The sequence below is a fragment of the Polyangium jinanense genome (assembly GCF_028435365.1).
On record NZ_JAGTJJ010000040.1, the window covers coordinates 1 to 57,671 of the forward strand.

The 57,671-nt window shown below is 67.1% G+C and carries 38 protein-coding genes and 1 pseudogene (1 of these 39 running past the window's edge); 24 read left to right on the top strand and 15 right to left on the bottom strand.

From position 1 onward, the window contains the following. From KEG57_RS38960 to KEG57_RS38965, 3 genes are all read left to right on the top strand, one after another. Positions 1–3,507 (top strand): RHS repeat domain-containing protein (locus tag KEG57_RS38960; RefSeq protein WP_272459433.1); only part of this gene is annotated, 3,507 nt, incomplete at its 5' end. A 262-nt stretch (positions 3,508–3,769) separates the two neighbouring features. Continuing rightward, complete coding sequence (locus tag KEG57_RS56255; RefSeq protein ID WP_372518271.1) at positions 3,770–4,369, top strand: formylglycine-generating enzyme family protein; 600 nt, start codon at positions 3,770–3,772, stop codon at positions 4,367–4,369. Positions 4,370–4,470: 101 nt separating this feature from the next. Beyond that, on the top strand, positions 4,471–5,295 hold the full coding sequence (locus tag KEG57_RS38965) for a hypothetical protein (protein ID WP_272425270.1): 825 nt from the start codon (positions 4,471–4,473) through the stop codon (positions 5,293–5,295). 10 nt (positions 5,296–5,305) lie between these two features. Here the strand turns inward: KEG57_RS38965 and KEG57_RS38970 are convergent, their stop codons facing one another. Next, the gene (locus tag KEG57_RS38970; RefSeq protein ID WP_272425269.1) at positions 5,306–5,764 is read right to left on the bottom strand and encodes a hypothetical protein; all 459 of its coding nucleotides are present in this window, start codon (positions 5,762–5,764) and stop codon (positions 5,306–5,308) included. A gap of 881 nt (positions 5,765–6,645) precedes the next feature. On the opposite strand from KEG57_RS38970, the gene KEG57_RS38975 reads away from it, so the two are divergent. The 6 genes from KEG57_RS38975 (at position 6,646) to KEG57_RS39000 (ending at position 12,486) form a co-directional block, all read left to right on the top strand. Further along, positions 6,646–7,722 carry a hypothetical protein gene (locus tag KEG57_RS38975; RefSeq protein WP_272425268.1) on the top strand — a complete coding sequence of 359 codons (1,077 nt, stop codon included), beginning with the start codon at positions 6,646–6,648 and terminating at the stop codon, positions 7,720–7,722. A 69-nt stretch (positions 7,723–7,791) separates the two neighbouring features. Then, positions 7,792–9,036: an RNA polymerase sigma factor gene (locus KEG57_RS38980; protein WP_272425267.1), complete on the top strand. Its 1,245-nt coding sequence runs from the start codon at positions 7,792–7,794 to the stop codon at positions 9,034–9,036. A gap of 337 nt (positions 9,037–9,373) precedes the next feature. After that, positions 9,374–9,946, top strand: coding sequence for a hypothetical protein (locus KEG57_RS38985; RefSeq protein WP_272459434.1), 573 nt, complete (start codon positions 9,374–9,376; stop codon positions 9,944–9,946). 8 nt (positions 9,947–9,954) lie between these two features. After that, positions 9,955–10,323: a helix-turn-helix domain-containing protein gene (locus tag KEG57_RS38990; RefSeq protein WP_272425265.1), complete on the top strand. Its 369-nt coding sequence runs from the start codon at positions 9,955–9,957 to the stop codon at positions 10,321–10,323. A gap of 283 nt (positions 10,324–10,606) precedes the next feature. Further along, the gene (locus tag KEG57_RS38995) at positions 10,607–11,350 is read left to right on the top strand and encodes a hypothetical protein (protein ID WP_272425264.1); all 744 of its coding nucleotides are present in this window, start codon (positions 10,607–10,609) and stop codon (positions 11,348–11,350) included. Continuing rightward, positions 11,251–12,486: a hypothetical protein gene (locus KEG57_RS39000; protein WP_272425263.1), complete on the top strand. Its 1,236-nt coding sequence runs from the start codon at positions 11,251–11,253 to the stop codon at positions 12,484–12,486. The genes KEG57_RS38995 and KEG57_RS39000 overlap by 100 nt, the downstream gene beginning before the upstream one ends. Before the next feature lie 462 nt (positions 12,487–12,948). On the opposite strand, the gene KEG57_RS39005 is transcribed toward KEG57_RS39000, so the two are convergent. Beyond that, on the bottom strand, positions 12,949–13,113 hold the full coding sequence (locus KEG57_RS39005) for a hypothetical protein (RefSeq protein WP_272425262.1): 165 nt from the start codon (positions 13,111–13,113) through the stop codon (positions 12,949–12,951). Between the two features lie 11 nt (positions 13,114–13,124). Then, a complete protein-coding gene (locus KEG57_RS39010) occupies positions 13,125–13,676 on the bottom strand; it encodes a DNA sulfur modification protein DndB (protein WP_272425261.1) in 552 nt (183 codons plus the stop codon). A 13-nt stretch (positions 13,677–13,689) separates the two neighbouring features. On the opposite strand from KEG57_RS39010, the gene KEG57_RS39015 reads away from it, so the two are divergent. Next, positions 13,690–17,946, top strand: a complete 4,257-nt coding sequence (locus KEG57_RS39015; protein ID WP_272459435.1) for a DEAD/DEAH box helicase family protein — start codon at positions 13,690–13,692, stop codon at positions 17,944–17,946. A 3-nt stretch (positions 17,947–17,949) separates the two neighbouring features. Here KEG57_RS39015 and KEG57_RS39020 read toward each other — a convergent pair whose 3' ends face one another. Further along, complete coding sequence (locus tag KEG57_RS39020; RefSeq protein ID WP_272459436.1) at positions 17,950–18,285, bottom strand: hypothetical protein; 336 nt, start codon at positions 18,283–18,285, stop codon at positions 17,950–17,952. A gap of 129 nt (positions 18,286–18,414) precedes the next feature. On the opposite strand from KEG57_RS39020, the gene KEG57_RS39025 reads away from it, so the two are divergent. Continuing rightward, positions 18,415–18,771 carry a hypothetical protein gene (locus KEG57_RS39025; RefSeq protein WP_272459437.1) on the top strand — a complete coding sequence of 119 codons (357 nt, stop codon included), beginning with the start codon at positions 18,415–18,417 and terminating at the stop codon, positions 18,769–18,771. Positions 18,772–18,826: 55 nt separating this feature from the next. On the opposite strand, the gene KEG57_RS39030 is transcribed toward KEG57_RS39025, so the two are convergent. From KEG57_RS39030 to KEG57_RS39040, 3 genes are all read right to left on the bottom strand, one after another. Continuing rightward, positions 18,827–19,774: a YecA family protein gene (locus tag KEG57_RS39030; RefSeq protein WP_272459438.1), complete on the bottom strand. Its 948-nt coding sequence runs from the start codon at positions 19,772–19,774 to the stop codon at positions 18,827–18,829. Between the two features lie 53 nt (positions 19,775–19,827). Beyond that, complete coding sequence (locus KEG57_RS39035) at positions 19,828–20,238, bottom strand: hypothetical protein (protein ID WP_272425257.1); 411 nt, start codon at positions 20,236–20,238, stop codon at positions 19,828–19,830. 1,032 nt (positions 20,239–21,270) lie between these two features. Continuing rightward, positions 21,271–21,648 (bottom strand): hypothetical protein, encoded by a 378-nt coding sequence (locus tag KEG57_RS39040; protein ID WP_272425256.1) that lies wholly within the window; start codon positions 21,646–21,648, stop codon positions 21,271–21,273. A gap of 247 nt (positions 21,649–21,895) precedes the next feature. Here KEG57_RS39040 and KEG57_RS39045 point away from each other — a divergent pair, with 247 nt between their 5' ends. Together KEG57_RS39045 and KEG57_RS39050 are read left to right on the top strand one after the other, a co-directional pair. Continuing rightward, positions 21,896–22,366, top strand: a complete 471-nt coding sequence (locus KEG57_RS39045; RefSeq protein ID WP_272425255.1) for a hypothetical protein — start codon at positions 21,896–21,898, stop codon at positions 22,364–22,366. Between the two features lie 33 nt (positions 22,367–22,399). Next, positions 22,400–23,602 (top strand): FIST signal transduction protein, encoded by a 1,203-nt coding sequence (locus KEG57_RS39050; RefSeq protein WP_272425254.1) that lies wholly within the window; start codon positions 22,400–22,402, stop codon positions 23,600–23,602. A 324-nt stretch (positions 23,603–23,926) separates the two neighbouring features. On the opposite strand, the gene KEG57_RS39055 is transcribed toward KEG57_RS39050, so the two are convergent. Beyond that, positions 23,927–24,601, bottom strand: coding sequence for a lysoplasmalogenase (locus KEG57_RS39055; protein ID WP_272425253.1), 675 nt, complete (start codon positions 24,599–24,601; stop codon positions 23,927–23,929). Between the two features lie 267 nt (positions 24,602–24,868). On the opposite strand from KEG57_RS39055, the gene KEG57_RS39060 reads away from it, so the two are divergent. Further along, positions 24,869–25,285 (top strand): hypothetical protein, encoded by a 417-nt coding sequence (locus KEG57_RS39060; RefSeq protein WP_272425252.1) that lies wholly within the window; start codon positions 24,869–24,871, stop codon positions 25,283–25,285. 67 nt (positions 25,286–25,352) lie between these two features. On the opposite strand, the gene KEG57_RS39065 is transcribed toward KEG57_RS39060, so the two are convergent. The 3 genes from KEG57_RS39065 to KEG57_RS39075 all read right to left on the bottom strand — a co-directional run bounded on the left by KEG57_RS39065 (position 25,353) and on the right by KEG57_RS39075 (position 33,073). Next, entirely contained in the window at positions 25,353–28,337 is a 2,985-nt protein-coding gene (locus KEG57_RS39065) for a pre-peptidase C-terminal domain-containing protein (RefSeq protein ID WP_272425251.1), read from the bottom strand. 241 nt (positions 28,338–28,578) lie between these two features. Beyond that, positions 28,579–31,005, bottom strand: a complete 2,427-nt coding sequence (locus tag KEG57_RS39070) for a serine/threonine-protein kinase (protein WP_272459439.1) — start codon at positions 31,003–31,005, stop codon at positions 28,579–28,581. 115 nt (positions 31,006–31,120) lie between these two features. Beyond that, entirely contained in the window at positions 31,121–33,073 is a 1,953-nt protein-coding gene (locus tag KEG57_RS39075; RefSeq protein ID WP_272459440.1) for a protein kinase domain-containing protein, read from the bottom strand. 492 nt (positions 33,074–33,565) lie between these two features. Between KEG57_RS39075 and KEG57_RS39080 the strand changes: the two genes are divergently transcribed. Next, a complete protein-coding gene (locus KEG57_RS39080) occupies positions 33,566–34,417 on the top strand; it encodes a ketopantoate reductase family protein (RefSeq protein ID WP_272425248.1) in 852 nt (283 codons plus the stop codon). Between the two features lie 13 nt (positions 34,418–34,430). Here the strand turns inward: KEG57_RS39080 and KEG57_RS39085 are convergent, their stop codons facing one another. Next, positions 34,431–34,877: a hypothetical protein gene (locus tag KEG57_RS39085; RefSeq protein WP_272425247.1), complete on the bottom strand. Its 447-nt coding sequence runs from the start codon at positions 34,875–34,877 to the stop codon at positions 34,431–34,433. A gap of 109 nt (positions 34,878–34,986) precedes the next feature. Here KEG57_RS39085 and KEG57_RS39090 point away from each other — a divergent pair, with 109 nt between their 5' ends. Next, positions 34,987–37,290 (top strand): WD40 repeat domain-containing protein, encoded by a 2,304-nt coding sequence (locus KEG57_RS39090; protein ID WP_272425246.1) that lies wholly within the window; start codon positions 34,987–34,989, stop codon positions 37,288–37,290. A 3-nt stretch (positions 37,291–37,293) separates the two neighbouring features. Here the strand turns inward: KEG57_RS39090 and KEG57_RS39095 are convergent, their stop codons facing one another. Further along, complete coding sequence (locus tag KEG57_RS39095; RefSeq protein ID WP_272459441.1) at positions 37,294–41,748, bottom strand: protein kinase domain-containing protein; 4,455 nt, start codon at positions 41,746–41,748, stop codon at positions 37,294–37,296. 127 nt (positions 41,749–41,875) lie between these two features. Here KEG57_RS39095 and KEG57_RS39100 point away from each other — a divergent pair, with 127 nt between their 5' ends. Both KEG57_RS39100 and KEG57_RS39105 read left to right on the top strand, forming a co-directional pair. Continuing rightward, on the top strand, positions 41,876–43,219 hold the full coding sequence (locus KEG57_RS39100) for a sigma 54-interacting transcriptional regulator (protein ID WP_272425244.1): 1,344 nt from the start codon (positions 41,876–41,878) through the stop codon (positions 43,217–43,219). Between the two features lie 89 nt (positions 43,220–43,308). Continuing rightward, positions 43,309–43,716, top strand: a complete 408-nt coding sequence (locus tag KEG57_RS39105; RefSeq protein WP_272425243.1) for a DoxX family protein — start codon at positions 43,309–43,311, stop codon at positions 43,714–43,716. A 352-nt stretch (positions 43,717–44,068) separates the two neighbouring features. Here KEG57_RS39105 and KEG57_RS39110 read toward each other — a convergent pair whose 3' ends face one another. Next, positions 44,069–47,281: an LVIVD repeat-containing protein gene (locus KEG57_RS39110; protein ID WP_272459442.1), complete on the bottom strand. Its 3,213-nt coding sequence runs from the start codon at positions 47,279–47,281 to the stop codon at positions 44,069–44,071. Positions 47,282–47,652: 371 nt separating this feature from the next. Between KEG57_RS39110 and KEG57_RS39115 the strand changes: the two genes are divergently transcribed. Both KEG57_RS39115 and KEG57_RS39120 read left to right on the top strand, forming a co-directional pair. Then, positions 47,653–49,221 (top strand): hypothetical protein, encoded by a 1,569-nt coding sequence (locus KEG57_RS39115; protein ID WP_272459443.1) that lies wholly within the window; start codon positions 47,653–47,655, stop codon positions 49,219–49,221. After that, on the top strand, positions 49,215–50,807 hold the full coding sequence (locus KEG57_RS39120) for an EGF domain-containing protein (protein WP_272459444.1): 1,593 nt from the start codon (positions 49,215–49,217) through the stop codon (positions 50,805–50,807). Before KEG57_RS39115 ends, KEG57_RS39120 begins: the two co-directional genes overlap by 7 nt. 47 nt (positions 50,808–50,854) lie before the next feature. Here KEG57_RS39120 and KEG57_RS39125 read toward each other — a convergent pair whose 3' ends face one another. Next, a complete protein-coding gene (locus tag KEG57_RS39125) occupies positions 50,855–51,301 on the bottom strand; it encodes a protein-tyrosine phosphatase family protein (RefSeq protein ID WP_272459445.1) in 447 nt (148 codons plus the stop codon). A 39-nt stretch (positions 51,302–51,340) separates the two neighbouring features. On the opposite strand from KEG57_RS39125, the gene KEG57_RS39130 reads away from it, so the two are divergent. The 4 genes and pseudogenes from KEG57_RS39130 to KEG57_RS39140 all read left to right on the top strand — a co-directional run. Further along, on the top strand, positions 51,341–51,757 hold the full coding sequence (locus KEG57_RS39130; protein WP_272459446.1) for a hypothetical protein: 417 nt from the start codon (positions 51,341–51,343) through the stop codon (positions 51,755–51,757). A gap of 461 nt (positions 51,758–52,218) precedes the next feature. Further along, positions 52,219–52,494, top strand: a pseudogene (locus tag KEG57_RS56260) (hypothetical protein); the annotation flags it as partial. A gap of 345 nt (positions 52,495–52,839) precedes the next feature. After that, the gene (locus KEG57_RS39135) at positions 52,840–55,065 is read left to right on the top strand and encodes a COR domain-containing protein (protein ID WP_272425237.1); all 2,226 of its coding nucleotides are present in this window, start codon (positions 52,840–52,842) and stop codon (positions 55,063–55,065) included. 75 nt (positions 55,066–55,140) lie between these two features. Then, positions 55,141–57,671, top strand: the 5' portion of a protein-coding gene (locus tag KEG57_RS39140; RefSeq protein WP_272459448.1) for a serine/threonine-protein kinase. The gene runs 1,366 nt beyond the window's last position; only the first 2,531 of its 3,897 coding nucleotides appear in the window; its start codon is at positions 55,141–55,143; its stop codon lies beyond the right edge, outside the window.

A 57,671-nucleotide genomic window follows, 5' to 3' on the forward strand; every position in this document is an offset into this window, starting at 1 on the left:
GCGGTGCAGCTCGACGAGCTCGGGCTGGTCGTGGCCACGGCGGTCATGGGCAAGGTCGGCGCGGCAGAAGGGGACACGCTCGCGGAGCCGACCACCACGTTCGAGTACGACCTCGAGCGGTGGTGCAAGGACAAGAAGCCGAACGTCGTCCGCGCCGCGGCGCGCGAGCGGCACGGGGATCCCGCCACGCCCTGGCAGCACAGCTACACGTACCTCGACGGGCTCGGGCGCGAGGTCATGAAGAAGGTCCGCGCCGAGGCCGGGCCGGCACCGAAGCGGGACCAGAACGGCCTCCTGGTCAAGGACGCGCAGGGGCAGCTCATCCTCGAAAACACGACCGTCCGCTGGGTGGGGACAGGACGAACCGTGTTCGACAACAAGGGCAACGCGGTCAAGAAGTACGAGCCCTTCTTCAGCGCGACGCACGAGTACGAGGACGAGAAGGAGCTCGTCGAGTGGGGCTTGACGCCCATCCTCCGGTACGACCCCCTCGGGCGCCTCGTCAGGACCGATCACCCGAACGGCACGTTCTCCCGTGTGGAGTTCACGCCCTGGAGGCAGACGAGCTGGGACGAGAACGACACGGTGCTGGACAGCGCGTGGTATGCGGCCCGGCAGGCTGGCGCCTTGCCCTCACCGTCGGCCCAGGAGCAGCGCGCCGCCCTGCTCGCCGCCAAGCACGCCGGCACCCCCGCGGCGCTTCTCCTGGATGTCCTGGGCCGGCCGGTCGTGAAGGTCGAGGACAACGGGGCCGCGGGGAAGTACACAACCGCGACGACGCTCGACATCGAGGGCAACCCGCTCGCCGTCATCGACGCCCGAGGCAACATGGCGATGGCGCAGCTCTTCGACATGCTAGGCCGGCCGCTCAGCCAGAAGAGCATCGATGCGGGTGAGCGGTGGACCTTCTTCGACGTGCTCGGCAACCCAATCCGGAGCTGGGACAGCCGCGGGCATGTCGTCCGCTCGGTCTACGATGCTCTTCACCGGCGCACGGAGCTCTGGGTGCAGAAGGACGCGGGCGCCGAGGTCCTGGCGGAGAAGACGAGCTACGGCGAGGGGCAACCGAACGCGCAGGCCGCGAACCTGCGCGGAAAGGTGTACCAGGTCAGGGACGGCGCGGGCGTCGTCACGCACGTGGCTTACGACTTCAAGGGCAACCCGCTCGAGGTGCACAGGCGGCTCGCCAAGAACTACAAGGGCGACATCGACTGGTCGGCCTCGCCGGTGCTCGAGGCGGAGACGTTCGTCCAGAAGACACAATACGACGCGCTCAACAGGCCGACGAGCCTCACCACGCCGGACCAGAGCGAGATCAGGCCGAAGTACAACGAAGCGGGCCTGCTCGAGCAGGTAGAAGTGCGGCTGCGCGGGTCTGCCAACTGGACGACGTTTGTCGATGACATCGATTGCGATGCGAAGGGGCAGCGGGAGAAGATCGTTTACGGGAATGGGGTTGTCACCGAGTACAGCTACGACCCGCTCACGTTCCGGCTGACGCGGATAAAGACGATAAGACCCTCGGACGGGGCACTTCTACAAGACCTTCGTTACAGCTACGATCCCGTCGGCAATATTGTTGAGATCGCGGATCTCGCGCAGAAGACGGTCTTCAACAACGGGCCTGTCGAGCCCGTCTGGAAGTACGAGTACGACGCCTTGTACCGGCTCAGCGAGGCGACAGGCCGCGAGCACGCCGGCCAGAACGTGGACATCCAGCAGGACGACGGCGGCTTCCCCCTGCTGAATGTACCGCACCCGAACGACCCGCTGGCGCTCCGGAACTACACCGAGCGCTACCAGTACGACGCGGTTGGCAACATCGAGAAGATGATCCACGAGGTCGTGGGCCTCTCGGGGAGCTGGACACGCCGCTACGACGTCGCGCCGGAGAACAACCGGCTGCTCCGCACGAGCCAACCCGGCGACGCCGACGGGGACTTCTCGGCGAAGTACGGCCACGACGCCCACGGGAACATGACCTCGATGCCGCACCTGCCGAGCATCGGATGGGACTTCAAGGACCAGACGCGCGAGGTCGATAAGGGCGGCGGCGGCAAGGTGTACTTCACGTACGACGCCGCAGGGCAGCGCGTCCGGAAGGTCTGGGAGCACAACGGGATCGTCGAGGAGCGAATCTACCTCGGGGGCTTCGAGATCTACCGGAGGAGCGAGGCGGGCTCGCTGGTCCTCGAGCGCGAGACGCTCCATGTGATGGACGGGGCCCAACGCATCGCCCTGGCCGAGACGAAGACCGTAGACACCTCGGTGCCGAACCTCGTTGTGTCGTCGCGCGTGCGCTACCAACTCGGCAACCACCTCGGCTCGGCCGCGCTCGAGCTCGACGAGGCCGGCCTGGTGATCTCCTACGAGGAGTACCACCCGTACGGGACGACGGCCTTCCACGCGGCGGCGGCCGGCGTGGAGGTCAGCGCGAAGCGGTACAGATACACGGGCAAGGAGCGGGACGAGGAGACGGGCCTCTACTACCACGGGGCGAGGTACTACGCGCCGTGGCTCGGGCGGTGGACGAGTGCGGATCCGGCGGGGTTGGTGGATGGGCCGAACCTGTATGCGTATGGCCGGAATAACCCCCTCCGCTTTGTTGATCCGGATGGGCGCCAGGCGCTTGTCAAGCAGACAATGGTACGTCCTCCTCGGACGCCCGCTGATGTGCAGGCGGAGCATCGGGCGCAGCAGGTGCAGCGCCCACCGCCACCAACACCTCCACAGAAAAACGAGACGCCTGCCCCTGCACCAACCCCAGCTCCGGCAGCAGCCGACAAGAACAGGGTGCCAGAGGAGCTCCTGAAGGCCGTGGACGAAGGCAAGGTCAGAGCCAAGGCACCATTCCTGACGAAGGAATCGGAGTCGTTCGTCGCAAGGTACTTTCTGTACGCGGTTGACGAACTGCAGAAACGAGGAATTCCGCGACGCAATGCTGTGCTCTTGCTGGCTCAAGCAGGGTTGGAGACCAGCTATGCCCGCAAGACGATAGAGGAACCTGGGAAGGAGCCGCGAAGGAATCCAAACGCAGAAGAGGGGGTCAATAACTTCCTTTCCTTGCAACCGACGCCGCCACAACGCATGGAGCTGGTCGAGCGCGGCATCACCATCAAGTGGGAGGACCGCGGCAACGCCGGGGCGCCTTCTACAACCCCGGTCCCTCAATTCAAGAGCATACGCGAGTCGATCGCGGCGCAACTAGATATCGCATACCGCATCGGCCACGAGGTTCCCGAACGGCATCCTGAGCCGCAAGTCCGGCTCGGAAAAGACATCGTGCGGGAAGGCGCCACGGCAGAGAGCTACGCGCAGGCAGCAGTGGGCTACTCACAGCAACCCTACATGCCCGCGGACCCGAAGGCTCACAACTTCGTCAAGGAGCACAACAGGGTGTTACCCGTTGTTATACGCATGCTGGAGAGCTTGCCAGATGGCACCAGTGCAGAAACGAAAGCATGGGCGATGCAGCTCGTCGCAGAGCTACGTGCACCGAGAAGGTAATATGCGCCTCATGGTCGGTTGGGCAAGCCGCACGCGGGAGCTAGGAACTCGTGGGCTGCTTCTTTCAGCATTGTTGTGTTCTTCCTGCGCCCCCCGATGTGGGGCTGACACGGGGGCGACAGGGGCAGCAACTCCAGCAGAAAGTCCAGCCATTCTTCCAAGCGGCAGCGCGCGAGCTCCCCAACCAACGGACTCCTCTGACATGGACGCGCCAAAGAAGACTCGGTCAACCAAAGGATCGAGCGAAGGTTGCCCGGACGGCATGGTCAGGGTCGAGGGTGGAACGCTGAGTACTCGCAGAAAGGCTCCCGCTGCCATCAAAACCATCTGTGTCGACCGGATTGAGGTTACGGTACAGAGCTATGCGGAGTGTGTTGCCAAGGGTGTCTGTCAGGAGCCAGGAAGCGGAAAGGCGTGCAACTGGGGGGTGCCGGGGCGTGAGCAGCATCCGATCAACTGCGTTGACCTTGCCGGCGCCGAGAAGTACTGCAAGCAAAAAGGCGCGCGGTTGCCGGACTTCAATGAATGGGAATGGGCTGCAGAAGGAAGAGATGCTGCCACGTCCTACCCATGGGGTAACTCACCGCCTGAAGAGAACGCTTGCTGGTCAGGCACGACGAAGCGGACCAGCACATGTCCGGTCGGCTCGTTTCCCAGTGGGGACTCGCCCCAAGGTATTAGCGACCTGAGTGGGAACGTTTCAGAGTGGACGACAACAGCATTCTTGGATATGCCAGGAACGGTTCTATTGCCCGGGGGATCCTGGTGGGATAAGGACCCGGATGCGCTAAAGGCGATAGCGGCAGACCATGACGTTCCCGGACAGAAATACCATTCAATCGGCTTTCGTTGCGTAAAATAGGTGTAGTTCGAGGAGCATCCCGCCTCTGCATGTCCGAGGTCACACGTAGGCCCCGGCCTCGCTCCACCCCGAGTACAATGTGGGCCGCCAAGGAGGCCCGGATGAACCTTCGTTACTTCATTGCGGCGACCACCCTCACACTTCTTCTCGCCGGCCTTGGGATCTTGCCTTCGTGCAGTAGCCCTTCCTGCGACGACGGTGGCGAGGGCTGCCCCTGTACGACAGGCCTCGAGTGCGGCAGGCCGCCCGCCTGTACAGGCTGGATCTGCGACGGCACCTGCCACAGCTTCAACGAGCGCGTGGGCTTCCGCTGCATGATGGAGTCCTGCCCAGGCCCGGACAAGTGCCCTGGCGTGTGCGATGGCGCGGGCACGTGCATCGGGTGCCTGCAGGACGTGGACTGCAAGCCGGGGCATACCTGCGAGCTCGGGAACGTGTGCTCACGGTGCGATGACGGGGTGAAGAACGGAGACGAGACCGACGTCGACTGCGGCGGTTCATGCCCGCTATGCCCAGGGACGTGCAACGTGGATGCTGACTGCCCGGCAGGCTACTGCTGGGAGGGCCTGTGCGTCCGCTGCGATGACGAAATCCAGAATGGGGACGAAACCGGCGTCGATTGTGGGACGATGCTTGGCCACTGCCCCCTCTGCACCGGTTACCCGTGCATGACCGACGAGCAATGCGGGACCGGGATCTGCTCGGGGAACGGTGTCTGCTGCAAAGTCACCTGCGACGGCTGCCAGCAGTGCGGCGTGGATGGGGAATGCGTTCCGAAGTACGGCCCCGTTCCTCCATGGGCGGATTGCCTTCCCGGGCAGGCTTGTGGTCTCGGGGGGACCTGCGCGTGGAAGGACGGTGATCCGTGCACGAAGAACGAGGAATGCTTTCACCTGAAGTGCGTGGACGGGATCTGCGGCTGGTAGCCGGTCCCCATCACGGCGGCGGAGCGAGCTCGGGGACGCAACAGTAGGTGACGGGCATGCCCGTGTACGGCGCGCCGATGACCTCACCCCCGCCGGGTTCGCAGGTGCCGGTCTCGGAGAAAAGGACCTCGGCAGTTTGGCTCGCGAGCGCCGTACCTATCGGCAGGTCGACGCACTTTGGGCCCTCGCTCGAAGGGAGAATCAAGCCACCTCGCTCGGACCCGCATGCGTTATCGGCGTACACCTTGGCTTGCACCTCGCAGAATCCGCCTTGCGGTGGGCCGCAGTTGCAGGCCGAGCAAACCCTCTGCTCCTCGACCTGGATCCACCCATCGTGCCGCTCGGACCAGTCCTTCGGGCACGACAGCAACGCACCGAGCCCGTAGGCCACGCGGCACAGCCGGTATCCCGATGGCGGAGGGAGGATGCAGATGTTCACGAGATCGCAGGCTCCGACGCTTGCGGCCACGTACTCGATCACCTTCGTCCGAACCGGAGGTGGGAGAGGCTGCCCCTCAGGTGGCATGGCCGGCTCGGCGACGCAGGGGGCGACAGTCGGTGGTTCTACGACCAACGATCGAACGCACGGCGACCCATCGCATGGGGCGCCAGCGGGGATCTGGCTCGATGAGGAACAGCTACCGTTCCAACCTGCCGGAGGATCGAACGAGGTGACCGTGGACGAAGAAACATCTTGACAGGAAGTTGAATGGACGTTCCACGAGGTTGGCGCGACGCACCCAGTGGCCGGTACCGCGCATGAGCACGTCGGACACGTCGGCTCGGCGAAGACCACGTCCACCCAGCTCTCGTACCGTTCCGCAGGAAGAGGCGGAGGGGGCGGATCCGTCTCCTTGCCCATCCACACGTACGAGGGGACGTAGTCGAACCCGCCTCCACCCGGCGTGATGCACTGGGCATGATCGGGGCACGCCGATCCTGGACCTCCATCATCCTCGCCCGCATCGACATCGTCGCCAGCATCCGCGTCGGCATTCACGTTGACGTCATCCCCAGCATCAGGCGGACACGCGTACCTCTCTCCTGGCGGCCCGCAGCAGAGGACCTCTTCGTCGGCGTCGTTGTAACAGATCGTGTAGCCCTCGATCTTCCCGTCGCAGCTCTCTGCGTCGCATGCAGCGAGGCAGAACGCGATCACCATGCCGAGGTACGATGCGGAGGTCTTGAACGCACGCACGCCGTAAAGGCTAGTCCTCGAATACGGGCACCGTCAACGTTTGGACCCGAGGGACAAACCGGCGCCGTGCACTGTCGCGTTCCACCAACGCTTGCACCTCTCGCGCTCCCCGGCCAAACTCTGCGCTGGGGACAAACTAGGTCTCTCAGGTCATGCGCGACGCCTCTTCACGCCCATGCAAGGCGCGACGCCTTCTGCTCGTCGCGGCCCTGCTCTGCGGCACCTCGGTAGCGGCGGCGCAGCCATCCCAGGTGCTGCCGTGGCGCCTCGACTACGCCCCTGGTCCTGACGCCCCGAAGAACTGCCCGGACAAAAGCTACATCAAGGCCGCCCTCGCCACGAAGCTCAAGGGCCACGACCCCTTCACCGACGACGCGCCGCGCTCCATCTCCGTGAAGCTGGTGCTCACGCCCCAGCGGATCGAAGCGCACATCGAGGCGCGCGACGAGAACGGAGAGGTTGTCGCCAACCACGTTACCCAGGCGGAATCCTGGCGCTGCGACCAGCTCGCTGACCGTACCGTCTTCTACTTGCGCGACATCATCGACCCTCTGAAGATCCCGCCCGCGACGTCGGCGCAGTCGAGTTCGTCTGCGACGCCCGCGCCATCCGCGCCTTCATCAGCCACTCTGCCCCCAGTTCCCCCTACTCGTGCTCGCGTCGAGCCGTTTCAACCTGCCGCAGGCCCCTCGGCACCCAAGGCCGCGGCGCGCTCGGAAGGGCTGCCGCAGCTAGCCGTCTACGCGAACATGGGGGCTGCCTGGTGGAGTACCCCTGAGACCGCCTTGAGCCTCGCGGCGGGCATGGAGGCGCGGTGGAAGTGGCTCTCCATCGGCGTCGAGTGGAAGTACGACTATGCCTGGGCTTTGCCGACGAAGCTCGCTGTGGACGCTGAACGCGCGGGCGTGGCCGCGCTGGCATGCGGACGCCACGTACTCTTTCCTCCCCGGGTCTCCGCCCGCGCATGTGTCTTCGGCGATGTCGCACTGCTGTCGCTCGACGCCCAGAGAATCAAGCTCGTCAACGATGATGACCTTGTACTCGATTTCGGCGCGCGCCTCGGCGGAGAGTTCAGGCTTGCTCGCTTCTTGAGCCTCCAGCTACACGGGGACATCGCCTACGCGGCCCGTCGTCCAGTGTTCATCGTTGACGGCGAGGAATTCTGGCGGTCTCCCCGTCTCACTGGCGCTGTCCGGGTCGGCGTGGTTGTTCCCTTCGACATCCGGTGAAGGAGCCTTCGAGCAGGAGGCCGTACGATTTATTGGACGGGTCGCCCGTCTCGGCGCGTGTTTGTAGTCGTGCGCCTCCTCCTCCCATTCCTGCATCACGCCAGCGACGCCTTTCTCCGCTTCTACGCGACGCACCTCCTGACCGTTCTAGGGCTCCTGGCGCGGATGGGCGTGCGCCCGGCGGATGTCGACGACCTCGCGCAGGTCGTCTTCGTGAAGGTCTACAAGAACTTCGACAAGGTCCCGTCCGCGGGGGTCGATGACTGGCTCAAGATGATCTGCCAGCAGCAGGCGGCGGAGCACTATCGCCTCCACCGTCACCGCTTCGAGACCCCCGAGGCAGACGTCGGCGTGGACGTGCCCAGCGACGAGAACCCGCACGAGCGCTTCGAGCATCACGAGCTCGATCAGGTCGTCAAACGCGTGCTCCAGACCATGGACGCGGAGCTCGTCGACGTACTCGTCAGGGCCGAGTTCAACGGGGAGTCGCTGCCGCAGATCGCCGCGGCGCTCGGGGTCTCGCGCAACACCGCGCAGGCCAGGCTCGTCGAGGCCAAGGACGTCTTCCGGCGCAGGGTGACTAAGCTGTTCGGCCGGGACTTCACGCCGTTCATGGTGCTGCCTTTCAGCCTCGATACCGTCTTCCGGCCCCAGGACCTCACGCCCGACTTCATCGAGAAGGCGCGGCACGAGGTCTGGCGCGGCGTCGCCCGCGAGCTCGGCTTCAACGAGGCGCTTCCTCCCATCCTGGCGCCGAGCCCGTCGCCGCCCTCCGAGCCGCCGGCTTCGGGCGAGCGGCTCATCCAAGCAGTCGCGCCCCGGGGTTCTTCGCCTGCCGCTCGAGCCACCGCGAAGGCGGTGCTCGAGTTCATCAAGCACCCGCTCTTCCTGGTCGGTCTCGGCGCCCTGGGCGGGGGTGGCGCGGTCGCCCTCTGGCCGCACGACGCACCGCCCGCTGCGCTTCATGCAGTGCCGATGGTGCTCTCCGTCGTGGTTGACGAGGGCGGGCGGGGTGAGAGCTCCTCTGTTGTCGTCGCGCCTGCGCCCACCCCCGGACCGAGCCCGACCGTGATTGTCGTCGCGCACCCGCGTCCCCCTGCCGGCCCTGTGCCACTCAACGACCTGGAGACGACAAACCTCGAACAAGCCCGGGAGATGCTCTCGCGCGGGCAGTTCGCCGAGGCGCTCTTCACGCTGCGGCAGCATGAACGGGACTACCGGGACAGTCATCACGCAGCGGTCCGGAAAAAGTACATCGCCGCGGCGCTCGAGGGCCTGCGGCAGAACGAACAGAAGAGCGGCACCACGCCCTGACCAGCCTCTTGCACGGGGGCGTGCATTTTCCTTGGACGGGTCATCATGTCGGCTCGTGTTTAGAAAGTAAGGGACATGCGGCTTCTACGCCCGGCCATGAGCGCCGGCCTGCGGCGGTGTTTGTCCTCGCGAATTATCATCATCCGCAGACGGCCGCGGTGCAGAGCGCGCATTGGGGTGCGTTCGTCGAGGCATACCACCGCGGTCGCCTGGGGATGGTGATGTTCGCTCGAAGGAGGTCGCGGGACACAGCTCGCATTCGCTAGCCCAGGTTCCGCGCCCGCCTCCGGGCGATTATCACCGTGCCGGCGACGGCACCCGTGTGCTCGGAGGGTACATGGCCACCGAAAACGAACAACACGACCACGCCCGCGATGTGGCGGGCAACGTCAGCGTAGAGCGGCCCTTCGCGCGCACGCTGGGCTGCGGGGACGCACAGCCCGCGCCGAGCTCCACGAGCCCCCGAACGACCATCAGGCCGTCGCCATTGGTGGCAGAGCCGAAAGAGCCTCCACGGCGTCATCGCACGCCCATCGAGGAGGTGAACGACGTCCTCCGGCAGCTCCGCATCCCCGAGCTCGCCGACGTCCTGCTGTTCGCGCAGCGCACCCTCGCCGCGCGTGACGCAGGCCTGGATCCGTCGGTCATGAGCGAGCTCCTCGCTGCGATGAGCCGGCTTCATCCGGCCTACAAGAACACGCAGGGCGTGCCGCTGCCGATCCTCCGTGGGGCGCTCGTCGTAGTTCCTCGCGCCACGCTCGAGGCGGCTCTCCTACGAGCAGAGCGTGAGGGCAGCATCAAGCTCGTCGCCGTCTCGCCCCTCGCGCCGTTCATCGAGCGGCAGGCGGGTATCCACGACTCGAAGCGCGGTCTGCTCTACTTCTGCGCTGCTCCCACACCAGCGAGATGAGAACGAGCGTGTCTCGCCGCGAGGATCTACACCCGTTTGTCGCCAAGCTAGGTGCACGGATCCGAGATCTCCGCCTCGCGCGAGGGATGTCGCTCGAGCAGCTCAGGAAGAAGACCGGCATCGTCGTGAGCCACCTTTCACTCGTCGAGCGCGGGCACGTCGTGCTCACCGTAGGCACGGTCGATCGCATCGCACGCGCGCTCGGCTTGACGCCGATGTTCCTGGTGCTGCTTCCCGAGGAGAGCGAACTCGAGGCGGTCGTCGAGCGGATGGGCCGCATGAGCGCCGACAAACTCGCGCGAATGTTCGAGCGGGTGTCCGCCTCCAAGAGCCTGCGCCTGAAGAAGCCTCGTCCGCGCGGGAGTCACGGTCCGTAGCGAAAGGTTTGTCCCCTCTTGCGGTTTGGCGTGGAACATGCGATCCAGGGTCGCGATGTCCTCCGTGCGTCCGCCTCCCGCGCCGTTCGAGCCCTCGCCTCCGGCCTCGCGAAGGCGGCTCCGATCGGGGCCGGACGCGTTCAGCGTTCTCTCGCGAGACGGTGCCGCCGCGGTCCTGCTCTTCGCCCGTGCCAAACTCGAAGCTGAGCGTCGGCGTGCACCTGGGCTCGTGAACGCATCCCTTCGGGCCTTCGCCTCGGGCGTGGAGTCAGCGGCTCGCAGCGTGACCGAAGGGGTACACGACGAGGGCGTGTTCATCGCACCGCTCTTCCGCCTGCTCCGCGAGCGTGACGAGGTCCCCTCCTGCCCGAGGCTTTCTTCGTTCAAGGCGCGGCTGCTCCAAGCGTACAACCGCGGGCTCCTCGAACTCGCCACGTGCCAGCGCGCCGAGGACGTGAACCCCTTGGTGGTCGCCGCATCTGCGGTTCGTTCCCGACGAATCACATTTCATCTCGTGCAGCGATGGTCGCGTCGGAACATGTTCGCCGCGCTCGACGACGTCGTCGGGGCGCTCTCTCCCAAGGCATACGCCGCCGCAAAAGACTTCGCGCGCAAGGTCCATGAGGATGAAAAGCGCCGTGAAGGGCGCCCCCGCCTGATCACGCTACCGCTCGACGCTTTCGCCGCCCGCGTGCAGGCCGTCGTCAATGAAGGCTCGCACGACGCGCTCGTCGTGGAGCTGTTCCGAGAACTCGATGACCGCGGTGAGGCGACGGGGCTCGGTCTCTCGGCGTTCAAGGCTCGGCTTCGCGGTGCGCATCGCACGGGCCTGCTCACGCTGCGCGCCTGGCAGGCGACGGATGGTGTGCAGACCCCAGCCATGCAGGCGTCCGTGGTTAGTCACGAGGGGATGACGCTGCACCTCGTGTGCTGCACGGCGGCCCCGTTGCCCATCCCGTGGGGGCGGCCGGCGCCGCTCTTGGTTCCCGCGCCGCGCTGGATCGAAGCATCGCAGGGGCGACTGTAATGAGTGAGTATCAGTATTATGAATTTCAGGCTATCGACAGGTCCCTCACCGAAAAGGAGATGGACGAGCTTCGTTCGTACTCGACGCGTGCCCGTATCACCCCCACGAGCTTCGTCAACCATTATGAGTGGGGGAACTTCAAGGGCGACGAAGACGCGTGGATGTTCCGCTACTTCGACGCGTTTCTGTATCTCGCGAACTGGGGCACGCACGAGTTCAAAGTGCGCCTGCCTTCGAAGTTTCTCGACCTCCCCGATGTGCGCCCGTATTGCTCGAGAAACAGCCTGACGGCGCGCAAGAACAAGGACCAGATCGTCCTCACCTTCACCTCGCAGGACGACGAGAACGAAGATTGGGATACCGGCGAGGGCATTCTATCTTCGCTGATCGCGATTCGTGCGGAGCTCGCCCGCGGAGATCGTAGGGTGCTGTACGTCGGTTGGTTGCTCGCTGTGCAAGCCGACGAGCTCGACGATGAGGAGCCGGAGCCGCCCGTGCCGCCCGGGCTGGGGCAGCTCAGCGCTTCGCTCGATGCGTTGGTCGAGTTCCTGCGTATCGACCCGGATCTACTTCGTGCCGCCGCGGAGACGAGCGCGCAGATGTCGACCCTATCGCCCGGCCGAAACGAGCTGATGGCTTGGCTCGCGCCGCTCCCGCCGGCCGAGAAGGATACGTGGCTCGCCCGCTTGTTCGCCGAGGACACGCTGTCCGTGTCGGCGGAGCTTCATCGTCGGTTTGTGGAGGATCACGAACCGGGGCAACCGAGCCTGGCGCCGCGACGAACTATCGGCGAGATTCGCCGCATCGCCGAGAAGCACGCTGTGGAGCGAAAGCAAAACGCCGAACGAGAAGCTGCCGCCGAGGCGGACCGGCGGCAGCGAAAAGCGGCGCGCGAGCGGGCGAAGCGTCTGGATACGCTGGTTGGCAAGGAGCAGCAGCTCTGGTTGGATGTCGAGACCCTCGTCGCGGCCAAGCAGTCCAAGAACTACGTTGCAGCGGTGGAGGTTCTGGTTGACCTCCGCGATCTCGCCGCGAGATCGGGAGCGGGGGACTTCGAGACGTTGCTGCAGTCTTTTCGGAGCCGGCACGCGCGCAAGGCAACGCTCATGGATCGGATCTCGAAGGCCGGCCTGTAGAGCGTGGTCCTTCGGCTCCCTGTCCCCGCGCGACGAGTTTTCCTCGCCTCCCTGCCCTCGCGCGACGAGTTTTCCTCGCCTCCCTGCCCTCGCGCGACGAGTTTTCCTCGCCTCCCTGCCCTCGCGCGACGAGTTTTCCTCGCCTCCCTGCCCTCGCGCGACGAGTTTTCCTCGCCTCCCTGCCCTCGCGCGACGAGTTTTCCTCGCCTCCCTGCCTCGCGCGACGACTTTTCCTCGCCTCCCTTGCCTCGCGCGACGACTTTTCTTCGGCTCCCTTGCCTCGCGCGACGACTTTTCTTCGGCTCCCTCCCTCGCGCGACGACTTTTCCTCGGCGCCCGGTCTCACGTACTACGGGCCAAGGCGCGATCCACGCGGCCTGCTGGACACGCTCAGGACCGGCAGGGGGCTAAAAAAGAGCGGACGGTGCAGCCATCGAGCTGCACCGCCCCTGTCTTCTGCGATCAGGCCGCCGTTGCCCCGGGGACGGCCCGCAGAGCCTTGTCCCCCGGTCCGTCGTCCTCGCCGACCTTCGCCGGCTCGTACCGCCGCTCTTCGATGGAGAGCTCGAGGCCGAGGTGATGCTTGATCAGGTTCGCCGTGAGGATGACGCTCGCTGCGTTCTTCAAGACCCTGCCGTTCACAACCGCGCGCCCCTCCCACCGCCGGTGGCCCGCGACCAGTCGAGCGTCCTGAGCCCCGTCAGCACGCTCTTCCAGTCCTCGCGCCGCTCCCGCAGCAGGGCGTTGCCGACGCGGCCAAGCGCTTCGAGCACGACCGCATGTGCATGGACGCATCGATCTCGCAACACCGCCGCCTTGATCCGCACGAGGCCGACGTCTTGCCAGTCCGGCATTACGCGCGTCACCTCATTCCAGAACTCGACGGCGATCTTCTTCGCGGCCTCGAAGCTCCCACTGAACCCCGCGAGCAGCGCCTTCGTCGCCGCGTGGATGCTCGCAAGCGCGAAGAGCTTGTTCGATCCGCCCGAGACCGAGGTTTTCTCCCCGTCCGTGAGCTGGTGGAAGAGAAGGACGTCGCGAACGACGGCGCGCGTGAGCTTCGCCAGCTCGTCGCGGTGATCGTACAGGAGCCCCAACAAGTTGTTCGGCCGCGCCGCGAACCGGTTCAGGTCCGCGAACCGCTGCTGCGCCTTCTCAAGTTCCCTGTCCGCACGTGCTTCGTGTACCATCCGCCCGGCCCTCGTGTCCTCCCCCTTTCTCAAAATCCCACCCTCCAATTGGATCGCGAGCAACGCCCTCGCCTTCGCGGTCCCCGACCTCTACCCGGTGAGCCGTGGCCACACCCTCGTCATCCCGCGCCGGCTCATCGCGACCTGGTTCGATGCGACCCCCGAGGAGCAGGCGGCCATCTTCCAGCTCGTCGGCGAGGTCAAGCGCAAGCTCGACGCGGAGCTCTCCCCGGACGGCTACAACATCGGCATCAATGCGGGCGAGGCCGCGGGCCAGACGGTCATGCACCTGCACGTGCACGTCATCCCGCGATATCGCGGCGATGTGGACGACCCGCGTGGTGGCGTGCGGCACGTCATTCCTGGCAAAGGAAACTACCTCGCAGAGAAGTTTTCTGCGCTCTCCCAGGGCGGCATCCAAGACCCATTCCTCACGCACCTCGTCCCTCTGTTCCGCCGCGCCACGGACATCGACATCCTCGTCGCATTCACGCAGGAGTCCGGCCTCGACAAGCTAGAGCCACACGTCTTCGGCGCCATCGAACGCGGGGCGCGTGTCCGGTTCGTCACGAGTGATTACCTCCACATCACTCAGGCCGCCGCGCTCTTCGTGCTCCTCGACTGGATGAACGCCCTGGCAGCCCTCGACGCGGCTCTGCCGATGCCCGGCCAATTCGAGGCGCGTGTCGTCGAAGTCGCACGACTGCCGAAAGGCGTACCTTCTTTCCACCCAAAGTCATGGCGTTTCGAGGGGCCTGACTTCGGCGCGGCGTTCGTGGGTTCGAGCAACGTCTCCCATGCGGCTCTCCTCGCGGGCGTGGAGTGGAATCTGCGGGTCGACCGGGCACGCGATCCTTCGGCGTTTCACACCATCAAGAGCGGCTTCGAGCGCTGGTGGTCTGCAGCGCTCCCTCTTTCTGCCGAATGGGTGGCCGAGTACGCACGTCGCGCCCGTTCGACGGCCACCCCGTCCCTGCCTCCCGGCGAGGAGCTGGAAGAACCGCTCCCTCCGCCCCCTCCGCCACACGAGATCCAGATCGAAGCCCTTTCCTCACTTCGCGCGAGCCGCGAGAAGGGCCATCCCCGCGCGCTCGTCGTCCTCGCGACGGGGCTCGGGAAGACGTGGCTTGCGGCGCTCGACGTCGCATCCTGGGCCGAGGAGAAGGGCGAGCGTCCACGCGTCCTCGTGCTCGCGCATCGCGAAGAACTCTTGATCCAGGCAGCGAAGACGTTCCGCCGCCTTTTCCGCGAGAATGCCCCAAGATTCGGCTGGTTCGTCGGCGACAGGAGCGACCTCCGCGGCGACATCGTTTTCGCCTCCGTGCAGAAGCTCTCTCGCGCCGAATCTCTTTCGCGGCTCCCTCCCGACGGGTTCGACTATGTCATCGTCGACGAGGTCCACCACGGCACCGCGCCGACCTATCGCCGCATCATCGACCGCCTGCACCCTCGCTTTCTCCTCGGCCTCACCGCAACGCCCGAGCGCACCGACGGCGCCGACGTGGCTGGGATCTTCGACGACCACGTCGCTTACCGCGCCGATCTCGGGGTGGGCATCCAGCGCAAGCTGCTCGTTCCCTTCGCCTATTTGGGCCTGAAAGACGACACGAACTACGACGCCATCCCGTTCCGCAGTCGCCGCTTCGATCCGGAGACGCTGGAGCAGGCGATCGACACGGATGCCCGGCTCGAAGCGATGCTTCGTGCATGGAAGGAGCACCCCGGCCAGCGAACCCTCGTCTTCTGCTGCTCCATTCGCCACGCCGACCACGCGAGCGCATTCCTCATGAAGCAGGGCATTCGCGCGCTCGCCGTCCATTCGGGTTCGACCTCGGCCCCGCGTGAGAGCGCCATCTCTCACCTCGCCGGGGGGCACATCGAGGCGATCTGCACCGTGGACCTCTTCAACGAGGGCATCGACATCCCCGAGATCGACCGCGTCGTGATGCTCCGGCCAACCGAGTCCCCGGTCGTCTTCCTTCAACAGCTCGGCCGCGGTCTGCGCGTCGCGGAGGGCAAGACGCGCCTCGTCGTCCTGGATTTCATTGGCAATCACCGGGTCTTCCTGGAGCGCGTGCGCACGCTGATTTCGCTCGGCCCCGAGCCCACGAGCCTACGCGACTTCCTGGAGGGCAAGCAGGCCGCCCGCATGGCGCCCGGTTGTTCGATCGATCTCGAGCTCGAAGCCAAGGATCTTCTGACCAAGCTCCTTCCGCCACAGGGCGGAAGCCCGGCGGAGCAGGCGTATCGCGATCTTCGTGAGGTCCGAGGGCAAAGGCCCCTCGCAGGCGAGCTGTACCGCATGGGATACGGTCTCAAGAAGCTGCGTGATGCCCACGGGAGCTTCTTCGATTTCGTGGCCGCCATGGGCGACCTCGACGACGCGGAGAAACGCGTCCTTGCCATGGCGGGTGACTTTCTTCGCGAGCTCGAAGTCACCCCCATGAGCAAGTGCTACAAGATGGTGACGCTGGAGGCGTTGCTCGAGGCCGACGCGCTTCGAGACGGACTCCCCCTCTTCGACCTCGCGCAGAGAAGCTACGCCATCATGGCACGGTCCCCCGAGCTTCTGCGCGATCTGGAAGGTGTGACCGATTTTCCCGATGTACATGACCCGGACATGCGCCGGTTCGCGGCGTACTGGCGGATCAACCCGATCGCCGCCTGGACGAGCGGGCCGGGCAAACGATTCTTTGCGCTGGAAGGGGATCGGTTCGTCTCGCGGATTCCCTGCCCCCCAGGCGCAGAGGAAGTGCTCACGGCCATGGTGCGTGAGCTCGTCGACTACCGGCTCGCCATGTACCGCACGCGGCGAACAGAATACGTCTCCGGTGTCTCGTTCACGGCAAAGGTCACGTGGAACAAGCGTGATCCCATCCTGAAGCTTCCCTCCCGCGAGCAACGGCCGGACCTTCCCCTCGGTTTTCAGGACGTTCGATTGCCGGGCAACGTTGCGTGGCAGTTCTCGTTCCAGCAGCAGTTCTGTAATGTTGCGCGTCCCCTTGGCTCGCAGCGGAACGAGTTGCCGGATCTCCTGCGGCGCTGGTTCGGCTTGGCTGCGGGGAAGCCCGGAACGAATTTCCGGGTCCGTTTCTCGCGTTCTCCCAAGGGTGACCTCTGGGTAGAACCGGACGAGCCGCGAGCCGAGGCGAATACTGAGCGTGGTGTTCTCCTTGCCTTCCCCACGCTGCGCGCAGCCGCGGGGGCAGCCCGGGATCCGATGGCGCTGGCGCCCGAAGGCGAGCAGGTCCGGCTACCGACGAAGGCGCGTGGAGAAGGCTTGTTCGCCGTCCGGGCCACGGGCGACTCCATGAATGGGGGCAAAGAGCCCATTCGTGATGGCGACTGGCTCGTGCTGCGCTTTGCGCGGGGGCAATCCCGGGAAGCGATGAAGGGCAAGATCGCGCTGGTCGAGGTGCCGGATTCACAGATCGGCGCAAGTCATCTCGTCAAGCGCGTCGTTCAGGATGACGGGCGGTGGGTCTTGCGATCGGAGAACCATGCTTTTGCCGCCATTGACGCCACGGCCGATACCGTGCCCATCGCCACCCTCGTGGAGGTGGTGAAGCCCGAATCGCTCGGGCCAGCCGTCGGCGTGACCATCGAGGATGAAAAGCTCGCCGAAGCATTCGATCTCTCGGAGCCTCCGCGGAGCAGACGGGTGGATGGTCACCTGTTTCTGCTCATCGAGGAGAAGGGAAGGCTCGTGGCGCCGGATCGGATCCGATTCCCGGGCATCGAGCCGCGACCGGGTGAAACGGCGTTCGTGTTGACGCGGGCGCCGGAGGGGGCGACATGGCGTTACGCCGGCGTCGCCCGCTTCGTCGAGGAGGATGGCCTGTGGGCGTGCGCGGGAATCGATCTGCCGACCTTCCGTGCGCTGGGAGAGGGCCGGGAGGCGTCTCACACGTTGCCTCGATCCGTCGAGGAGCGGGCGCGTCGTCTCATCGATGAGCTACTTCGCAAGACGGGCGCGGGGTCGAGCGTCGAGCAGAATGGGAAGCGATTCCGGCTCGTCGGACCTGCGAAGCGAGGTGGACTGCGTATCGACGGCGGTCCTTCCGGATTCGAGGAGCGGACGGTGTCGCCGACCGATATCGGGTGGGTCCTCGTCGCGCTCTCCGAGGTGAACGACGATCTCCGGCGGCTCGACGAGGAGCTCGTTCACCGGCTACGATATCTGGAGGGCACGTCGAAGGGCTCGACGCGGTACATCGACACGGAATGGGCCATTCTTCTCGTGAAGGAGGCGCTTGCGGCGAAGGATTGAGGCTCAGCCACCTTGCGGTCCGCCTCCGCCCTGCGGTTCTTCCGTCTTCTTTTTCGCCCGCCGCTTGTACAGGGCCGAAAGCTCGAACGCCGTCGCGATGGCGGGCTCTCCGAGCTCCCGTGCCGCCGCCTCGGCCGATTCGCGCGCCGTTCGCGTGAGAAGCTGATTCCCTTCTTGCCCGACGCATGGATCCCCGAGGCGCTGTCGATCGCCGAGCGCATCGCGACCGTTCACGTCCGGGCGAACGTCCTTGTCTGGCTCGCCTGGAGGCTCGGCGACGCCGAGCGAACGCAGATCGCCGAAAGAATCCTGGCGGCTGAGCTCCCGCGCATTCGTCACCTCGATTCCACCGAAATGCGCAGCCAGATCGCTCGCACCGTGGCGCCTCTCTTACCTGAGCCGCGTCGAAGTGAGGTGCTCGCCGCCTTCCCATCCCCGTCGACAGCATCGCCGCAGCTCGACGGCGCGATGGTTCGTGGGAAAGCAGGGCTCGAGCGATCCGCGAGGATCGCCCCCGAGCTGAGCACCCAGGAGCTCGAGGTAGCGCTCGCCGAGGCCGTGACCGAGCGCTCGCACGGAAGCCCCCACGACGCACGGCTCGAGGCGGTGGCCGCTCTCGCCTCGGAGCGGCTACGGCGCCCTCATCCACCGCGCCAAAGGCTCCAGAAGCTCCTGCACGACACACTCCATGGGCGCGCAGAGACACGCGCGGAGGTGCTGCTCGTCCTGTCCGCGATGGCGCCGCTCATCATCGGTCTCGGGGGGACGCCGGCGGCGGTCGGAGTTGTGCAAGCGATTCGTCGCGTGGGCGAATGGTGGCCGTAGGCATCGACGAGGTGCTGCCCAATCGCGCCCTCGTTCGCGCGGTGTACTGCTCGCTTCAAGCTCCACAGCATCGCTTGTACTTCTTCCCGCTCCCGCACGGACACGGACCTTTCCGCGATACGACCTTCGGGGCTTGCTGGATTGGCCTTGCCCAGAGGAATGGCTCGCGCGCCGAGAGAAGCACCGGCTTTGCCCATGCCGCGTCCCAAACGCCCCGCGCTGCGGTGAGAAAGTCCGCCGGCAAGTGGAGATCTTCGAGCCCGGCCCGCGAGACCCAGGGCACCGCGCCGAGCGAGCCGAGCATCTCTGGGCTCTCCATCCATTCGACCGGGCTGTTCGCGGCTATGCAAGATGCGAGAGCATCCGGCACGTCCACCATCCTCTCGAACTGATACGGCGATCCCGGAGATGCCATGCGGCTCGCGAGGAGGGCGAGATCCGCGCCGTTTTCCCGATGGATCGCGGCGAGCACGTCCGGCTCGTCCATGAACATCGTCCACTGGCCTGCGATGGTTCCAGCCGCATCGCGTACCAGGTCGCTCACGAGATCCTCGCCGGATAGCCTCGGCCCTGTCTCGAGCACCTTTCCCACCTCGGCACGCAGCCGTGCATGACGGTGGCCTATCGCCACGAGCGATAGGCCCGAGCTCGCTACGTCGATGTAGCGCTCGGCTTCTTGATATTGGCGCTTCTGATACGGCAGCGCGAGCTTGCCGAGGCGCGCCGTCGCCCAGACGCCGCGCAGCGTGATGCCGATGATGCCCGTCTCCAGCGCGATCCGAGTGCAATCAAGCCGCGCGATCGTCTCGACGTCCTCCTCGGACAGCCCCTCGAACTGCGTGGGCCCGCCGGCCATGGCGAGCGCGACGAGGTGCCCCGTTGCCCAGGAGAGCTTCCAGTACACGTCAACGAGCTCGTCGTGGCGCCGCGCGAGTTTGTCCGTCCGCCGAAGCTCCCGGAGGAGAACCAGACGCAGGTCGACGAGGGTGGGCTGGAGTTCCATCAGCCAACGGAAGAACTGCACCCATAGGAACGGTTGTATCGCGACGAGACGGGTCATCTCCTCGCGCGAGAGCAGTGAACCAGCATCGTAATGCGCCGGAGCAGCGCGGCTCGGCCCCCGGGTTGACGAGCAACCGCCTCGGCCTGGGCCAAGCGCTCGCGCATGACTTCCGTTTTGCGGATGACGGCGTCGAGCTTCTCTCGGGTGATCAGGAAGAGGTCCTTCGTGGGCTTCATGCCTTCGCCGAGGCACGTGACGAAGTGCCCATCGCGCGTGACGACGAGGAAGGGGCCCTCCTCCGGGTCGGCGAGCGAGATGGCAACGCGCTCGCAACGCTCAGGGACGCGCCCAGACGCGAGGATGTGCCGCAAGAGGGCCTCGTCGCGGTAGAGCGAAAGGGAGAGCTCGACGTGCTCGAAGGACACGCGGTCGAGGCGGGAGAGAAAGTGGTGGGCGTGACCCATGAGATCCTCTGGAATCATAGCGAACATCGACCCGCGTCATGCTTTTTTTTGCGGCGTTCGCGACGCTCACCCCCCACCTCGCTGACCGCCACGATGCTCGATCACACGACGGAATACGCGCGTAGCCTTGGCCTCGGCTGGTGCGAAGTTCCATGGGCCTGTCCGATTTCGATCCGTCGCCTCTTCAGACCGTGCCGGTCCTCGAAAGCGACCCTCCGCCAATCTCATGGCCTGCTGCAGCGCGCCTGGGGGCGTTCTTGCAAGCAATGTCATGGCCTGCGATAGCACGCCCGCATCTGTCGACGACAGACGCTTCCCTGTCGACCCACCCATCCCACAAGGAGAAGCAGCTCTGGCGGAATCTCGAGACGCTCGTCGACAAACAGCCCAAGAACGACATTGCAGCGGTGGAGCCGCGCCGGGGCGCCGCCCCGGACCCCGCGGGGGCTGTTCGCCCCTCGACCCGAACCAGGCACGGCCTGGACCGAGGGTGGAAGAACTGCGCGTTGCGCAGTTCTTCCACAGGCCGGTGGCAAGACCAAGGGCACGTGAGCTGTCGTACGTGTATCCAGGATGGAGGCGCGTGGACCTGACTCGGGGGCGCGTGGGGTTGACCCAGGAAGGCGTGATGTTGATGCGGAACGTGGTGGAGGTCACCAGGTAGCGTTCGAGGTTGACGAGAGGGCGCGTGGACCTCGGGGCCGAACGATTGGTTTTCAGCCACGGGCGCATGAGGTTCGGCAGGAAGCGCCTGCTGCTCTCCGCGAGACACGTGACTTTCGTGCGCGGGCGCCTGGGCCTCGAGAGAGCGCGCGTAAAGTTGGCAAGCCATCGCGTGGACCTGGGAAACGGCGCGCCTGGACCTCTCGCTGCATCCCCCGCAGCTCCCCGAGGAGCGTGCGGACTTCACGCGAGGACGTCGGCCCGCATGGAACCCCAATCCCTCTCTGGCTCGGTCGATCCCGTGCGGCGCGGGAGCGCGTGTGCCATTTCTTCGCACGCTTCCCGCCGTGGAACCCGGAATCACGCTGATCAGTCGCCGATGTCGCTGCCCTGGGCGACGGTCTGCCCGTCGGACGTCACGAGGACCTCGAAGTCTCGCCCATCCTTGCTGATATGGGCCTCGAAGAAGACGCGACCGCCCGGCAGCGTATACATCTCCAGCTTGTCGAGCCTGCCGCCCGCCGCCCACCGCAAGATGGTGTCGCGCGCCTCGGGCGAGGCGGATTCGAGCGTGACCTCCCACTCCTTGCCTTGCTCGAGGAAATCCTCGAGCGACCTGCCGCCCGTATCCACGGGCGACGGCGTCATCTTCGCGTCCTCTTGGCCCTGCGCGTAGCCCGCAGCCGGCAAGCCGACCAGAGCGAGCCCGAACGAAGCGAGCAAGGCCCATCCTTTCTGCCCAGTCATGGCTGCATTCCTCCTTCCCGGTACTCCGTATCGCCGGATCGCGCCGATGCGTATGCGAACGGGATGCCGCGCTGCCCGGCAAACCACGCGCGCCCAGCAGACGCGTGGCGCGAAGGTCTCCGAGGGCCCGGGCTACGGGGGCCCGGTGTTCCGAGAGCCAAACGAGTGACGCACGGCGGCGAATGCACGGAGGGGCACGATTGCAGTTCGTTCTGGACGCCGCTCGCGATTCTGCGAAAGTATTCCCGTGACGAGCCCGCAACGCCCCCTGGATCGCGCCCCGTGGAACCCGGAGGCGGTTCCCGAGGGACCTCGCTCGGTCCGCACCAGCCAGCCGCCCGCGCCGCCCGCACCCGTGAGCGCGTTCATGCCGAGCTTCGAGACCTCGCCGCCCCCAGCGCCCTTCGAGCGCACCCCGCCGCAGAGCGTCATCAACCCCGTGTATGCCCCCTCGTCTCCCCCCGGGGGGCCCGTCTCCTCCGGAGCCCCACGGCGCTCGCTCGGAGGCATCGCCGCGGTGGTGCGGCAGCTCGACCGGAAGCACGGCGCGTTTTTCATCTCGCGCCTCATCCTCATGACGGGCATCAACCTGCGCACATACGACGCCGCGACGCCCGACGATCCACATGCGGTCGCGAAGCTCGCCAGGGCGCTGCGCTCGCTCGTGCCCGCGACCGAGCTCGACGGGCTCTTGCAGCTCTTGCCGATCCAACGATAGAACGCTCCCAACGAAGGAAGCAGGGAGGAGACCATGAGCGATCTCGTCATGGGCGCTGGACACAGCGCCGCCCCGGAGACCCACGCCGCCGTGCGCGAGGCCGCATCTGTCGCGCGACGCGCGCTCGGAGGCAAGGAGCCGCGGCTCGCCATCGTAGCCGCCACGGTCGATCACGACGCAAGCGTGGTGCACGCGGCATTCCGCGAAGCGTTGCCCGGCGTGCCTCTCCACGGCGCGACCACGTCCCTCGGCGTGCTCACGGGCAGCGGCGTGGTCATGGGCGAGAAGGGCGGCGTGGGCGTGCTCCTCCTCGGAGCCGGCCAGGATGCGTCGTTCGCCGTGGGCAGCGCCGATCTCGCCGAAGGCGCGCGAGAGGCGGGCCGCAAGGCCGCGCGGGCACTCGCGTCGAGCGGCCCCGCAGGCGAGCCCCCGCGGCTCGTGTTCATCGCGGTCACGCCTGGCCGCGAGGAGGAAATCCTCGCCGGCATCACCGACGTCCTGCCCGGCGTGCCCGTCTTCGGCGGCAGCGCGGCCGATCACACGATCGAGGGCGCCTGGAGCATCTTCACGGACCAGGGCGTGCAGCGCGAGGGCGTCACCCTCGCGGGGCTCTGGGGCGCGTCGGTACGTATCGGCGCGGTCATCGAGGGTCCGTACGAGCCCACCAACAAGCGCGCAGTGATCACCGCGTCGAACGGCCGCGCCATCGAGACGCTCGACGGCCGCCCGGCAACCGAGGTCCTCCACGGCTGGATCGGCGACTCGATCGCCGCCGAGGTGCGCGAGGGTGGCAACCTGCTCATGCAGACCGCGGTGACCCCGGTGGGCATCGCGCGCGGCGGTGACGCGGAGCAGCCGTTCTACCTGCTGCTCCACCCGGCGCAGGCGCACCCCGAGGGCCGGGTCGACGTCTTCGCCGAGGCGCCGCAGGGCGCCACGGTGTGTCTCATGTCCGGCAGCGCGGATTCGCTCGTGGGCATCATCGACCGCATCGTCGACCGCTGTCTCGCCGCGGCAAACATCGAGCCGCGGGACGCGCGCGGCGCATTCTTGATTTACTGCGCGGGCTGCGCGGGCGCGGTGGGCGGGCGTATCGAGGAGGTGCTCTCGCGCCTTCGGGGTCGGCTCGGCGACGTCCCAATCCTCGGCTTCTGCACCTTCGGCGAGCAAGGCCACGTCCCCGGCGTGGGCAACGTCCACTCGAATCTGTCGGTCTCGCTCGTCATCGCGGGCTGAGGCGCTGAGCTGGGGCGTTGCCCCAGGCCCCACCAGGGGCTATCCGCCCCTGGACCCGGACCAGCCAGGGGCTGGACCCGGGGTCGATGAACTGCGCGATGCGCAGTTCATCGAACAGGCCAGGTCAAGGCCAACGACGACCCTGCCAATCAAGACCGCCGTGACCGGCAACGCCGTCCCTGGTCTTGCCACCGGCCTGTGGGAAGAACTGCGCATCGCGCAGTTCTTCCCCCTGAGGTCCAGGGCTTGCCCTGGTTCGGGTCGAGGGGCGAACAGCCCCCGCGGGGTCCGGGGCAGCGCCCCGGCGCGGCGGTTTGCGATGGGTCACGCGCGCTCGCTCTGGAGCGGCATCGATCCTCGAAAAATCAAGAATTGGCCCAGCCAATACGTTGAAAGGATCCAGACCGGCCCGAGAGGGAGAGGGAACACCCAGCGATTCGCGCCGATGAGCGAGTCCGATATCACGAAGAAGATCGCGCCTGCGCAGAAAATGCGGGAGGCGTGGTCCTTCGGCTCGACGAAGGCGCGCCCGAGTGCCCGGCCGAGCATCGATGAGATGACGAGCGCATACGCCGTGATTGGCGCGTGCAGGGCCTCTGGCGCGCGGCCGGCTCCGACGAGAATTCCCCACATGAGCCCGCCGAAGGCGAGCGCCGGGAGCATCGGGAGCCACGCGCCGACCGCGCGCTCCGGCAAACCCATCCCGGCGATATAAAAGAGGTGCGCGACGAGAAACGCCCCGAGCCCGGCGACGAACACGTTATCGATGACGACGTCGGCGACGAGCGACGCGAAGAGCCCGAGCCCGACGAACCTCGCGAGCCGTCCCTGCCTCTCGCGCAGACGAGCGACGCAAAGCAAAAAAAGTGGGACGGCCTTGACCAGACGACACGCGAGCGAGCCCGGCGCAAGCACGACGAGCAAACACGAGGCCGTCGCGCTCGCGAGGTACGCCCCGAAGAAGGTCGCCTCGTGGCACCAAAAGGAAGCCCGATCCATGCGTCGAGAACTTACCACGACGCTGCCGCCGGACGCCGAGCGCGGGCAGCTACGCGAGAACGCGGCCCTGGGCGCTCGGCACGCGAGCGTGACCCCTGTTCGTGTTCTGCTTTCTCGTCTCGATGGGCAGAAGAAGGCATCCTCCGCGGCCGTGGAGAACGCCCCTGTTCGCATTCTTCCGTCCCAGTTGACCGGTCGAAGGGGTTCCGCTCATCCTCTTCGCGCCGAGAGAAGATCACGGTAACACTGTAAGGAGATGGGACGAGCATGGAATCGAAGAGCCGGATGATTGCTTTCTTCCCCGCGGCCCTGGCGCTCGCATTGACTGGTCTCGTGGTTGGCTGCAGCAAATCGGAGCCGGCTTCGGGTTCGGGGGCGCCCACCGCATCCGCGGCCGGCGCGTCGGCTCCGGCGGGCAACGTTTGCGACGTCGCTGCCTTCGAGAAGGAGCAAGACGAGAAGGGCCGCCAGAGCCACACGCCGAGGAAGCTCTCCGGCTGCAAGTTCGAGTCGTACAGCCCGAGCAGCAAGACGGCGATGTTCTCGGGCAATGGCAAGATGAAGCTGTCCTGCGTGAACATCCCCAAGCCGGAGATGGCGGTCGGCGACCTCGCGGACATCGAAGGCAAAGAGGATAGTGCCGGCTTCGTCACCCTCTACAGCTGTGTCGTGACGAAGAAGTGAAGGCCGCGCAGCGCCCGCAAAACCGGGGCGCCACGCAGCCTTCATGATGGAGGGCGCGTTCCGCGCGTCAGGGCGCAACGCAGAGCGCGAGCGACCAGTTGTTCAGCGTGCCCACGATGTAGTCCTCGTCGTCGCCGATGCCGAGCTTCCACGCCCCCGCGGACGCCTGCCCGTTGAACGTGGCGAGCGGCGCCTCGGGCGAGAAGCACCCGGTGAACGGCGCCGCCCCGGAGGTGATGGGCGCCGCGCAGGTGTCGTCGAGGACCGTGTTCACGTAGTTGTCAAAATCCTCGCCGTTGTCGCTGGTCAGGTCGATGGACGGCCCGGCCGGCGACGCGAGCGAGACGTCGACGTCCTCGATCCAGGTGTGCGTCACGTTGAGCTGCACCGCCGCGCGCTGCACGGTCCCCGTGACGGCCACGTTCATCGTGCTCGTCGTACTGTCCACGTCCGGGATGCTCAGGGGCGTGTCCTTCGAGTTGTAGACCACGAGCTTCTGGCCCGCGTCGCACGGTGTGGCGAGGCCGCAGCCGAACGCGCATTCCGTGTCGGCGCAGTCGGTGCTCCCGTCGTTGTCGTCATCGACGCCGTCGTTGCAGACCACCTCGCGGAGCACCTCGCAGGTCGCGGTGCAGCTCGGGCCGCCGTCGCACTCCTCCGAGCCCTCCTTGACGCCGTTGCCGCAGAGCGCCGTGATCTTCACCTGCAGCTTGTAGCCGGTGATGACGCTGTTGTCCTGGTAGTCGATCACCTTCACGCGGTACGTCCCCGCGGGGAGCCGACGCGCGTAGGTGTTGATGTTCGGGTCGATCCTCGAGCAATTGCTGATCGCGCCCTGATCCTGCTCCGGGCCGAGCGCCGTCGCGCAGTCGGAGTAGAGCTGGATCACCGTGTCGACCGACGACGTGCAGGTGCCCGGGCCGTTCATGTCGAACGTCTCGATGTGCACGTCGGCCGCGGCCGGGAGCGTGAAGGCGAACCAGTCGTCGTCGCCGATCGGCGTGATCGCGCCGGTGAGGAGCAGGCCGGTCGCGTCCGTGGGCACCGGGAACGGGCCGGTCGCCGCGGCGCAGGTGTCGTTCGGCTCCACCTCGGGTTTCGCCTCGATCATGCAGTTCGAGGCGCAGCCGTCGCCGCCTGCCACGTTGCCGTCGTCGCACTGCTCCGAGCCCTGCTTCTGGCCGTCGCCGCAGAGCGCGTTGAACGAGATCTGCAGGAGATAATTCGGGATCGTACCGTTGTTCTGGTAGTCCTCGACGCGCACGTAGTACGTGCCCGGGGCGACGCGCCGCAGAGGCGTGTCGACGGTCGAGTCGAGCTTCGAGCAGCTATTGACGCCGCTCTCGTCGTCGAAATCGAGCACCGTGGTGCAGTTCGAGCCGCGGAACTCGATGACCGTGTCGACGCTGACGCAGGTGCCCGGCGTGCCGTCGAAGGTCTCGATCTTGAGATCCGCCGTCGCGGGCACGGTGAAGGCGAAGAAGTCCTGATCCCCGGCCGGCGTGATCGAGCCCTTGACCGTTGTCGGGGCCGCGACCGGCGCAGGCGCCGCTGCGCAGGTGTTGTTCGGCTCGAGCTCGCAGCCGGCCTCGACCGTGCAGCTCGTGGCGCAGCAGTCGCCGGCGACGGTATTGCCGTCGTCGCACTGCTCGGTGCCCGCCTGCTTGTAGCCGTCGCCGCAGGTCGCCACCTTGCAGCCCGCGACGCACCCGTCGGTATTGTCCTGGTTGCCGTCGTCGCACTGCTCGACGCCGGCCAGCACGAAGGTATCGCCGCAGGTCGCCACCTTGCACGTCGACGGGCAGGCGTCGGTATTGTCCTGGTTGCCGTCGTCGCACATCTCGGTGCCGTTCACCACGCCGTCGCCGCACGAGGGCGACTGGCAAACGTTGCCGATGCAGACGCTGCTCGTGCAGTCGTCGTTGTCGGCGCACGCGAGGCCGTCGCCGCAGGGACCGCACGGGCCGCCGCAGTCCTTCGCGGTCTCGCCGCCGTTCTGCTTGCCGTCGCTGCACGTCGGCGCGGCGCAGACGCCGCCCACGCAGACGTCGCTCACGCAGTCCGCGTCGACCGAGCAAGTCTTCGTATCCTCGCATTTGCCGCAGAGCGGGCCGCCGCAGTCCGCGTCGGTCTCGTTCGCGTTCTTCACGCCGTCGGTGCAGGTCGGCACGCAGATCGAGCCCGAACAGGTGCCGCCCACGCAGTCGCCGTCGACGGTGCAGCCCTTCTCGGGGCCGCAGGGTGAGCAGGTCGGACCGCCGCAATCGGCGTCGGTCTCCTCGCCGTTTTTCACGGTGTCGTCACAGGCCGGCGCCGCGCAGGCATTGCCCGTGCACACGCCGCTCTTGCAGTCCGACGCCTCGAGGCAGGCACGCGTGTCGTCGCAGGGCGTGCAATCCGGGCCGCCGCAGTCGATGTCGGTCTCGCTCCCGTTCATCACCTGGTCCATGCACGAGGCCGGCACGCACGCGTTCGACGTGCAGATCTTGCTCTCGCAGTGGGCCGCCTCGATGCACTCGACGCACGCGCCCTCGCCGTTGCACACCTTGCCGTCGTTGACGTCGCAGGCCGTGCCCGGCGGGAGGTTCGTGTTCTTGGGCGCGTCGCCCTCGCAGGTGTCCTCGGTGCAGGGGTTCGCGTCGTCGAGCACGTCGGCCGTGTCCTCGACGCTCGTCACCTCTCCCATGCCGTCGCACACGCTCTGCTTGCAGTCGCCAGACGACTGATCGGTCGTCGCCGTGCCTTGGGGCGCGTAGGAGACGCCGCAGACGCCGTCGTCGCAGGTACGGGTCGCGCAGTCGGTGTCGGTCCCTGGGCAGTCCTCGGGCGACGAGCACGTGTTGTTGCTGCCGCCCTGGCCACCGCTCCCGCCGCCGCCTTGGTTGTTCCCGCCGCCGCCTTGGTTGTTCCCGCCGCCGCCTTGGTTGTTCCCGCCGCCGGCGCCCCCCCGGCCTCCGGCACCTTCCGGGTCCTCGCCGGAGCAACCGGAGAGGGGCGCGAGACCGGCAGTGAGCATCACCACCGTCGCCATCGACGCCAGGAACCTCGTCAACGAAGAATCGAGCCTTCTGTTTCTCCTCACCATTCACCTCTTCGAAAGAAAGGGGGGAATCGTAAATTGCGCCCCCATAGGCGCGGAGTTTGGCGGCGGCGTCAAGAAATACCCGTCAGGCTACGAGGAGAACGACCGAGGTTTGACAGGGCGCACCCGACGTCCGCGAAGGGGCATGCCGATGCCCGCCGGGGGTACGTCGACGTACCCCGGAAGCACCTATCGGGGCCGGCGTGGCCCCTCAGCTGCCGAGCAGCTTCTTCGCCAGGCTCATAAGCTGCGCGTTGTCCGGCTCGTTCCTCAGGAACACGCACCGCCATCGCTCGTCGCCGATTCGATCCGCCTTCGCCAGGAGCCCGGCCTGAGCCTCGTCGATGCGACGCTTGGCGTCCGCCTTTCGCCCCGCTGCCCGCAGCGAGGCCGCGTGCACCAGCCGGATCAGCGACTCCCCCTCTTCGACCCCGGAGAGCCCCTCCAGGATCTCCATCGCCTCGCCCGCTCGATCGAGCGCCTCCGGCGCGCGCCGGTTCGCGAGCTCGATGCTCGCTTGCATGGCGAGCGCATACGCTCGCACGCCCGGGATCCCCTCCGCGAGCCGCGCCGCGTCCTCCGCCATGCTCGCCGCCTCCCCGAGCCGCTTCAGCACCACGTGCATGCGCGACAGATACACGAGCGTGATCGCCTCGCCGCGCACGTTCCGCTGCCTCCGGAACTGCCCGAGCGCCTCGTTTGCCCTCGCGATCCCGTCGTCGAGCCCCCCGACGTACGACAGCGCGAGCCCGAGGTTCGCCTTGGCGGTCGCGACGAGCGCGAGCTGCATCGGCTCCGCGACACCGATGCTCTCCGTCAAGGCCACCACGGCCTGCTCGTACGCGCCGAGCTGGAGCAGCGCATTGCCCACGTTCGATCGCTGCAAGCACGAGTTGCGAATGTCGCTCGCGCTCGTGAACAGCTCCGCCGCCGATTGCACACGCTGGAGGTACGCCGTCAAGTCGCCCCGATGCAGCGACAGCTCCCCGCGCGCGACGTCCAGCCACGCCGCGACGAACGGCCCCACGTCCCCCGGGCGTACCGCGTGCCGCTGGGCCCGCTCGAGCAATCGCTCCGCGAGCCGCACCTGCCCGAGGCGCACCGCGAAGACCACGAGGCGACAGTACGAAACGAGGTGCGCCGGGTTCGTCACGCCGTCACGCTGGTCGAGCTCCATCAGCTCCTTCGCCGACACGCTCATCACCGTCTTGCGCCCGAGGTGGCCGTTGGCGATGACCATGTGGCCGAGGGCCGCGTGCCAGCCGGTCGTCCCGCGCTCGAAGTGCTCGAAGGCCTGGTGCGCGGCATTCGCGGCGCTCTCGTACTCCCCGAGCCAGCATTGCGCGATCGCCTGCACGAGCGACATCCGGGCGCACAGATCGTCGCTCACGCCGCGGGCGGACATCGCCATACGCGCGCGCTCGATCGCGTCGCGGAGCGCGTTGACGCTGAGCGATCTCTCCGCCTCCGCGGCCCGATCGGCCTCGTAGGGCACGGTGATCGTGTCGGCCGCGCGCCACTCCATCTCCGATTGCCCGAGGCTTGCGCGCGCCTGCGCCGTCGGGGCCTCGAGCGCGGTCATCGAGAGCCGCAACGTGGGGGGCTCCGGCTCCTCCTCGACGACCGGCGGCAACGCCGCCTCCCGTTCCAGCGCCGACAGCGGAGGCAAGTTCGGCGAGATCCTCAACGTGATTTGATCCGTCGTCTCGATTGCGCTCACGAACAGCGGACGATGCCGACCCTGGCTCGCGTCGAGGAGCGCTTCGGTGAAGATCTCGATCGTCGGCGGACGATCGGCCGCGTTCTTCGCGAGCGCCCGATGAATGACCTCGGCGAACGGCGCGGCCTCGGGCGCGAGGGATGCAAGACGCGGAGGCTTCTCTGCGACGACCTTCCGCAGGACCTCCTCCGGGCTCTCCCCGTCGAAGGGCGGCACACCCGCGAGCATCTCGAAGAACAAGACCCCCATGGCCCAGATGTCCGTGCGCATGTCCACCGCACCGCCGATCGCTTGCTCGGGCGCCATGTAATGGGGCGTGCCCATGATCATGCCGAAGTGCGTGAGCCCCTTCCTGCTGCTCTCCTGCGACATCTTCGCGATGCCGAAATCGACGATCTTGGGGACGAGCTCGCCCGAGGGCGTCACGGAGAGGATGATGTTCTCCGGCTTGATGTCCCGGTGGACGATGCCACACGCGTGCGCGGCGGCGAGCCCGCCCATGAGCGGCAGCGCGATCGAGAGGACCTCGCCGACGGCGCGGCGGGGGTTCGTCTCGAGGACATGGCGCAGCGTGCGCCCCGTGAGCAGCTCGTGGACGATGTAAAACGTGCCATCCCGCCGCTTGCCCACCTCGAGGACGGTCACGACGTTCGGATGCTGGATCCGCGCAGCGGCCTGCGCCTCGCGACGGAACCTGGCGACGAGCTGTGGATCACTCGCCAGGTGCGGGTGCATGAGCTTCACCGCGACGTTCCGCTCGACGAACGTGTCCCGGGCCTCGAACACGGTGCCCATCGACCCCGACGCGATCATGCGCTGCAAGGCGAACTTGCCAGCGATCACGATGCCTGGCGAAAACGTCAGGAGATGCGCCGTGCGCTCCGAATGAACCTCCGGCTCGAAGGGCGTCGTCACCACGGTGCTCCTCTCCTCGTCGAGAAATCGCGATCGCTACAATACACTCACGCTGGACAAGTAGGCAAGATTTCTGCCCTACATGCGTATGGAAGCTCGCGTGCGTCCAGGGCGCTCTTCAATCAAAAGCGGGTCGGCCTTCGAGGATGCCGCCGTCGGCGCTCATGGCCATGACCCGGCCGGAGTGGGCGAAGATGCTGATGAATGGCGTCTCCCACCCCGCGCGATGCGCGCAATTCCATTGCGCGTCCCCCGGGGGCTGCACCCACAATGCGCCGGCGCTTCCGACCCACACGCGCCCCGCCTCGTCGATGGCCGCCGCGGAGAGGTCCGGGCCGCCCTCGATCTGGCTCGGCGTGCTCCGCCGTCCCTCGAATCGCACGGCATTGCCGCCGGCCCCGACGATGATGCCGAGCGCGGCGTCGCTGCGCGTCGCGGAGGCCAGATAAGCGCGGCACGAGGGCGCCTTGACGCGACGTACTTCCCAGGCGAGCGGATCATAAATGGCGGCGAATCCGTCGCGGTCGAGCGTCCGCCCGGTGACGAGCCAGCGGCGGTCGTCGAGCCTCGAAATCGACGTGACCGAAGCGGCGCGGCTCAGCGAGGCCGGCTTCAACCATCGACCCCCGGCGAGGCCATGCAACGTGGGCGGTTCGTCCTTGCGCATGCCCACGAGCACCGCGAGGTCGTCGACGTCGCCGCTCGCCAGGACGAACCGCACCTCGGGATCCGGCCCGACGAGCAGCTTCGAGGCCCCGGCGCTCGTGCAAAGCGCGGCCGTGGCGCCGTCGCCGCCGACGAGCCACCTCCCCGCGTCGAGCCGCAGCACGAAATGGATCCCCTTTGGCGACAGCGGCTCGGGCGCAGCCAGGGCGCGGAAATCGAATCCATCCCAGAAAGCGAGCCCCTCCGAAGTGACGGCCAGGCATCGCCCGTCGCCGTCCCACGCGACCGCACGGACGACGCGCTCCTCGTCGGGAGCGCGCCTCGTCGAGAAGACGCGGATCTCCTGGGGCGCGAGGTCCTGGAGCAGGCTCCTCTGCCGTCGCTTCGCCGAGCGTGAAATCGGTCCTCCATGCCGGAGCGAAGGGGCGACCATCTGCGCGAGCAGGCGCGGATTCGAGGGCCGCTCCTGCTCCTCAAAAGCCGTCGCGCGGGCGAGCGCGGCGTCGATGGCGGCGCACGCATCGGGGCGCGCGCGGAGGTCCGGATGGAGCCACCCCGCCTCCGCGAGCCGCCTCCGCGCGGCCCCCTTCACGACGGCCGTGTATTCGGACGGGTACTCGAACTGAAAATAATCCTCGCCCGTGAGGAGATAATAAACGACCGTGGCGAGGGAAAACACGTCGCTGTACGGCCCCACCGTGCGCACGAGGAGCTGCTCGGGAGCGGCGTGCCCCGGCGTGCCGACGAGCATGGCGCCGAACGTGGCCGCCATTCCCGTGGGTCGAGCGATGCCAAAATCAGCGATCTTGAAGATCTCCTCGGCGCCGAAGCCGCAACAAAGCACGTTGGCGGGCTTGATGTCCCGGTGGATCACACCGACCTCGTGAATGGCGGAGAGGCCTTGCGCGAGGCACTCGACCGCGTGCGCAGCCCGCTCCGGATCGAATGCGTACCCCGTCCGATCGACAGCGCGGGCCATGCGCTCCTCCAGCGAGGTCCCTTCGGCTCCGCCGTGCACGTATTCGATGGCGAGCCACGGAACGGCGAGCGACTCGGTCCCGTACGGGGCGTGCAGCGTGCCAGTATCCACGAGGCGAACGACGAAGGGCGCGGGCGGCAATCGCTCGTTCAGGCGGCCGAGGGCGACGGCCTCTTTCCGGACCGCAAGCAAGGCAGCCCGGTCCGTGCTGCGAATCATTTGGGGTCGAAGGATCTTGAGGACGACCGGGGTTTGACCGTCGGGGGCGATACGCAGCGCGAAAAACGCGAGCGACATGCCGCCATCCCCAATCACACGCTCGATCCGGTACGACACACCGGAACCCATGTCCGACGCGATCGACGTTCCCTCGAGCAGGCTTGCGAAGTGTTGATCGGCCCGGTCGCGCACGATCGAAGGATACACGGCCCGCGCATCCGCCGGACCAATTTTGCGGCCGCACGAACGAGCGGCGAGGGTTATTCTCCGACGGACGGAAATAGAAAGCCGTGGGGCCTTCCACGGGCTTGGCGCCTCGCTGGGGCTCTGCCCCAGACCCCGCGGGGGCTGTCCGCCCCTCGACCCGGACCAGCGCAAGCGCTGGACCCGGGGTCGATGAACTGCGCGATGCGCAGTTCATCGAAGAGGCCGAGTCAAGACCGCGAGCGACCCTGCCGGCCAAGGCGGCAGCGCCGGCCATTTCAATCGGCACGGTTTTCCCCGTCGCCAGCGTGAAACTTACCTCGACGGTCTTGCCACCGGCCCGTTGGAAGAACTGCGCGATGCGCAGTTCTTCCACCTTCGGTCCAGGCCGTGCCTGGTCCGGGTCGAGGGGCGGACAGCCCCCGCGGGGTCCGGGGCAGCGCCCCGGCGCAACGGCGGCAAGCACTCTGCTTCGGCCGTGGTAATGTCCCGGGCATGAAAATCGCCGTCCTGGGGCCTGGTGGAATCGGCAGCACGTTCGCATTCGAGCTCGCGCGAGCGGGGCACGAGGTGACCGTGGTCGCGCGTGGCAAGCGCCTCGAGCAATTGCAGCGGGACCGGGCCATCGTGACCGTTGCGGGGGAGCGCGCCGCGGTCAGCGTCAACGCGACGCTCGACACGACCACGGAATGGGATCTGGTGCTCGTGACGGTCCTCGTCTCGCAGGTGGACGTGGTGCTGCCGGCGCTCGCATCCAGCGCGGCGAAAACCGTGATGTTCATGTTCAATACCTTCGAGCCGCTCGGCCGTCTCCGCGATGCCGTGGGCCCGTCGCGTTTCGCGTTTGGCTTCCCCGCGATCCTGGCGACCCTCGACGACGGCAAGCTCGGGTCCGAGATCGTCACGCGAGGCCTCCTGACCACGGTGACGGATGCGGCCTGGGCCAAGGTATTCACGGACGCCGGCATTCCCGCTGTCGTTCACGCGGACATGGAGAGCTGGCTGCGGACCCACGCGGCCCTGGTCGTGCCCGTGATGATCGCCAGCGCCACGGCGCATGCGCGCCGCGCGGGCGTGTCGTGGAGCGAAGCGACGCGCCTGGCACGCGCCATGGACGAAGGGTTTCGCCTGGTACGCCTGCTCGGCAACACCCTCACGCCGACTCCCGTGGCGATGGTGAGCCGCTTGCCGATCCCCGTGCTGACCTCGTTGTTATGGTCGATCAGCAGAATTGACCAGGTCCGCAAAACGGGCGCCGCTGGCTACGGCGAGCCACGTGCGCTGATCGACGCGATGGCTGCCGCAGCACCCGGTGAGATACCTGCGCTGCGCGCGATCCGCCCCTGAACGCTCCGGGCCGTCATCGATCCCGCGGCCCCGGCCCACGGAGGGCACGCTCGGCCGCGCACCGCACCTCGGGATCCGGGTCCTTCTGCAATTGCACGAGCGCCGCGGTGCATGACTCCACGACCTCGGCTCGACGGCTCCCCTCTTTTATCGCCGCGAAGGCCTGCACCAGCTCGCGGCGCAGCGGAGCGAATGCAACGAGAGCCTCGAGCACGGGCAATGCCTCCGAGGCCGCCGCCCCCATTCGGCTGAGAGCGATCACCGCGCCCGTACGAATCTGAAGGTCATTCTCGCAGGGCACACCCCAGGCGTTCTTCCAGGTCCCTCGGGCCGCCTCCACGAGATACGGAATCGTGGACGGCCCCAGTTGTGCGAGCTCTTCCGTGGCGAGCGCGCGCTCCGCCGGCGCGTTCAGCTTGGCGATGATGGCATCGATGCCCACGAGAGGGACGAATGTCATGGCCTTCGTTAGATAGCACGGAAGGGAGGCTGCGGCGCCTGGGACTCGTCCCCGAAGGCATGCGATCTCTGGTGTGGGCGACCTTGCACGTGATACCATCCAAGGCGCCATGGCGGCGCACCCATTTTCTCTACCGTTCCGGCGCGACGATCGGTTCATCGGCCGCGCATCCGAGCTCGCGGAGATCCACGCGGCCCTCCAGCGCAGCAACGTCGTCGTCGTGCGCGCCGCGCGCGACGCGGGTGGCGGGGGCATGGGGACGACGGCGCTCGTGATGGAGTATGCCTACCGCTACCGCGAGGCATACCAAGGCGTGATCGGGGCGGTGCACGAAGGCAAGCTCGGAGGACGCCGCTGGGACACGAACCCGTGGGACGCGCTCTCCCCACGCGCCCCCGCGCCGTGGGGCGCCCGCGACGTGCGCCGCAGAATGAGGCACGCAATGCAGCAGCAGCAACGCTCGGAGCCGCCCATCGGGCTCTTCGTATCCATCGGCGGGGCCTTGCCGTCGAAGAGCCCCGCGCAGATAGCCGGGGCCGGCAAGGCGCTTTTCACCACGGATGGGTATGATCTCGCGCTCTCCTCCACCACGGTCGACATCGGTCCCCTGCAGCGGCGCGACGCCTTTGCATTGCTCGGGCCTTGCGTGGATCGTGATCCCCACGGCGCGAGGGCGCTCGTCGATGCGACCCAGGGAATCCCGCTCGCGCTCCGCCTCGTGGCGGCGACGCTCGACGAGGCCCCGGACCGACCCCTCCGCGACATCTTGTCCTTTTTCTCGACCCAGGACGACACGGAATCGCCCCAGATCGCAATGGCCGGCGCTTTCCGGCTCGCGTGGGACGCCCTCGCGAGCGAGGATGCCCGGCGCGTCCTCCGGCTCCTCTCGCTCTTGCCGGCACGAATGGCGGTCTCGATGGCGCCCATCCAGGCCCTGCTGAGCGAGGACGGCGACGACGCGGATCGCCTCGCGACAGGCGTCTCCTTGCTGCTCCGGCGAAAGCTGCTCGAGGAGCGAACGGATGGAAGGGTCTCGCTTCACCCTCGAATCGCCGAGCTCGTCAAGGCCACGGTGCTCGACGTCGAGGCGTTCGTCACTGCGTGTGACGAGCGCCTCTCATCGCGACTGGCCGATCTCGATTGGCTCGAGGAAGCGGTCCACGTGCGCGGGGTGCAGGCGGTCCTCGAGAACGCCGATGCGGTCGGCTGGCTTCATACGCGTAACAACCTCGGATACGTGCACTCTTCCGCGAGCCGCCCGATCGTCGACCTCCTCCGGCGCATCGCGGAAAGGCGCCGCGACGCGACACGCACGCGCACGCTCTTCCTGCAGCAGATCGCGCTCGCAGACGCCCTGCCCCCCCGGACGGAAGGCAAGCTGACCGAGCTTTGCGTGCAGGCGCAACGCCGGCTCGAGGAGCGCGCCGAGCCGCACTTCCAGCTCCGCACGCAGGCGGGAACGCGATCTGGCGCGCGGGACAGAGCCGGGGACTGGAACGCTGCGGCCTTTTGCCTGGACGGTTGCCACGCGATCACCGCGGCGCAGGGCGGACACGTGGCGATTTGGGACGCCGCGCGCGGGGAAACAGTCGAGGAGCGATCGCTCGATGCCACCTTCCACCGCGCGCCCGTGATCGCCCCGGAAGGCCTCGTGCTCGCGGGGCAGACGAATCACGGCATCGAGCTCTTCGACCTGACGGACGGCGCCTCGCTCGGCGTGGTGACGAAAAACCAAGGCCAGGTCGCCCTCACGCCCGACGGGCGATACCTCGCGATCCTGGGATCGGACGCCACGGTCTCGCATTACGATCTCCGCAAGCCTACGCCCCCGCGGCAAACGCGGATCGAGAAGGCCACCTTGAGCCCCTCTCCCCGCGCGCGAGCCTCGAGGATCGCCCTCTCGAACGACGGGCAACGCGTCTTCGTGCTCATGGACGACCGTAGGCTTTGCGTCTGGGATGTGGCGAAGGAGAGGTACGAACTTCATACCCACGTAGATCCCAGCGCGCTGCAACCGACGATGCCCGTCATGCCATTTCACGCCCTGCACGACGAGGCGAGGCTCGTCGTCTCCGGGGATGGCCGGAGCGCCATTTCCACGCTGCCCGACCAACTCGTCGCCTGGGAGCTCGCACCCCGGGTCCACGGCCGTGTCCTTCTCGAGCTGCCCGACGAATTGCAATCGCTGGCCTTGACGGGAGACGGCGGCTTCCTCCTCGTGATCGCGGAGGGTTGCGTGCTCATCTGGGAGCGCGTCTCGGGACAAATCGTCTCCGTGGCTCCCGTCGAGGTAGGTTATGTCTCCCGCAGCGAAGAGATACCGCTCTCCGTCTCGCGCGACGGCCGCATGATCCTGGTCGCATTCCCGATCCCGATCTTCCTGACGTGGCACCGTCACGACAGGAATCAATGAAGGTCACGCCTCAAGATGGATGAAATGCACGCGTGACAGAAGAAAGACGTCGATCTCGATGGTTCCCACGGCTTGCGGAGGTGGGATCGGGTATTTTTCGAGATCCCCTCGGCCGATGCTCGCGAGAATGATGGTCCGACCGTCGGGCGTCATGGCAGCGCAGTGCCAGCGATCGTGGACCCTGAACGGGAGCAAAAGCTCCGCTTCCAGGCGGACGGATTCGGCATTCCAGACCTGGAGGTGGGTCCCCAGCGTCGCCACGAAGCGGCCATTGGGGCTCGCCGCGACGACGTTGCCCCGCAAGGGGTGCGTCGCCTTCGAGATCGATCTCGCAATCGAGCCTCGATTCATGTCGACGAGCACCGCCCCCCCTTGCCGCGAGCCGAACCATACACGACGACCGGAGCACACGGCGACGACCCTCGCTGTGGGTTCGACGCTCCCGTCGAGCTGCTGGACAACGGCGCCCGTCGAGAAATCCACGAGCTCGAGCGCCGCGCCTCGACGGACGAGCACGTGATCCGGGTCGACGAAGGTCACCCATCCCTTCCCGGAGTCGCGGTCGATGCGGACGACCTGCGCAGCTTCCAGGTCCCAGAAGAGACACGTCGCGCGCGGGCCCTCCTTTCGTAGGACCAGCGCGCGACGGCCGTCTTCCGAAATCGACACCGGCGGGCCATGCCCGGACGGCACCTCGAACGTGCGCACGAGCGCCCCTCTCGCCACATCGAGCACGTGCACCTCGCCCTCGGCGACAGCGCACATGATCCCTCCTGCGGCCGTGAAGAAGTCGTACGGGCGCTTTGCGCCGTCGGGCAACCGCAGCGTCCGTGTGGGCTCGCCCGTCTTCACGTCCCACACGATGATCTCCTTCCCGGACGTCGTCATGGCAAGCGCTCCGTCCGGCGTCATGTGGACGAAGCTGAGCTCTTCCTCGCTCGGGGCCGCCGGACCCTGGCGCTGATCGTACCGGGCCACCGGACCATGCTCGACATCCCAGGCGAGCACCATGTTATCGGCTCCCCCGGTGACCACCGTCCTCCCATCGAGGCTCGCCGCGACCGCCGTGACACGCCCGGTATGGCCCGTCGTGCCATAATATTGATGGAGATACGGCGTCCCTTCGGGCCGATGGCGCAGGAGCTTCCGCCGAAGCTCTCCCGTTTCGAGGCTGTAGACCCTCGCCACGGCGTCCTTCTGGGCGACGACACAATGCGTGCCTCCGGCGGCTACGGGCGCGGGATCCATCACCGGCGTGGCTCCGACCTCGCATACGACCGCGCCGCTCTCCACGTCCCTGAATCGCAGCCCGCCGAAGGGCCCTTTTGCGTGTACGAGCGTCCGCGAAGGTGTACGTGAAAAACCGAGCGGTGATTCGTGGAGACCGATGGATCGAACGACGGCGCCGGAATCCACGTCGAAGAGCCATATCGTCCCGCGCGGCGAGGCGACCCTCACCAGGCCGTCCTCGGAGAATGCCAGCGCCGCGACGGACATCGGCCACCCCGCGAGCCCGGCATGAGGGGACAAGGACCGCAAGGGCCGCCCGCTCCGTGTATCCCAGGCGCAAATGAATCCGTCCTCGGCCGCGGAAACGGCGCGGCGCCCGTCCGCGGAGATCGCCAGGGCATACACGGGCGCGGAGTGCCCTTCGAGCATGCACCAAAGGCGAAGCTCGTCGAGATCCCATACCTCGAACGCGCCATCCTCCGCGGCCGAGAGGGCGATCTTCCCATCCGCCGAAATGGCGAGGCGACGCAGAGGCGCCGACCGGCCGCGAAGCTCCGCGAGCAGGCGCCTCGTCTCGACGTCGTACGCGTAAAGCGAGCCATCCGCCGCGCCCGAGACCGCCCGCCTTCCGTCGTCCGACACGGCCACGGCCGTCACCGTGGCATCGTGAATGCCGAGCACCTTCGGCTTCGCTTGCTGCTGATACGTCCGCCTCCGCAGCCAGGGCACGTTCGCCTCGCGCAGCGCCGCCTCCACGCGTTCGAGGACGGCACCACACCCGAGCTCGTGGGCCGCGTCCCGTACTTGCGCGAGGAAGCGCGGGTATGGAGCGAGCGCGCCCTTCGTGGCTTGGGTGGTTTGCCCGAGAGGTCTTCCAAATCGATCCGTGTCGGGTTTGTCCACGAGGCGAGGCGCTTCGGTCTCCAGCGTCTGCGACAGCTCGGCGAGGAACCTCGGCGTAGCGGCAGCGCCCACTTGCGCGAGTCGTCGGACCTCGGCGACGCCGGCGGCGACGCCCCGCTCCTCGATCTCCCGGTAAAGCATGGGCATCTTCGATAGCCAGGTCGTGACGCGGCCGAGGCACTCCGCGACCCACACAGGCTCGACCCCGAGCACCACGCGCGCGGCGTTCCCCGCGATTCCCGGACGAAGGCTGGTCGCTTCCGGTGTCGATCGGGGAGACACGAGACCATATCGATCGAGCTCCGCCAAAACCTGGGCCATGTCCCCGACAGGCATGTCCAGGAGGCGCCCGAAGGCGCGGAGGGAGAGAGGCTCTTCCGCGAAGCCCGCGGCCGCTCGGAGGAGGTCCCGCGCATTCGGCGACAATCCCTCGACCACGAATGCGAGCAAGGCCCGAAGCGCGAGCTCGTGGGGCCTCGCGACGGAACCTTCCGCTGGCATCCGCCCGGCCAACGCCGCCAGGGAGCCTCGCCCATCGCCCGTAAAGCGTGCCGCGAGCACACGGCCCGCGACATGCGCCGGGGCTGGCATTCCCTCGAACGCGCGCGTGACGGCCTCGGCTGCGGCGCGGATCTCGGACGAGGGTTCGAGCAGACCGGCCGAACGAAGGAGCACCTCGGCGGCGTTCGCCTCGTCGAGCGGGCCGAGCCAATGCGTGCGATGGGTGCGCCATTGCGGCAGTCGGGCTACGTGGATGATATGGTGGCGCGTGATCTCCTCCCGCCTCCCGAGGCGTGGCAAATTCATGTCGAACCAGCGCCGAACCGTGTATTCGCGCTCGACCGTCGTCTCGATGATGAGGAGGCTGCGCGGGCGTCCTCGAACGACGCGCGAGAGCGGCGATGTCGAGTCCTCGAAGGAGTCGGGCCGGCGATGAGCGCCCGGGTTGGGCGCGCCGATGTGCCGCTCGATCTGCGCATCGATATCCGCGATCCCATCGAACCAGAACACACCGCCGGGGTAGGAATCGCGATGACGCCGGGCATACGCGGCCGCGAGCTCGGTCTTCCCGATCCCCGCGGGCCCCGCGATGCCCACCACGACGGCAGACGTGTACCCGTGCGAGCTCGCGGCGAAGAGAGCCTCGTGCAACGCAGCGAGCTCCCGATCACGCCCCACGAACGACGAGTTTTCGGGGATGGGCACGCCGAAGGGTATCACCATCGGCGGCTCCGGCTCGGGCACCGGCAGGGCGGGCGTGCGCGCCGGCTGCCTTGGGGAAGCCGCCGGGGGCATTCCCGTGTATCCGCGCGCCAGGATGGCGCGCTGCCGGTCGAGGACCTTCTGCGTCGATCCATCCGCGGACTTCGCGCCGTCGGACGTGAACGAGCACGTGGGCATCCTCTCCGACGTCGTCGCCTCCTCCCCTTCCCCGGGATCCAGATAAAGCTCGAGCGCGACCTCCGCCGGGTGTCGGAGCGCCTCCAGCGCATTCGACAGCTCGGTGGCGTTTTGAAAACGAGCGTCCGGAAGTTTGGCGAGGCACTTCGTGATCACCGCGTCGATCTGATAGGGAAGCTCCGGCCGCAGGCGGGTCGGCGGCTCCGGCGTCGCGTGCAGGATGCGATGGCCGATCTCGGTCACGTTGTCCGCCGCGAAGGGCGCGACCCCGGTGAGGAGCTGATAAAACACGGCGCCGAGCGAAAACAGATCGCTGCGCGCGTCGACACGCTTGGCGGCCGTCAATTGTTCCGGCGACATGTAGAGCGGCGACCCGAGGAACGCGTTCGTGCGGGTGAGCTCGAGCTCCCCCTCCCCGGCTTTCGAGATCCCGAAATCGATGAGCTTGATGGTCGGTGGCTGGTTCGGGCGCTGGGCCAGGAAGAGGTTCGAGGGCTTGATGTCGCGGTGCACGACCCCGAGCGCGTGCGCGATCGAGAGGCCGGCGCAGGCTTGGATGACGTATTGCAGCGCCTCCTGAAACGGGAGCGCGCCGCGGCGCTCGAGCACCTGGCCGAGGTCCTTGCCGTCGAGGTACTCCATGAGGATGTAAAGCTCGCCGGTGACGAGGCGCCCCACGTGATGCACCTCCGCGACGTACGGCGACCGGATTCGCCTCGTGATCTCCGCCTCGCGCCGGAACCGCTGCTCCGCCGCGAGTCTTCCCGCCCGCTCCCCGACGAGCAACTTGAGGGCAAACAGCTCGTCGTGCCCGGTATCACGCACGGCGAGGACGATCCCCATCCCTCCTTGGCCGAGGACGCGCTCGACGCTGTATCGGACGTCGAGCACACGGCCCACCCAGGATTCTTCGTCGGTGGTCATGCCTGGACGAGACTGTCAGAACCCTGACCCCGCCGCAACGTGGACGCGACGGGCCGCGCCACCGGCGTGGCCGCAATACCACCAAAGTGGTATCGACTCGCGTGGCTGAACGGATAGCCGACGGGGCATGAAGCGCGAAGGTGCGAAGTCAACCTGGCCCGTCGAAACCGAGACCGGTCTGTCCCTCCGCTCCCACAAGATCCATGTGGAGTGCATTCGTGGCCCGCTCGCCGGCAAGGTGTACGAGCTCAAAGGGCCCGAGGCGCGCATCGGAAGCGGAACCGATTGCCACCTCGTCATCCCCGACCGAACCGTCAGCCACGTCCACGTCTGCCTGCGGATCGAAGGGGACGCCATTCGCGTCCTCGACATGAAGAGCCGCAATGGCACCTACGTCGACGATGTGCGGATCAAGGACGCCTATGCAAGGCCCGACTCGACGATCGTGCTCGGCGCGTCGGCCATGCGGCTCCGCATGCTCAAGGACGAGATCGACGTGCCACTCTCGGAGCACGACCATTTCGGTGGCCTCCTCGGGCGGAGCATCGTGATGCGGCGCGTCTATGCGCTCCTCGAACTGTTCGCGGTCTTGGAAGGGACGGTGCTGCTCGAAGGCGAGACGGGCACCGGGAAGGAAGTAGCCGCCGCGGCGATCCACGGAAGGAGCCCCCGAAAGGATCGACCGTTCGTCGTCTTCGATTGCTCGGCCGTCCCGGCAAACCTGATCGAGAGCGAGCTGTTCGGGCACGTCTCCGGCGCCTTCACGGGAGCCGTGAGCTCTCGCAAGGGCCGATTCAAGGAGGCGGACGGCGGCACGCTCTTCCTCGACGAAATCGGGGAGCTACCGCTCGAACTCCAGCCCAAGCTGCTCCGCGCGCTCGAGACGCGCGTGATCCGCCCGCTCGGCGCGGAGAAGGACTGGCGAGTCGACGTCCGCATCATCGCCGCGACGAACCGCGACCTCGCGATCGAAGTGGACAAGGAGCGCTTCCGCGAAGACCTCTACTATCGCCTCGCCGTGCTGCCCGTGCGGCTGCCACCTCTGCGCGAGCGTGTGGAGGACATCCCGCTGCTCGTCCGCCATTTCGAGAAGGAGTGGTGCAGTCGACCGAACCCGCCCGCGCCGCTCCCCGACGCCATTCTGGAGAAAATGAAGTCGACACCGTGGCCGGGCAACGTGCGCGAGCTCCGGAACCGCGTCGAGCTCCTGCTCTCGCTCGGGTTGCCAGGCGCAGCCGGCGTCGCGCAGAGCGGCGGCGGAGCGCCGTCCACGCGTGTCGACGTGGACATCCAGGTCCCCTACCACGTCGGCCGCGAGAGGCTCGTCGAGGAATACACGAAGGCTTATTTCATCGAGGCGCTCCGGCAAACCGATGGGAACGTATCCCGAGCCGCGCAGCTCGCAGCCGTGGGAAGAGCGTTCGTGCAGAAGGTCATGAAGCACCACGGCATCACGCGCGGGGGGGAGTAACCGTGTTCTTGCATGCCAAACGCCCCGAGCGCGCCTAATTCCGTGATCCCCCCTTGACGCGGCCGCGGCTCCGATCCTTCCATCCCGCGATGGAACGACCTGCAGGTTCACGCAAACTCGCGATCGCTGGGTGGGTGCTCTCGGGGCTCGTCGCGCTCTTCATGGGCGGCGTCAGCGCGGCTGGCAAATTCATCCAACCGCCGCCGCCAGCCGTCCTCGAGGGGGCGCAGCACCTCGGCCTCCCCATCGAAAAATACCCGGCCATCGGCGTCGTCGAGGTCGCCTGCGTGATCCTGTTCCTGATCCCGCGCACGGCGTTCGTCGGGGCCATCCTCGTCGCGGCCTACCTCGGCGGCGCCACCGCGATCCACGTCCGCGTCGGCGATCCATGGTTCCTCCCGCCCCTCGTCGGCGTGATCGCGTGGGTGGGCTACGGCCTGCGTCGGCCCGACGTCATTCGAGCCGCATTCGCGGCGCCGCCGAAAACATCGAATTGAGGCGCTGCGCTGGGGCGTTGCCCCAGGCCCCACCAGGGGCTATCCGCCCCTGGACCCGGACCAGCGCAAGCGCTGGACCCGGGGTCGATGAACTGCGCGATGCGCAGTTCATCGAACAGGCCAGGTCAAGACCAGCGAAGGCCCTGCCAACCAAGACCGCCGTGACTGGCAACGCCGTCTCTGGTCTTGCCACCGGCCTGTGGGAAGAACTGCGCATCGCGCAGTTCTTCCCCCTGAGGTCCAGGGCTTGCCCTGGTTCGGGTCGAGGGGCGAACAGCCCCCGCGGGGCCCGGGGCAGCGCCCCGGCGCGACGCCTCGCGATGAGACCAGGCCTCGCGCCGTGACGGAAGCGCTACTGGCTTCCGGGCAGATTCACGTCGTCTTCGTCTGCCTGCAAGAGGCCTCGACGTCCGGCGGCGAAGAGGACGTCGTCGCCGTCGACGAGCAGGGTGGGCTGCGGCTCCGGCCAGTATTCGGAGAACGTGCCTTGCGGGATGTAGAAGAAGCTTAGCGCCTTCAGGTGATTGGGCTTGGCCGCCACTGTGAGCACGCCGCCGGGGACGTTGAAGAAGAGATTGTCCCCTTGGGCTCCGTCGAGCTCCATCCATGATTGAATGAGGGATTGCGCGCGCACGTTGTACCCGCGCACGCCGGAGCCCGGAGCCGGCTTCAAGAGCACGACTTTGCTCCTCGCATCCCACGGCTGCCCGAGGGGCAACGGCCAATAAGGCTTCCAGACGAGGCTGTGCGTCACGGTGGGCCGGCCGTCCTCGTCCGCGACGACGGAATGCACCTCGCGGCCGGGGAATCGCTGATAATTCTTCAGCTCGGCGAGGCCGTCGTCGAGCTCCACCCGGGCCACGGCCGACTCCAGGAACGCGTCGCCCCAGACCGGATCGCGCGTGATGAGCTCGTCATCGTCGACCCTGACGACCTGCCCGGGCACGTTGATCTTCGATACGACCGGCTGCCCTGGCTGCCCGAGGTCGATCTTCTCGACGAAATATCTTGCGTGCGGCCGGGGATCGCCCGGCTTCGTGGCCAGCGTCTTCGTCGTGATGTAGAGGTCCTCGCCGTCCGAGAACCTGCTGACGTATTCTTCGTCGGCTCCGAACGTGATGGTCGGACGCACCACGGGGTGCGCCGGATCCGAGAGATCGAGCACGCCGACGCGGGCGTTCCGCAACTCGCGATATGCGGTCCCTTGCTCGCAGTAGCCGTTGATGTACGGCTGCGCCGTCTCGAAATCGGCGAGCACGCAGGTGGGGTCGGTGCCGACGTGGTCGGTGCATTGCACGAAGCCGCCGTCGCAGGCGAATTGTCCCGTGCCGAGGGGCGCCTGGCAATGCATGCGGCCCGTCCAGTACGTGCAGCCCTCCTCGCCGTAGCAATTCGTGTACTGGTCGATCGGATAATACCAGCAACTATCGACGTCGCCGACGGTCGTGTACGTCGCGTCATGGGGGACGGCCACGAAGCTGAGCGACGCGTGCGTCGCGTGAATGCTCGGCTCCCAGTTCCCGGGGAACGGCAGCCCGGTGGCCACGAAATCGCCCAGCGACTTCGGGTGCAGCGGATTGGAAAGGTCGATGGTGGTGATCGTGTACTCTTGCCAGTTCGAGATCCGCACTGCGGTCAAGAGATGGCCGACCTTGTAATAATACGCGTTCGGCGGCACCTCGATGCTCGCGAGCGTCTTCGCGTATTGCGCGTCTCCCGATCCGGAGATGACCTCGACGCGCGCCTTCACGGTGGGCTTCGACCAGTAGGTCGTGTCCTCCGGGTTCTGCACGCGCACCCGGTAATTGCCGTAGCGGTAGATGCCGACGTAATTCGGCGCGAGGAAGAGATGCCCACGCGTCGTAGGATTGTCGACGTTGCTGCGGTCGTACAGGCCGAATTCGGTCGCGGTCAGGCCCGCGGCGCCGGTGCCCGAGGTCGGGAACCCGCGGAGCATGCGGCTGTTCAGCGGGAGGAGCCCGCGGCGCGTGACCGTGCTGCCCGAGAACGTGAAAAGCTGCACGCCGGCGGTATAGGGGACGTTGCCCCAGTCGCCGCTGTTATACGCCACGAGCGCGAGCCCCGTCTCGGTCTCGCCGCTCGGCGCCTGCACGTTCACCGCGTTCTCGAGCACGGCGAACGCGCGCGTATTGGCGGCGAGCTCTGCTTCCCCCTGCCAGTTGGTGGTGGCCGGGTCCACGGCGGCGCGCGCGAGCAGCGGATTGGAGCTGTTCGTGTCGTAGAGGCTGACCGCGACGTGGTAATACCACGTGCCGGTCCGACCGGCGCTGACCAGGCGGCTGCCCCCGAAGACCGAGCGGAAATGGTCCTCCAGGCCTGGCTGGGACGACGCCCCGAGCGCCGCCACGTGCCCCGCCGCGTCGACGGAGAACGCGTGAAGGGTCCCATTCTCCCCGAGCGTGGTCGAGATGTATGCCTTGTCGTCGGTGAAGAACGCGCCGTGAATGGCCTGGCCGGGCGCGAAGTCCGTCTGCTCGATCAGCGTGGGGTTTCCCGGTCCCGACGCGTTCCACGTCTGCAGGTGCACGCCCTGCGTCTCGCTGTCGAATTGCGGCCCTGAAAACACGCGGAGCGTCGAGCCGCGCAGATCCACCTGGGCCTCGTTGAGAAGGCCCTCCGGCGTGATGACCTTGCCACGCAGGCTCAGCGTGCCGCCCGCCCCGATGTCGATGATGCTGACGTGATTCGCCGGATCCTGGACGACCCTCGCGTTGTGCACCGCGACCAGCGCGCCGCTCTGGAGTGCGAGGCCCCGCAGGGTACCGGGGAAGCCGACGGTGCTCGTGTGGGAGAGCCCGTTGCTCGTCAGCGCGAATCGCTTGATGTAGGTCTGATGTCGCCCCTCGGAGTACCCCGTCCCTGGAACGGGGAAGAAGCCGTACTCGGTGGTGCCCACGTAGAGCACGCCCCCATTCGCGCCGCTCTCGAAGCGGCTGGCCTTGACGCTGCCCGAGAGCGCGGTCCGCGAGAGGACCTCGGGGTGCTCACGATCGCTGATGTCGACCTCCAGAATGGCCGCGTTCGTGCTGCCCTGCATGGCGATTCGCGCCGGATCGGGTCGATAATCGTGCCCGCCGTCCAGGAGCACGAGTGCGCGATCGCCGCTCACGTGCATCTGGACCACGCTCCCCGCAATTGGCAGGCGACCCACGATGCGCGGGTCGTCCGGGTCGTGCACGTCGATGACTAGCAGGCCGCGCCAGGGGTTCAGGTCGAGCACGTACCCGTCGCCGAGCACCTCGTAGATGTCGCCCGGCGCGTTCGTCGTGCTCGGCGCATCGAGCGCGCCCTTTGCCGCGAAGGCCTGCTCCTCTTCCTCTTCTTCCTCCTCTTCTTCCTCTTCGCCCCATGGCCAGACGTATGGAAGCGGATCGCCGGAAAGGAAGGACGTCGGCCCCTGGATCTTCGCCGTGGCCTCGGCCGTCTCCGTTTCTTCCGAAGGTTTCTCCGTGCTGGTCGTGCATCCCTGCCCGACCAGAAGCAGCAGCGCGGCCGAATACCGCGCAGCGCGCGCGACTCGGCCGTCTTGCGTGAAGGTCCTCATGTTCGTAGTCTCCTGTCTCCGCCCATCCCATGGAATGAAGGGGCGATGGCCCCACCATGACATCGACATCACGGGAGGTGTCAACACGCACCGCTCGGAGAGCAGGTCTCCGCCACCTCCGCCACCTCCGCCGGCGAGGTCGGCAATCGGAGCCGTTCCGACCATCCGGTGTCCCTGAAAAAGCATGTCGAGACGGAGCCGTTGACCCATTTCCGTTCCTCGTACTAGGATTGCGTTCCGCGTGCCAACCACACCCGCGGGATCCATTGCGGATCAAACGAAAAGCCGCATCGATCCCGGCGAGAATCTGCCCGATTCCCCAGCAGCGCTGCCGCTCGCACGCGCGCCCGCGCGCAGCCCCAAGGAACACGATGCGACCGAACAGGATCTTTCCCTTGTCGTTCGCCCTCGTCCTCGCCACCTCCACCGCCGCCGCTGCGGTGAAGGAACCGGACGGGAGCACGGTGCCCAAGGCCTCCGCCGACCCGATACAGCTCAGCACGTTCTTCGCGAACCAGGGCGAGCCGATCGACTGGCAAGTGGATGCCGCCGCCACGCCCAACACCTTCTCGCCGTTGTGTGGCTTCACGGCCACCTTCATGCTGCACGGGGCCGATTGCCCCCTGGATTTCGCCTGGTACAACGAGACCGGTCTGCCGCCCACCGCGGCCGACCTCCACGTCATCATTCCGGGCGGCGCCCCCGTGGGGACGTCGTTCAGCGGCACGGACATCAAGAACGATCCGGGCTACAAGGGCGGCCTCGTCGGGTTCGCCCTGGTAGGCGATCCCAACGAGTTCTGCACCCAGACCCATTACTCCAATCCCGCCTGGAACCAGGTCTGCACCAGCTGCAACCCGCCGGCGCCCTGGATCACGGCGCTGATCTACCCCTCGAAGAAGGCGGCCAACGCCTTCTACATCGGCTTCGAGGACGGCTCGACCAGCGCGTTCTCCTTCAACAACGATGGCGACTTCAATGACGCCGTCTACTTCGTCACCGGCGTCACCTGCGCGGGCGGGGGGCAACCCTGCGACACCGGCAAGCCCGGTATCTGCGCCTCGGGCGTCACCCAGTGCACGGCGGCGGGCACGACCTGCCAGGAGCTCTCGCCGGCCGTGCCGGAGAAGTGCAACGGGTTTGATGACGACTGCAATGGCACGGCGGACGAGGGCGACCTTTGCCAGGAAGGCTACGTCTGCGACAAGGGCACCTGCGTGGAGGCATGCTCCGGCGGCGAGTTCGATTGTACGACCGGCCTCGTGTGCAACAGCGCCGGGTATTGTGTCGAGCCGGCCTGCAAGGAGGTGACCTGTCCGGCAGGCAAGGTATGCGTCGGCGGCGCCTGCAAGGGGCCCTGCGATTCCGTCGTTTGCCCGCACGCCCAGGTCTGCCGCGTGGGTACGTGCGTCGATCCGTGCGCGGGCGTGACCTGCGGCGACAATCAGGTCTGCGACGCCGGTGTTTGCGTGGCCAAATGCGAATGCCTGCCCTGCGTCGCGGGGAAGGCGTGCGATGTTTCCAGTGGCCTCTGCCTCGATCCGGCGTGCCTCGGCGTGATCTGCGCCGAGGGGGCGCATTGCGAGGCCGGCGCCTGCGTCGATAGCTGCATGGGCACGCTCTGCCCCGCGGGCCAGGCGTGCCAGCTTGGCCAATGCAAGGACGTGGAGGGCGGCGTCGGGGGTTCTGGTGGCTCGACCGGCGCGAGCTTCGAGGTAGGCGGCGGCCCAGGCCACGGCGGCAGCGGGGGCACCAGCGCGACGGGAGGCGGCACGGGCCAGGGCGGCAGCGGCGACAACGGTGGCACGGGAAGCAAGAGCAATTGCGGCTGCCGCATGGTGGGGGACGTCGGCGGCCGTGAGATCGCATTCGCGGGTATGGCTCTGGTCCTCGCTGCGGCGAGGCGGCGGACGGCGAGGAAAGGAGACCGGTCATGCTGACGCAATGGAAGATGGCCTCGGGTTTGCTTGTGATGGCGGCGGCGCTCGGCGGGTGCGCGGCAGGCGTGGCGCGGGATGGCGGGGGCGGCGCAGGGGATGAGCCGCCCAGTTGCCTCACGGTCGATTGCGACGCGCACGCGACCTGCGCCGACGCGGAAGCCGGGCCGGTCTGCACCTGCAACGAGGGCTTCACGGGCGACGGCGAGACGTGCACCGACATCGACGAATGCACGAACGGCAGCGCCACGTGCGATTCCCATGCGGCATGCGAGAACACGCCTGGCGCGTACACGTGCACGTGCAAGACCGGCTATTTCGGGGACGGCACGACGTGCATCGAGCTCGACGAGTGCCAGCAGGCCGCGTCCTGTGATCCCAACGCCAACTGCCAGAACACGAATGGGTCGTATTCCTGCACCTGCAAGCCCGGGTTTTCCGGCGACGGCAAGACGTGCACCGACATCAACGAGTGCCAGCTCGGGATGACGGCCTGCGACCCGCACGCCACGTGCACAAACATCCCCGGCGGGTATGCATGCAAGTGCGACCCGGGCTATATCGGCAATGGCAAGACGTGCACCCACGGCGACGAGTGCGTGGATGGCGGCGGGTGCGACCCGAATGCCACGTGCGAGAACACGCCTGAAGCGCATACGTGCACGTGCAACGAGGGCTACACGGGGGACGGCGTCACCTGCGACGACATCGACGAGTGCCAGCTCGGCATGACGGACTGCGACGTGAACGCGGACTGCCAGAACACGCCGGGCGCGTATGGCTGCGCGTGCAAGAGCGGTTATATCGGCAATGGCCTCACGTGCACGCCCGTCGGCATGGGCGCCCCGGGGGAGGTGTCGATCGAGGCCGGCGCCGGGCTGACCGCGTCGACCTCGGTCACCCTGTATCTCCAGCCGCCTGGCAATCATCTCACGAACCCCGGCGCCGAGGCTGGGGACCTCTCGGGATGGCAGATCCTGGCGAACGGAGGCAGCGGCTGGGCGAGCACCACGAGCGCGTACCTGTTCGGTCAGAGCGCATTCATCACGTCCTATTCGCTGGGCAAGCGCAGCCAGGTCCTGGATCTGACGATGCTCGGATTCTCGCAGGCGGATCTCGACGCGGCGCCTCCCATCACCGTCGGGGAATGGTTCCAGGGCTTTGGGCCGAACTACGGAGACTCCTACTATTTCAAGGTGGAGCTCGTGGCGGCCGACAATACGGTCCTCGCCTCCTTCAATCCGGGCGGGACGATGTCCACCGCGAACAACGCCTGGCAGATCGTGGGGCAGACGTTCACCGGCTACGGGCCGGGGCTCCGCTACGTGTACGTGGAAGACGGCGGGCAGGACACGGAGTTCTGGCTCGGCCAATACGGCGCGGTGATGGACGGCGCCAGCGTGGTGGTGGGCGACGTGCAGGTGCGCTTCTCGAATGACAACATGAACTGGAGCGCGTGGCAGGCATTCACCCCCACCACGACCTGGATGCTCGAACCCGGCAGCGGCACGAAGACCGTTTACGTCGAATTCGCGGACGCAAAGGGCACGGTCTGGCCCCCGGTGAGCGACACGATCATGCTGCAGTAGGGAAAGGACGCAGGCCGGCGGGGCCGTTCGCCATGGGTTCCTCCGCTTTACGTGTCGCCCCCGGCGGCCTCGTCGGCTCTCGCGTCGTGGTAGGTCTCCAGCATCGTCCGATACACCCGCATGTTCGGCCGATACCGGCGAAAATACTCGGCGTCGTCGCCGGTGAGCATCTTGGAGATGGCGGCGGCGACGGCCGGCGAGCGGCACATCCCAGCGTCGCAATGGACGATGAGCCGCTCGATGTGCGGGAGGTGCGCTTCCACGAGGTCCCAGATCGCGCGGGCATGGGCGCGCGAGAAGAGGGACGCTTCGGGAATGGACTCCGTCTTCGCGTCTGCGTCGGCGAAGGCGAGGCGGAGAAGAGCGCGACAGTGTGGAGACGCGGGGATTCGAGCCTGGTCGGACTCGCTTGACGAGATCGAGACGATCACATGGGGGACGTCGTGCGGCGCAACCCGCTCGACAGCGCCGCGGCTGTAGACGAAGATCTCCACGTGAAAGGTGATATCCCGCCGCCCCGCCGGAAGCCAGCCATGAAAACGTCGCGGCTGTCCCTCCTCGTCGTCCTGGGACTCGCGAGTTGCGCGGCCCCGCCCGGGGATCCGCCCGTCGATGCGCCTTCGAATCTGGTCTCCTCGTGCCCGACGAACGAGATCGCATTCACGAAGGAGACGGGATGCATGAACGACGGCTCGGTCGAGTTTTGCTTGCCGACGGGCAATGACGCGCTGGTCGCGCGCGTCCGGGAGATCGCGCCGACGATCGAGGCGGGATCGTCGCGCGGCCGCGCGGGGTGCAGTGTGCCGGCCGAGACGCTGTATTTCTTCCCGACGGGAGAAGCCGAGTGCGTGGCACGCCATGGGGCGCTCGTGGATGCGGCGTGGGACAAGATCTGCCGGATCGCAGCGCTGCCGGAGGTCCGGAAGATCGTGCCGACGTGGTACGAGTGAGGCGTCCACGCCTTCGAGGAAGGCTAGGACGCCCTCTACCCTTCGCGTCCACGCCTTCGAGGAAGGGCTACGACGCCCTCTACCCTTCGCGTCCACGCCTTCGAGGAAGGGCTACGACGCCCTCTACCCTTCGCGTCCACGCCTTCGACGAAGGCTACGACGCCCTCTACCCTTCGCGTCCACGCCTTCGACGAAGGCTACGACGCCCTCTACCCTTCGCGTCCACGCCTTCGACGAAGGCTACGACGCCCTCTACCCTTCGCGTCCACGCCTTCGAGGAGGGCTAGGACGCCTTCTACCCTTCGCGTCCACGCATTCGAGGAGGGCTAGGACGCCCTCTACCCTTCACGTCCACGCCTTCGAGGAGGGCTAAGACGCCCTCTTCCTTCGCCTCCACGCGTTCTACCTTCCTCGATGGCGCGTGTTCCGGTACGGTCGGGCTGGGTCGGGAGAGGGTCACGATGGGGAGCAAGGGGTTCGAGGAGGCGCGCAGGCGGTGCATCGATGCGGCGCGAAAGGGGAGTATCAAGCTGGATCTCAGGGGCTTGGAGTTGACGGATCTACCGCAGGAGCTTCTCGCTTGTACGTCCCAACGAAGCCTCAACCTGAGCGATAACCCACTTCACGCGTTGCCCGACGACCTCGCGGTTTTGTCCCAACTCAAGGAGCTCGACCTCACGCGCACGCGCCTGCGCGCCGTCCCCGACGTCCTCGTCGAGCTACCCAGGCTCACTCGCCTCGAGCTCGGAGGCCCATGGTTGAGGGACATGCGGGTTGTGTCGTCGCTCAAGGAGCTGACCGTTCTCATATGTTCCGAGCTCACCGACGTGGAATTGCCCAACCTCGAAGCGTTGGAGTTCCTTTGCGTACTCGAGCTCTACGGCTGCGCCTTGGAAGAAATCCCGCCCTGGGCTCTTCGGCTGAAGCGCCTGGGGGCACTTTGCTTGGGATTTAACCGATTGCGCCGTGTCCCCCCGGCCATCGCTGCGCTCCAAGATCTGCAAATGCTGTTGCTGCGAGGGAATCCGATCGAGGACCTACCTGTCGAGCTCGGCAAACTTCCCAATCTCACAAGGCTGGATGTGAAAGATTGCCCTCTCTCACGCATCCCGCCGGAGATCGTGGGGCAAGGCTCAGACGCCGTCCTCGCCTACCTCCGTGACCAAGCTCGCAGCCGCACTCGGCAATGGATCTCCAAGCTCCTCGTCGTCGGTCAGGGCGGCGTCGGCAAGACCTCGCTCCTCCGAGCACTCCGCGACGAGACTTTCAACCCAAATGAATTGACGACCCACGGCATCGCCGTCCGCCCCCTGCAGGTCCCGCACCCGACGGAGAAGGGCGTAGCCATGGATCTCTCGACCTGGGACTTCGGCGGCCAGCAGATCTATCACGCGACGCACCAGTTCTTCCTCACGAACCGGTCCATTTTTTTGCTCGTCTGGAACGCGCGCCACGGCCACGAGCAAGGCCGCCTCTATTACTGGCTCGACACCATCCGTGCGCGTGCCCCCGAGTCCCCCATTCTGCTCGTCGCCACGCACGTCGACGAACGCTCGGCCGATCTGCCGCTCCGCGACATCCGCCAGCGATACCCGCAGGTCGTGGAACAATACGCCGTCAGCAACAAGACTTCCTCGGGCATCGAGGCACTCTTCCACGCGATCGCCGAGCACGCTGCGAATCTCCCCCTGATGGGCGAGAGCTGGCCTCGCACGTGGCTCAATGCAGCGAACGCTATTCGCGCAATCGACAAGAATCACATCATTCCCCAAGATCTCTGGGCGACGATGAAGGCCCACGGTGTCGAGGAGGACCGCCACAAGATTCTCGCCACCTGGCTGCACGAGCTGGGCGACATCCTGTTCTTTCAGGACAACCCCGAGCTCCAAGACATCGTCCTGCTCGACCCCCACTGGGCCACCGAGGCGATCAGCCGCGTGCTCGAATCGAGCGACGTCATCGAGCGCCGCGGCATCTTCACACACGCCGAGATGGATCGACTTTGGTCGAGGGACATCCCGCAGCACCTGCAGGACCATCTCCTGCGTCTGATGGAGCAATTCGACCTCTCCTACCGTACCCTCGACAACCGCGAGGTCAGCATCGTCGTCGAGCGCCTTTCCCACGACGCCCCGCCCGAACTGCAACGCCAATTCGATGAGCGCTTGGGCCAACGCGAGGTCTCGATGCGTTTCCAGGTCGACGCGACGCTGCCCGCAGGCATCCCGACCTGGTTCATCGCCCGCACGCATCGCTTCACGACGCGTATCCATTTTCGCCAAGGCGCCCTTTTCACGGACGGCCCCGAGGACCACCTCGCTCTCGTGCAGGCCTTCCCCGAGGGGCGTTGCCTCCACCTCACCGTCCGAGGCCCTGCCCCGCACGGGTTCTTTACATTGCTACGCGACGGCCTTGAGTTCACGCTGAAACGCTTTCCCGGCCTCAGGGTGGAGCGGTTCATCCCCTGCCCCGGGCACGATGGTTTGCCCTGCACCCACGAATTCCAGTTCGAGCAGCTTCAGAAGGCGCTCGAACGAAAACGCATGCTCATTCAATGCCCCGTGGCCTTCGGGGGCGACATCGAGAACCCCGACGTGGACATCCGTGAGATGCTTTTCGGCCTGACAGCCTCGACCCTCGACGAGGTGATGCGCAAACTCGACGTGATGACCGCGAAGCAGGACGAGCACCTGACACACATCCGCGCTCTGACCGAGATCGTACAGCGCGATCTCCTGCGATCATTCCAGGCGATGCGGGGTCTCGAGGAGACGCATTGCCCCTCGCTCTTCGTGCTCCGGCCCGATCGGGGCGGGGCCTGGAAGCAAAGATTGCTCGGGCAGACCGTGGAGCTGCACCTCGTCTGCGAGGCGCCCGGGGAGGCGCACCTCACGGTGGAAAGTGGGCGATACAAGACACGGCTTTCGCCGAAATGGCTCGGGAGGATCGCGCCTTACATCGAGAAGGTGACCTCGATCCTGAAGTATACGGCCCCGCTCATCGGCGCAGCCGCGGGATTCGCCCCGGAGCAGTACCAGAAGATGTTCGCGAACGACATCAAACTCATGCAGGAGCTCGTGAAGAAGCTCCCGGAGATCGAGGGCGAGGAAGACGATTCCCTCTCGCTCCGCGATCGCCACGAAGACGACCGCCTGGAGCGCGTCGACGGGGCCACACTCCGGATCGTGCGCAGCCTGCTCGACGACCTGGATCCTCGAAAAGCCTGGGGCGGTCTGCGCAAGGTGCTCACCCCCGAGGGCCATTACCTCTGGCTTTGCGACAAGCACGCCGCCGCGTATCGGGTCTGAGAACGTTGACCCTTCCATCGGCTCTGCGCGTCCAGTAGGCTACGTAGCGCGTAGGTACGGTGGGAGGGGCCCAGGATGCGTATCCTGTCGGCGGGGGAGCTTGTCGCCGGACGGTTCGAGGTCGAGTACCTCGTCGCGCGGAGCGCAATGGGCACCGTCTACCGCGCGATCGACCGTTCGGAGGGCGCGGCGGTGGCGCTCAAGCTGATCCCGCTGCCGACGGACGCCAAGGACACCCCCTCCCGCTTCGAGCGCGAGGCGGCGATGCTAGCGCGGGTCAAGCACCCGCGCATCGTGCGTTACGTCGCGCGCGGGCTCCTCGATGCCGGGCACGCGTATCTCGCGATGCAATGGCTCGACGGCGAGGATCTCCACCGCGTGCTTCAGCGAGGCCCGCTCGCGGCGGAGGACGCGCTCGCCGTGCTCGCGTGCGCGGCGGAGGCGCTCGCGGCGGTGCACGCCGAGGGGATCGTGCACCGCGACGTAAAACCCGCGAATTTGTTCCTGCGCGGCGGGGCGAGCGCGGACGTGGTGCTGCTCGATTTCGGCATCGCGCGGCCGCTCCGGCCGACGAAGCCGATCACGGCCACGGGCACGCACGTGGGAACGCCGCAATACATGGCGCCGGAGCAGCTCACCGACGGCGGGAGAATCGGGCCGGCGACGGACGTGTTTTCCCTCGGGTGCATCTTCTACGAATGCCTCACGGGGCGGCCCGCCTTCGACGCGGAACATGTCGCGGGCGTGCTCGCGCGCATTCTTTACGACGAGCCCACCCCGGTGCGCGCCCTGCACCCCGCCGTCCCGCAAGAATGGGAGGACCTTCTCCTTCGAATGCTGAACCGAAACGCCGAGCGGCGTCCGAGGGACGGCGCGGCGCTGCGAACCCTCGTCTCCGCGCTGCCTGCGGTCACAGCGGAGCAAACCCTGCCCGTATCGCTGCACGGCCCGGCGGCGCCGCGGGAGGCGGGCGAGCAGACGCTCGTGACGGTCGTGCTCGCGACGTTCGGCCCTTCGGAGAGCGGCGATCCGGGCGAGGCTCCGCCGACGGAGAAGGACCGCATGGAGGCGGCGCGGCGGGCGCTGCCGCTCCTCAGGTTCGATCTGGAGGAGCTCGCGGAGGGCTCGATCCTCGCGTCCATCACGTCACGCGGAATGGTCACGGACCAGGCGCGCATCGCCGCGCGCGGCGCGCTCTGTCTGCGCGAGCTCTGGCCCGATGCGCGAATCGGCGTGGTGACGGGCCGCGCATCCATGCGGCGAAGGGCACGCATGAACGAGGCCGTCACGCGAGCCATGAAGCTGCTCGAAGACCAGAGCCACGCGACCGAGGAGGGCGTCTGGCTCGACACGGTCACGGCCGCGCTGCTCGATACGCGGTTCGTCACCCGGGACAAGGCGAACGGGACGCTCTTGCTCGCGGAGCGCCCGGACGAGGGCGCCGGGCGATTGCTGCTCGGCAAACCGACGCCGTGCGTCGGGCGCGAGGTCGAGCTGATGGCGCTCGAAGGCCTGCTCGGGCGGGCGCTCGAGGACGGTGAGCCGCAAGGAATGCTCTTGCTCGGGCCGCCGGGGACGGGCAAATCGCGGATCTTCGGCGAGCTCGCGCGCCGGATTCGCGCGACGTACCCCGAGGCGTTGCTCCTCGTGGGCCACGGCGATCCGCTGACCGCGGGCTCGCCGTACGGGGTCTTGCGGGACGCATTGCGGAAACATGCGGGGCTCGACGCGATCGAGGATCCCGAGCGCGCGCGAGAGGTCGTGATCGAGCGGCTCTGCGCGCACGTGGACGCGGAAAACCGGCGGCGCGTCGGCGAGTTCCTCGGCGAGCTTTGCGGCGTCCCCTTCCCTGCCGAGACGAGCCCGCCGCTGCTCGCCGCGCGAAACGACGCGCAGGTGATGGAGGAGCAGATCGGGCAAGCATTCTCCGCGTGGATGGCGTCCGCGTGCACGGCGCAGCCCGTGATCCTGGTCCTCGAGGATCTGCACTGGGGCGACGCGCTGACGGTGAAGCTCGTGCGGAGCGTGCTGCGCAGCGACGGCGAGATGCCCCTGTTCGTGTTTTGCCTGGGCCGGCCCGAGACGCGCGCGCTGCTGCCAACCATGGCCCCCTCGCGGATGCATCAAATGTCATTGCGGCCGCTCGGCCGGCGGGCGATCGAGCGGCTCATCAAGAGCGTGCTCGGCAATGCCATCAGCCCCGAAATGGTCGAGCGCATGGGAAACCTCTCCGAGGGCAATGCGTTGTTCCTGGAGGAGCTCATCCGGGCCGCGGCGGAAGGCAAGATGAGCGAAGCGCCGGAGACGGTCGTGGCCATGCTCCAGGCGCGATTGTCGAAACTATCGTCGCCGGAGCGGCGGCTGCTCCGCGCGGCGAGCGTCGTGGGCGAGATGTTCTGGGCAGGCGCGGTACGTCGAATCATCGCGGCGTGGGGGGCGCGCGACGACGTGGACGGGTGGCTCGCGCGGCTCGTGGAGGAGGAGCTCGTCGAGCGGCACAAGGAAAGCCGATTTCCACGGGAAATCCAGATGGGCTTCCGCCACGCGCTCGTGAAGGACGCGGCGTATGGGCTCGTGACGGAGGCGGATCGGAACACCGCGCATCT

Bases quoted from the DNA above. Each gene is read 5' to 3' on its own strand.
- KEG57_RS56255 (WP_372518271.1), top strand. From the start codon at position 3,770: ATGGTCAGGGTCGAGGGTGGAACGCTGAGTACTCGCAGAAAGGCTCCC.
- KEG57_RS38965 (WP_272425270.1), top strand. From the start codon at position 4,471: ATGAACCTTCGTTACTTCATTGCGGCGACCACCCTCACACTTCTTCTC.
- KEG57_RS38975 (WP_272425268.1), top strand. From the start codon at position 6,646: ATGCGCGACGCCTCTTCACGCCCATGCAAGGCGCGACGCCTTCTGCTC.
- KEG57_RS38985 (WP_272459434.1), top strand. From the start codon at position 9,374: ATGGCCACCGAAAACGAACAACACGACCACGCCCGCGATGTGGCGGGC.
- KEG57_RS39010 (WP_272425261.1), bottom strand. From the start codon at position 13,676: ATGGTACACGAAGCACGTGCGGACAGGGAACTTGAGAAGGCGCAGCAG.
- KEG57_RS39025 (WP_272459437.1), top strand. From the start codon at position 18,415: ATGGTTCGTGGGAAAGCAGGGCTCGAGCGATCCGCGAGGATCGCCCCC.
- KEG57_RS39030 (WP_272459438.1), bottom strand. From the start codon at position 19,774: ATGGAACTCCAGCCCACCCTCGTCGACCTGCGTCTGGTTCTCCTCCGG.
- KEG57_RS39035 (WP_272425257.1), bottom strand. From the start codon at position 20,238: ATGGGTCACGCCCACCACTTTCTCTCCCGCCTCGACCGCGTGTCCTTC.
- KEG57_RS39040 (WP_272425256.1), bottom strand. From the start codon at position 21,648: ATGACTGGGCAGAAAGGATGGGCCTTGCTCGCTTCGTTCGGGCTCGCT.
- KEG57_RS39050 (WP_272425254.1), top strand. From the start codon at position 22,400: ATGAGCGATCTCGTCATGGGCGCTGGACACAGCGCCGCCCCGGAGACC.
- KEG57_RS39055 (WP_272425253.1), bottom strand. From the start codon at position 24,601: ATGGATCGGGCTTCCTTTTGGTGCCACGAGGCGACCTTCTTCGGGGCG.
- KEG57_RS39060 (WP_272425252.1), top strand. From the start codon at position 24,869: ATGGAATCGAAGAGCCGGATGATTGCTTTCTTCCCCGCGGCCCTGGCG.
- KEG57_RS39080 (WP_272425248.1), top strand. From the start codon at position 33,566: ATGAAAATCGCCGTCCTGGGGCCTGGTGGAATCGGCAGCACGTTCGCA.
- KEG57_RS39085 (WP_272425247.1), bottom strand. From the start codon at position 34,877: ATGACATTCGTCCCTCTCGTGGGCATCGATGCCATCATCGCCAAGCTG.
- KEG57_RS39090 (WP_272425246.1), top strand. From the start codon at position 34,987: ATGGCGGCGCACCCATTTTCTCTACCGTTCCGGCGCGACGATCGGTTC.
- KEG57_RS39095 (WP_272459441.1), bottom strand. From the start codon at position 41,748: ATGACCACCGACGAAGAATCCTGGGTGGGCCGTGTGCTCGACGTCCGA.
- KEG57_RS39100 (WP_272425244.1), top strand. From the start codon at position 41,876: ATGAAGCGCGAAGGTGCGAAGTCAACCTGGCCCGTCGAAACCGAGACC.
- KEG57_RS39105 (WP_272425243.1), top strand. From the start codon at position 43,309: ATGGAACGACCTGCAGGTTCACGCAAACTCGCGATCGCTGGGTGGGTG.
- KEG57_RS39110 (WP_272459442.1), bottom strand. From the start codon at position 47,281: ATGAGGACCTTCACGCAAGACGGCCGAGTCGCGCGCGCTGCGCGGTAT.
- KEG57_RS39115 (WP_272459443.1), top strand. From the start codon at position 47,653: ATGCGACCGAACAGGATCTTTCCCTTGTCGTTCGCCCTCGTCCTCGCC.
- KEG57_RS39120 (WP_272459444.1), top strand. From the start codon at position 49,215: ATGCTGACGCAATGGAAGATGGCCTCGGGTTTGCTTGTGATGGCGGCG.
- KEG57_RS39130 (WP_272459446.1), top strand. From the start codon at position 51,341: ATGAAAACGTCGCGGCTGTCCCTCCTCGTCGTCCTGGGACTCGCGAGT.